The organism is Streptomyces sp. NTD91, assembly GCF_059510455.1.
The window spans coordinates 57,228-114,898 of sequence record NZ_JCAJZW010000020.1 but is presented as its reverse complement, the minus strand read 5'-3'; the positions used below and the strand labels follow the sequence as shown (position 1 = coordinate 114,898).

Sequence of the window (57,671 nt, the reverse complement as noted above, 5' to 3'; positions counted from 1 at the left end):
CGCGGCTATGTGAAGTGCGCGCGTGTCGTCGGCGAGGTCATGGGCAAGCTGCACCCGCACGGAGACGCGTCGATCTACGACGCCCTGGTGCGCATGGCCCAGCCGTTCTCCATGCGCGTGCCGCTCGTCGACGGCCACGGCAACTTCGGCTCGCTGGGCAACGACGACCCGCCGGCCGCCATGCGGTACACCGAGTGCCGGATGGCCGAGGCGACGAGCCTGATGACCGAGTCGATCGACGAGGACACGGTCGACTTCGCCCCGAACTACGACGGCCAGGAGCAGGAGCCGGTGGCGCTGCCCGCCGCCTTCCCGAACCTGCTGGTCAACGGCTCCTCGGGCATCGCGGTGGGCATGGCGACGAACATGCCTCCGCACAATCTGCGCGAGGTCGTCGCCGCCGCCCGCCACCTGGTCAAGTACCCGAACGCGGACCTGGACGCCCTGATGAAGCACGTCCCGGGCCCGGACCTGCCCACCGGCGGCCGGATCGTCGGCCTGGACGGCATCCGGGACGCGTACGCGACGGGCCGGGGCACCTTCAAGATGCGCGCGACCGTCTCGATCGAGACGGTGACCGCCCGCCGCAAGGGCCTGGTGATCACGGAACTGCCGTTCGCGGTCGGTCCGGAGAAGGTCATCGCGAAGATCAAGGACCTGGTCAACAGCAAGAAGGTCCAGGGCATCGCCGACGTCAAGGACCTCACCGACCGCGAGCACGGACTGCGCCTGGTCATCGAGATCAAGAACGGCTTCGTGCCGGAGGCGATCCTGGAGCAGCTGTACAAGCTGACCCCGATGGAGGAGTCCTTCGGCATCAACAACGTCGCCCTGGTGGACGGTCAGCCGCTCACCCTGGGCCTGAAGGAGCTGCTGGAGGTCTACCTCGACCACCGCTTCGACGTGGTCCGGCGCCGCAGCGAGTTCCGCCGCGGCAAGAGGCGGGACCGGCTGCACCTGGTCGAGGGCCTGCTGACCGCGCTGGTCGACATCGACGAGGTCATCCGGCTGATCCGGTCCAGCGAGAACTCCGCACAGGCCAAGGAGCGCCTGATGCAGCGGTTCTCACTGAGCGAGGTGCAGACGCAGTACATCCTCGACACGCCGCTGCGCCGGCTCACCAAGTACGACCGCATCGAGCTGGAGGCGGAGAAGGAAAGGCTCACCGCGGAGATCGCGGAGCTGACCCGGATCCTGGAGTCCGACACGGAGCTGCGCAAGCTGGTCTCGGCCGAACTGGCCGCCGTGGCGAAGAAGTTCGGCACCGACCGGCGTACGGTCCTGCTGGAGTCGGCGGGCGCCACGGCGGCCACGGTGCCGCTGCAGGTCGCCGACGACCCCTGCCGGGTGCTGCTGTCCTCGACGGGTCTGCTGGCCCGTTCGGCGACCGCCGAGCCGTCCCCGCAGGAGGCGGGCGCCAAGCGGGTCAAGCACGACGTGATCGTCTCGGCGGTCCCGGCGACCGCGCGCGGCGAGATCGGCGCGGTGACCTCGACGGGCCGGCTGCTGCGGATCAGCGTGGTCGACCTGCCGCAGCTGCCGGAGACGGTGACGGCGCCGAACCTCTCCGGAGGGGCGCCGCTGGCCGAGTTCGTCTCCCTGGAGGACGACGAGACGGTGGTCTGCCTGACCACGCTGGACGAGTCGTCACCGGGTCTCGCGCTGGGCACCGAGCAGGGTGTCGTCAAGCGTGTGGTGCCCGACTACCCGTCCAACAAGGACGAGTTGGAGGTCATCACGCTCAAGGAGGGTGACCGAATCGTCGGCGCGGTGGAGCTGCGCACCGGCGAGGAGGACCTGGTGTTCATCACCGACGACGCGCAGTTGCTGCGCTTCCAGGCGTCCGTCGTGCGCCCGCAGGGCCGCCCGGCCGGCGGTATGGCGGGTATCAAGCTCGCCGAGGGCGCCAAGGTCATCTCCTTCACGGCCGTCGACCCGGCGGCGGACGCGGTGGTGTGCACGGTCGCGGGCTCGCGCGGCACGCTGGACGACTCGGTGCAGACGACGGCCAAGCTGACCCCGTTCGACCAGTACCCGCGCAAGGGCCGGGCCACGGGCGGGGTGCGCTGCCAGCGGTTCCTGAAGGGCGAGGACTGCCTGGCGCTGGCCTGGGCGGGCCCGGCTCCCGCGCGCGCGGCCCAGAAGAACGGAACCCCGGCGGACCTTCCGGAGCCGGACCCGCGCCGGGACGGCTCGGGCACGTCGCTGCCGAAGACGGTGGCCGTCGTCGCGGGACCGGTGCTCTAGCCGGCCTCGGCACCGGGATCCTCCTCGGTGCCCTGGACGTGGCGCAGGACGCCCCACATGCCGTGCTCGTCGGCGTGTGGGGCGTCGTTCTCGCAGCCCTTGAGCTCCTGACCGAGGGCCTCGGTGTCGATGCCGGAGCCGATCAGCACCAGTTGGGTGCGGCGGGCGTCGTCCGCGGCCCAGGGCTGCGGGTAGAAGCGCAGGAACCGGCCGACGGCGTGCACGGCGTACCGGTTGCGGGTGTCGTACGGCCCGAAGCCGACGTGTCCCTTGATCCGGTACAGCCCCTCGGGCCGGCTGTCCAGGAACCGCATGAGCCGGCGCGGCTCCATCGGTACGTCGGACACGAAGGACAGGCTGTCGTAGCCGGTGTGCAGGTGGCCGGCGCGCTCGTCCGTGCCGTGGTCGTGCAGGTCGTCGAAGGAGAGCTGCCCCGTCCGCTCCTCGCTCGGCCTGCAGTCGAAGAGGAACTCCGGGTCGATCCGGCCGTAGCTGGCGGGGACCACGGCGCCGCGGGAGGTGAGGGAGCGCACCAGGCCGAGCACCCGGTCGGCGTCGTCGGCCCGGTCGAGCTTGTTGACCACGACCAGGTCGGCGAGGGCCAGATGCCGGTCGAGCTCGGGGTGCCGGGCCCGGGTGTCGTCGAACTCGGCGGCGTCCACGACCTCGACGAGTCCGCCGTAGACCACTCGCGGGTTCTCGCCGGCCAGCACCATCCGTACGAGTTCCTGCGGCTCGGCGAGCCCGCTGGCCTCGATGACGATCACGTCGATTCCGGTGGCCGGGTCGGCGAGCCTGTCCAGGTAGCCGTCGAGTTCGCTCGTGTCGACCGCGCAGCACAGACAGCCGTTGCCGAGCGAGACGGTCGAGTCGCCGAGGGCACCCGCGACCGCCATCGCGTCGATCTCGATGGCGCCGAAGTCGTTGACGATCGCCCCGATACGGCTGCCTCTGCTGCGGTGCAGGAGGTGGTTGAGGAGCGTGGTCTTCCCGGATCCCAGGAATCCCGCGAGCACGACGACGGGGATCTGCGGACCGCTGCTGTTCCCCAACGGGTGTCCTCTCTGTGTGTGGAACGGCTGCCGGTCCAGGATAAGAGGGGCTACTGGGGCTGTTGTGTCGGCCGACGGCGGCACCGGTGGAGTGGTGTGGTCAGCCGGCGGCCGGCACCGCGACCGGCGGCGTCGGCCCCACGTACCGCGCCGCCGGGCGGATGATCTTGGAGTCGCCCGCCTGTTCCAGGATGTTGGCGCTCCAGCCCACCACCCGCGCAGCGGCGAAGGTGGGGGTGAACATCTCCCGGGGCAGGCCGCAGAGTTCCATGACCACGCCGGCGTAGAACTCGACGTTGGTGTGCAGTTCCCGGCCGGGCTTCAGCTCGGCGAGGATCGCCTCGACCCGCCGCTCGACCTCCACCGCGAACTCCACCCGCGGACCGCCGAAGCTCTGGGCGATCTCCCGCAGCATCCGCGAACGCGGGTCCTCTGTGCGGTAGACGGCGTGCCCGAAGCCCATGATCCGCTCACCGGCGAGCACGCGCTCACGGATCCAGGGGTCGATCCGCTCCGGCGTGCCCATGGCGTCCAGGGTGTCCAGCGCGCGGCTGGGCGCGCCTCCGTGCAGCGGGCCGGACAGGGCTCCCACCGCTCCGGTCAGGCAGGCGGCGACATCGGCGCCGGTGGAGGCGATGACGCGGGCGGTGAAGGTTGATGCATTGAATCCATGATCAATGGTTGAGATCAGGTATTGCTCGACCGCACGCGCGCGCCGCGGCTCGGGCTCCTCACCCGTGAGCATGTACAGGTAGTTGGCCGCGTAGGGGAGATCGTCGCGCGGCTGGACCGGGTGGAGGCCCTGCCCCAGTCGGTACAGCGCGGTGAGCAGCGTGGGCACGGCCGCGCAGACGGCCACGGTGTCGGCGCGGCGCCGGTCGGCGCCGGTGTCGTGCACCGGTCGCAGCCCCCGGGCCGAGCCGAGCAGGGACAGGGCCGTGCGCAGCCCGGAGAGCGGGCCGGAGACACGGCTCGCCGCGGTGATCGCGGGCAGCGCCGCCGCGACCTCCTCGGGCAGCCGCCGCAGCGCCGCGGTCTCGGCGGCGAAGGCGGCGCGACGCTCGGGGTCCGGGAGCGTGCCGTGGACCAGGAGATGCCATACGTCCTCGAATCCGCGGGTCTGCGCGAGTTCGACGGCCGAGTACTGGCGGTAGTGGTAGAAGCCCTCGCGCCCACGGACGTCGCCGATCTCGGTCTCGGCGACGACGACGCCGGCGAGACCGCGCGGTGCGTCGATGAGTGGGGCTGCGGTCGTGTTGATGGCCATGATTCTCCTCACTGGACTTGATCCGACTGTCCATGATTGACGAATTTCTTGTCAATATTGATTTGATCAATGTGTTCGGATCAATGTGTGCAGAGGCGGCTACGGTGACCCCCATGCGCGATCACGAACCCGCTCCCGGCCGCCCCGGGCGCAGGCTGACCACCAAGGAGACCGCCGAACTGCTCGGCGTGAAGCCGGAGACGGTGTACGCGTACGTGAGCCGGGGCCTGCTCAGCAGCAGGCGCGAGCCCGGCGGGCGTGCCAGCACCTTCGAGGCGAAGGAAGTGGAGGCCCTGGCCAGCCGACACCGCCGCGAGGCGGCCAGCACCCCGGGCTCCGGCGGCGACCTCTCCGTGCGGACCCGCATCACGCTGATCGAGCAGGACCGGTACTACTTCCGCGGCGTGGACGCCGTCGAGCTGGCTCGCCGTCACTCCTACGAAGAGGTCGCGGAGTGGCTGTGGACGGGCCGGCTCACCCCGGGCGTCACCTTCTCCGCACCCGGCCCCACCGTCGAGGTCGCGCGCCGCGCGGTGAACGCCCTGTCCGAGCACGCCTCCCCCACCGACCGGCTGCGTGTGGCGGCGGTCGCCGCTGCGGCCGAGGACCCGCTGCGCTTCGACCTGTCGGAGGATGCGGTGCTGAACACCGCGCGGACCCTGATCCCCACGCTCGTCGCCGCACTGCCCCCGGTCGTGTACGCCCCCGAGGACGACGGCCCGCTCGCCCGCCGGCTGTGGAACCGGTTGACCGGCCGCTCCGCCGACGAGGCCTCCCTGCGCGTCCTCGACACGGCGCTCGCCCTGCTCGCCGACCATGACCTGGCCGCCTCCACGCTTGCGGTCCGGGTCGCCGCCTCGGCCCGCGCGCATGCCTACGCCGCCGTCTCGGCCGGCCTCGGCGTCCTGGAGGGCCCGCTGCACGGCGCCGCGAGCGGCAGCGCCCATCGCATCCTGCTCGACGTGCTCGACCAGGGCACGGCGGTCCCGGTGATCGCCGAGGAACTGCGCGCGGGACGCCGCGTCCCCGGGCTGGGCCACCGGCTGTACGCCGGCGAGGATCCCCGCGCGCGTGTGCTGTTCGGACTGCTGGAGCACGTCCCGCGTGCGGAGTCCGCCCTGCTCGCCGCCCGGGACATCGTCGCCACGACCGCCCGGCACACCCCGCTGCACGCCAACGTCGACCTGGCCCTGGCGGTGTTCACCGCGTCCAGCGGGATGCCCGCGACGGCCGGCGAGACGATCTTCGCCATCGCCCGGACGGCCGGCTGGATCGCCCACGCCCTGGAGGAGTACGGCGAACGGCCGCTGCGCATGCGCCCGGTGGGCCAGTACGTCGGCACCCGGCCTCCGCAGCCGCTCCCCGAGGAGATCGGCCCGGGAGACCTTCCGGACTAGGTGTTCTGCCCATGGCTGTCGGTGACAGCGATCACTGACGTGTGATCTCGAAATGGGTGAGGGCCTACTGGCTCGGTGTGGATTGCGACATCTGCACCGGCGACCGGAAAGGCCCTCATGCCGCACCGTAACGCACCGCTGACCGAGACCGGACGCCTGCGCCTGGCCCGCTGTCTCGTGGACGGCGACTGGCCGCTGCGGCGGGCCGCGGAACGCGTCCAGGTCTCCGTGAGCACCGCCAAGCGGTGGGCCGACCGCTACCACGGCCCTGTCCGACCGTTCGCGTCGTCGCCCGAAGGGCGGCCGCGCGGCGCTCAGGTGCGTGCTCTGGGCGTGCCGGCCCCAGGCCCTCGTACCGCACGTACTCGGCTCCGGGGCCGGTGCGGCGAGAGGACGTGCATGGCGTCGCGCGGAAGACGGGAATGGTCAGACAGGCCCTGGGACACAATCGTGGCCGGAAGTCGCCTCGGGCGGAGTCAGGTTAGGCTCGCCTCTGTGAGTAGGTGCGCGATCGTCTCCCGGAGCCTCGACGAGCCTGTTTCCGGTACGGCGGCCATGGCGACGACGTGGCTGCTGCTGGAACAGCCCGGTCCGTGGGGTGCCAAGGCGCTCACTTCGAGCCACCTGGATCCCGCGCTGGGGCGGGCGCTGGAGGCGGCCACGCAGGGAACCGGCGTACGCATCGCGCTGATCCGCCGCCCCGGGCGCCACGCCGACTCCGGCCGGCCCGCCGTCCGGCACGTGTTCGCCGCCCACACCGTGCCCGGCCGCATATGGCTGCACAGCGCCACCACCCGCGACCCACGGCGGCTGCTCGGCCTGGACTTCACCGCCCTCGGAGCCGGCGACCACCGCTCCTTCGGCGAAGCGCTCGACGGTCGGCCGCACCGCGGCGAGCCGCTCGCTCTCGTGTGCACCAACGGTAAGCGGGACCGCTGCTGCGCCCTCCTGGGCCGCCCGCTCGCCACCGAACTGGCCGTCTCCGGGGTGCGCGGAGTCTGGGAGGTCACCCATCTGGGTGGCCATCGCTTTTCGCCGACCGTGCTCGTCCTGCCGTACGGCTACGCCTACGGCCGCGCCGAGGCGCACAGCGTCAAGGAGGCGCTGCACGGCGTCCAGGAGGGGCGCGTGGTGGTCCAGGGATGCCGCGGCTGCTCCGCCTGGGAAAGGCCCGGCCAGGCGGCCGAACTGGCCGTGCGATCCGCGGTGGACGAGTACCGGGTGGGTGTGCTGAGCGTCGTACGGACGCAAGCCGTACCGACGGAAGGAAAGGCCTCGCGCTGGGAGGTCACCGTCGGGCACACCGACGGCCGCCGCTGGCGGTTGACCGTGGCGCAGGGGGCGTCATTGCCGCCCCGCCCGGAGAGCTGCGGCGCCGCGGTACTCGGTACGCCGGCACGGATGGACGTGGTGTCCGTGCGCGAGCTGCGGCCGTCGGCGCCGTCGGCCTGAGCGGACGCCCCGTCAGGGCAGGGCGGTCCCGATCGCGCGGCGGCCACCGCATCTTTCAAGAACTGGTCAAGAGGTCCCCACCACACCCCCTGGGGCGAGCGCGCGCGTCCACGTACCGTCGTGCACATGAGCCCCACTTCCCGCGCACGCCGCCTGCGCCTCGGTCTGCCACGGCGGGTGTTCTCGCAGGTGCTGCTCATGCAGGTGGCGATCGCTGCGGGGGTCGCGGTGCTCGCGACCGGGCTGTTCCTGGCGCCACTGAGCAGACAACTGGACCAGGAGGCGGAGCGCCGCGCGCTGGCCGTCGCGCAGACGACGGCCCAGGTCCCGCAGATCGCCGAGGGCGTCCTGGCCACGCCGCCGACCGCGGACGGGCCGGTGCAGCAGGAGGCCGAGCGGATCCGGAGGGCCACGCAGGCGGAGTACGTCGTGGTGCTGGACCGGCGGGGCGTGCGCTGGTCGCACACCACCCTCTCGCAGATCGGCGGGCACGTCTCCACCGACCCCCGTGCGGCCCTCGCCGGCAAGGAGGTCATGGAGATCGACAGCGGCACCCTGGGCCGCTCGGCCCGCGGAAAGGTACCGCTGTACGACGCCCGCCACCGCATCATCGGCGCGGTCTCGGTGGGCATCGCCTACGACAGCGTGCGGGCGCGGCTGATCAGTGCGATACCGGGCCTGTTCGCGTACGCCGGCGGCGCTCTCGCGCTGGGCGCGCTGGCCGCCTGGCTGGTCTCGCGCCGGGTCCAGCGGCAGACCCGGGACCTGGCCTTCTCCGACATCTCGGCGCTGCTCGCGGAGCGCGAGGCGATGCTGCACGGCATCCGCGAGGGCGTGGTCGCCCTGGACCGCGGCGGCCGGGTGCGGCTGCTCAACGACGAGGCGCGGCGACTGCTCGGCATCGGCGACGAGGCCGTCGGGAAGACACCGGACGAGGCGCTCGGCGCGGGCCGTACCACGGACGTCCTGGCCGGCCGGGTGACCGGCACCGATCCGGTCACCGTGCGCGCCAGCGGGTGCTGGTCGCCAACCGCATGCCCACCGACGACGGCGCCGTGGCCACCTTGCGCGACCGCACCGAACTGGAGCGTCTGGGGCGCGAACTCGACTCCACACGCGGGCTGATCGACGCCCTGCGCGCCCAGGACCACGAGCACGCCAACCGCATGCACACCCTGCTCGGGCTGCTGGAACTGGAGATGTACGACGACGCCGTGGAGTTCGTCGGCGAGGTGGTCGGCGACCACCGGGTCACCGCCGAGCAGGTCACCGAGAAGATCCACGATCCCCTGCTGGCCGCGCTGCTGGTCGGCAAGGCGACCGTCGCGGCCGAGCGCGGTGTCGCGCTGTGGGTGTCGGAGCGCACCCGGCTGCCGGACCGGCTCATCGATCCGCGGGGCCTGGTCACGGCGGTGGGCAACCTGGTGGACAACGCTCTCGACGCGGTCGCCGGCACCCTGCACGCGCGCGTGGAGGTCGAGTTGCGCACCGAGGGGCGGACGGTCGTGCTCAGGGTGCGTGACACCGGTCCCGGGATTCCGGCAGACCAGCGGGAGTCGATCTTCACCGAGGGCTGGTCCACCAAGAAGCCGCCCGCGCACGGCAAGCGGGGCCTCGGGCTCTCGCTGGTCCGCCGGCTCGCCGAACGGCAGGGCGGAAGCGCGACGGTGGGCGCGGCGGAGGGTGGCGGCGCGGAGTTCACCGTGGTGCTGCCGGAGGCGCTGACCGAGCCGGCACCTCAGCCCGCGGGCCCCGACGAGTCCCTTCAGCACGCTGCCGTCACCGAGGAGGAGACCCGGTGATCGAGGTCCTGGTCGTGGACGACGACGCGCGTGTCGCCCGGGTCAACGCGGCGTACGTGCAGAAGGTGCCGGGCTTCCATGTGGCCGGCGAGGCGCACAGCGCTGCGGAGGCGCTGCGCCAGGTGGAGACGCTGCACCGGCTGGACCTGGTCCTCATGGACCACAACCTGCCCGACGACACCGGTCTCGCGGTCGTCCGTGAGATGCGCCGGCGGGGCCACCAGGCCGACGTGATCATGGTGACGGCGGCGCGGGACGTGTCGACCGTACAGGCCGCGATGCGGCAGGGGGCGCTGCAGTACCTGGTGAAGCCGTTCGCCTTTGCCGGCCTGCGCACCAAGCTGGAGGCGTACGCGCGGTTGCGGCGCACCCTGGACGGCGGCGGCGAGGCCGAACAGGCCGAGGTGGACCGCATCTTCGGCGCCCTGTCCGCCCCGTCGGAGTCCGGACCGCCCAAGGGGCACTCCCCCACGACCGCGGAGTTGGTGCGCCAGGCGCTGACGAGCGCCGAAGGACCGCTGTCCGCCCAGGAGATCGTCGAGCGGACGGGGCTCAGCCGGCAGACGGCCCAGCGGTATCTGAAGCTCCTGGAGCGCGCCGGACGGGCGCGGCTGACCCTCAAGTACGGCGACGCGGGCCGCCCGGAACACCGTTACGTGTGGGCGGCCCGCGTCTGAGCGCGTCTTACGCGGTGGTCACTTGGCCGCCTTGACGAACTCGGTGGTGTATGTCTCGCTCAAGTCCACCTCGGCGTTCTTGATGTTGGGGTTGAACGACCTGAGCACCTTCTCAACGGTCTCGGGGCCGCCCTGGGGCATCACACCGTCGTCGGTGAACATCGGCAGGGTGCTCTTGACGGCCTGCGCGTAGAGCGCCGTGTTGCCCTGGGAGTAGTCGGCGGGCATCCGGGCGGCGATCTCGTCGGCGCTGTGGCTGGACATCCACGTGAGCGTCTTGACGAATGCGTTGGTCAACTTCTGGACGGTGTCCTTGTGTCCGTTCACCCAGTCCGTCTGCATGTACAGACTTGACGAGGGGTACGGCCCGCCGAGCGCCTTCTGCGAGCCCTCGGGTGTGCGCATGTCGATGAGGACCTTGCCGGCCTTCCTGTCGAGGATCGTCGCGACGGTCGGGTCGGTGGTCATGCCGCCGTCGATCGCCCCCTTCTGCAGCGCCGCGATGAACGTCGGTCCGGCGCCCACGGCCACGGGCGTGAACTGGCTGACGTTCACGCCGTTCTTGACCGCCAGGTACTTGGTGAGGAAGTCGGTGGAGGAGCCGAGACGGGTCACGCCGAGTTTGCGGCCCTTGAAGTCCTTGGGCGACGTGAGGCTGCCCGACGCCTTGCCGGAGACCACCTCGACCTCGCCGGGGGCGTGCGAGAACTGCACCACCGACTCCACCGACTTGCCCTTGACCTGCAGGTCGAGGGTGTGGTCGTAGGAGCCGACCGCTCCCTGCACCTGGCCGGAGACGAGCGCGGTCTCGGCCTGGACACCGGCGGGCTCACTGAGCAGTTGGACGTTCAGGCCCTCCGCCTTGAAGTAGCCGAGGCGCTGGGTGAGCATCGCGGGCAGGTAGATGACCTTGTCCAGGCCGCCGACCATGATCTTGACACTCTGACCCTTTCCGCCGCCACCGCTGCCGGTCTCGGTCGTCGAGCCGGCTGCGTCGTTGCCACAGGCGGTGAGCGAGGAGAGCGCCAGCAGGCCGGCGGCGGCCAGGGAGGCGTGTCTGGCGGTGTTGCGCATACGGTTCACGTCCTTGTGAGAAGGCGGTACGGGGAAGGCGTGGAGGGCTGGTCCGCGAGCGAGGGGTCAGCTGTCGGAACCGGCGGGCTTCCAGCGGAAGATGCGGCGCTCGGCGAAGGTCAGCAGCCCCTCGGCAGCGAGGGCGACGACGGCGAGGATGACCATGGCTGCGTAGACGCCGGCCGCGTTGAAGGTGTTCTGCGACTGCGCGACGAGCAGGCCGATGCCCTTGGTGGCGCCGATGTACTCGCCGACGATCGCGCCGATGAGGGCGAAGCCGAAGCTGACGTGGAGGCTGGTGAAGATCCAGGAGGTGGCCGACGGGATGACCACCTGGAGCGTCACCCGGCGGTCACTGGCGCCCAGGATGCGTGCGTTGGCCACCAGGTTGCGGTCCACCTCACGGGCTCCCTGGAAGGCGTTGAAGAACACCGGGAAGAAGACCAGCACGACGGCGGAAGCGACCTTGGAGGACGGCCCGAGTCCGAACCAGATCAGGAAGATCGGCGCCAGGACGACCCTGGGGATCGAATTGAGAACCTTGATGTATGGACCAAGAACCTCGGCGAGCAATCTGATCCGTCCGAGTGCGATGCCGAGCAACACACCGGCAACCACGCCGACGACCCAGCCGAGCAGCGCCTCGCAGAGCGTGTACCAGATCTGCTCCCCCAGCGAGCCGAGCGCGGTCCCGTGCATGCCAGGTCCAGATCTGGTCCCAGATCTTCGACGGCATCGAGAAGTTGAACGGGTCGATGATCTTCGCCCGGGACAGTCCCTCCCACAGCCCGAGGACGGCCACCAGCAGCACACGCACAGCGGTGACGAGGGTCTTGCGGCGACGGGCGGCCTGAGCGCGGGGTCTGGGCGCGGTCGGTGACCTTGGCCGTGTCGACGACCGGAGTCTGAAGAATTTCAGGCGACATGAGCGGCACCTCTTCCGCGGGTGATGCGAACCTCTTCGCCGAGGGACTCCCAGATCTCGCGGTAGATCTCGATGAACCGCGGCTCCAGGCGCACGGACTCCACCTTGCGCGGCCGGGGGAGACCGATCTCGAAGACCTGCTTCACGGTGCGGGTCCGGCGGTCATCACGACGACCTTGTCGGCGAGCGCGATGGACTCCTCCAGGTCGTGGGTGACGAAGACGACGGAGGCGCCGGTGCCCTCCCGCAGCTCCAGCAGCTCGTCCGACATCAGGGCCCGGGTCTGCACGTCCAGCGCCGAGTACGGCTCGTCCATCAGCAGGATCTCGGGGTCGTTGACGAACGTGGCGGCGAGGGCGACGCGCTTGCGCTGACCGCCGGAGAGCTGGTGCGGGTAACGGTCCTCGAAGGCGGCGAGTGCGTCGCTGAGATAAACGCGAAGTACGTGGGAAAGGTTCCCGGCTTCCGGGTGACCGCCCGCGCGCACAGCGCCGCCCAAGCCCTGGCGGCCGTCGAACGCGGCACCGTCGACCTGGTCCTGCTCGATCACTACCTGCCGGACCAGACGGGTCTCGATCTCGTGCACCACATGCGGGACCAGGGCCACGGCACGGACGTCATCATGATCACCGCGGCCAGCGATGTGACGACCGTGCAGCAGGCGATGCGCCTGGGCGCCCTGCACTACCTGGTCAAGCCGTTCACCTTCGCCGCCCTGCGCCGCACGGTGGACCGGGTCGGCGGCCGGGGCCTGACGGGACAGGAGCAGGTCGACCGGATCTTCGGGGCGCTGCGGACGTCTCCCGCACCGTCCGCGCCCGGCCTGCCGAGCGGCCACTCGGAACCCACGACGGATCTGATCTGCGGCGTCCTGCACCGGGCCGACCAGCCGCTGTCCGCACACGAGGTGGCCGCCCGGACCGGTCTGAGCCGCTCCACGGCCCAGCGCTATCTGCGCCACCTGGAGCAGGCGGGCCGGCTCCGGCTCTCCCTGAAGTACGGCGACACCGGCCGGCCGGAGCACCGGTACGCCTGGGTGGCGCCGTAGCGTGATCCCGGGGGCGCTACACGGCGCCGGCACCGGTCAGCGACCGTACCTCCGTTTCGGCGTACTTGGCCTCGTCGGCCACCTCCCCGGAGGTGATCGTGCCGATCCACCCGGCGAGGAAGCCGAGCGGGACGGAGACGATGCCCGGGTTCTGCAACGGGAAGCACTGGAAGTCGACGCCCGGGAACAGCGAGGCGGGGCTGCCGGAGACCACCGGGGACAGCAACACCAGTCCGAGCGCCGGGATCAGTCCCCCGTACACGGCCCACACCGCGCCCCGGGTGGTGAAGCCGCGCCAGAACAGCGAGTACAGCAGTACCGGAAGGTTCGCCGACGCGGCGACGGCGAAGGCGAGGCCGACGAGGAAGGCGACGTTGAGGTCACGGGCCAGCAGACCGAGCGCGATCGCCACGACGCCGATACCCACCGCCGCCCAGCGCGCCACCGCCACCTCGCTGCGCGCCGTGCCGCGCGAGCGCCGCAGCGACGCGTACAGGTCGTGTGCCACCGACGCCGACGAGGCGAGCGTGATGCCGGCGACCACGGCGAGGATCGTGGCGAAGGCGACAGCGGCGACGACCGCGAAGAGGACCGTTCCACCGGTGGAGCCCGCGCCGCCGCCCAGCTCGCGGGCGAGCAGCGGCACCGCCGTGTTCCCGGCCGCGTTCGAGTCGCGCACCGCGCCCGTCCCCACCACCGCGGCCGCCCCGAAACCGAGGACGATCGTCATCAGATAGAAGCCGCCGATCAGCCCGATGGCCCACACCGCGGAACGGCGGGCGGCCCGTGCGGTGGGCACGGTGTAGAAACGCGACAGGATGTGCGGCAGTCCTCCGGTGCCCAGCACGAGGGCGAGTCCCAGGCTGATGAAGTCGAGGCGGGCCGTCCAGGTCCCGCCGTACTTCAGGCCCGGCGCCAGGAACGCCCTTCCATGACCACTGCGGTCTGCCGCCGTGAGCAGCAGGCGGCCGACATCGCCGTGGAAGCGGACCAGGACGAGTACGGTCAGCACGATCGTGCCGCACAGCAGCAGGACCGCCTTGACGATCTGGATCCAGGTGGTGGCCCGCATGCCTCCCAGCGACACGTAGACCACCATCAGCGCGCCGACCCCGATGACCGCCCAGGCCTGCGCAGCGCCGCTCGTCCGTCCCAGCAGCAACGCCACCAGACTGCCCGCGCCGACCATCTGCGCCACCAGATACAGAACGGACACCGTGACGGAGGACGTTCCCGCCGCGATCCGCACCGGACGCTCGCTCATCCGCGCGGCCACCACGTCAGCCAGGGTGAACCGCCCGCAGTTGCGGACCAGTTCCGCCACCAGGAACAACACGACCAGCCAGGCCACGAGAAAGCCCACCACGTACAGCATGCCGTCGTAGCCGTACAGCGCGATGAGCCCGGTGACCCCGAGGAAGGAGGCGGCGGACATGTAGTCGCCCGCGATGGCAAAACCATTCTCCATGGGGGAGAACAACCGCCCTCCGGCGTAGAACTCCTCCGCCGAACCGTGCCGGCGCCGACTCACCCATGTCGTGATCCCGAGGGTCACGGCTACGAAACCGCTGAACAGCAGCAGTGCCAGCGTCTGATGGCCACTGGTCACGAGGCGCCTCCCCGCGCTTCCCGGGTCAGTTCCTGGGTGTCCCAGCGCAACTCCAGCGCCGCCCGGTCCCGGCGCAGCCGCGCGTGCCGGGCGTAAGCCCAGGTGAGCAGGAACGTGGTGAGGAACTGTCCCAGCCCCGCCACCATGGCCACGTTCACCGCACCCACCACCGGCCGGGCCATGAATCCCGGCGCGGTGGTGGCGGTGACCACATAGCCCACGTACCAGGCGAGGAAGGCCACAACTCCCGGCACCACGAACCGCCGATATCTGCCGCGCACTTCCTGGAAGGCCGCGCTGCGCTGCACCTCGACGTACACATCACGTGCGCGAACCGCCGTTGAGCTCACCCCTCCGCGAGCGGGCGGCACCGCCTGCGCCGGCACACCCGGGCCGGACGGCTCGCCCCAGCCGGAGGCCAGCGCGTCGTACCAAGGGTCCTCGTACGGCATGTCGCGGGTGGATGCGCCGCGGTCTTCCTGGTTCCCGGACGAACCAACGGGACCATCCCCGGCTCCACGGGCACGACCGTTGCTTGACTGCATGCCCAAGGATGGACAGATCGGGAAGATCCCTGACTCTTCTTCCCCGCCTCTTCACCCCATCAGGTGATTCACTTCGTGGGCGGTCGCACCAGCCCCTTGCTGTAGGCATAACGCACCGCCTGCGCCCGGTCCTTGAGGCCCGTCTTGGAGAAGAGATTGTTGATGTGGGTCTTCACGGTCGCGGTCGACACATGCAGCTTGCGGGCGATCTCCTGATTGCTGAACCCTTCGGCGATCAGCAACAACACCTCGGTCTCCCGCGCGGTCAGACCGTCGGGTGGCGCCTGGGCGGTGGCCGGCGGCCCCGGCTCGGGCCGCGACAGTCGCTCCAGCAGCCGGCGCTGGACACTCGGCGACAGACCCGCGTCCCCCGACAGCACGCTCTCCACGGCACGCACGATCTCGTCACCGCCCGCGTCCTTGGTCAGATACCCCCGGGCGCCGGCGCGCAGCGCGGGGAAGAGCGATTCGTCGTCCGCGTAGGTGGTGAGCACCACGACCTGGGTTCCCGGGTACTGCTCCCGGATCCGCCGCGTGGCCTCCACGCCGTCGCAGCGGGGCATCCTGAGATCCATCAGGACGACGTCCGGGGCCAGTTCCGCGACCAGCCGCACCGCCTCCTCACCGTCTCCCGCGGCACCCACGACCTCCACCCCGGGCAGCAGCCCGAGCAGCATGACGATGCCCTCGCGGACCACGGTCTGGTCGTCGGCGACCACCACCCGTGCGGGCTTCTTCTCCCCCTCCGTCTCGGTCATACAGGCACCTTCAGCGTCACCACGAATCCCTCCTCGTCCGGCCCCGCGTCCAGTGAGCCGCCCAGCAACTCGGCGCGCTCGCGCATGCCCAGCAGACCGTATCCGGATCCGACGGCCGTGAGTTCGCCCGGCCGCCCGCCCGAGTCCCGCACGCCCAGCGTCACTTCGTGCTCGCTGTAGTCGAGCCGCAGGTGCACCTCGGCGCCCTGGGCGTGCTTGCGGACGTTCGTCAGCGCCTCCTGGGCGACTCTGCGCACGGCCTGGGAAGCCTCGGCCGACAGGGGTCTGCGCTCACCCGTCACGGTGACCTCGGCGCCCTCGGCTCCGCTGACGAGTTCGCTCAGGAAGTCCTCCAGCGGGGTCAGCTCGCCCCGTAGTGCGGACAGCGCCTGCCGGGTCTCGGCGAGTCCGTCCCGGGCCATCCCACGGGCGGCCACCACCCGTTCCAGAACGCGGTCGCGGTCCGCGCCGTTCTCGATCAGGAGCCGGGCCGCCTCCAGGTGCACCAGCTGCGCCGAGAGGCTGTGGGCCAGCACGTCGTGGATCTCCCGTGCGATCCGCGCCCGCTCGGCCAGCGCCGCGGACTCGGCCTCGGCGGCCCGGGCTGCGCGTTCCTGGGCGAGCAGTCTCTGTGCGTTGCCCCGCGCCTCGGCGTCCAGCCGCAGGACGTATCCCGCGAGGGCCATGCCCGCCACCGAGGCAGCCGTGGTCATCCACACGTCGTTGTTGAAGGCCGAGTACGCGGCCAGGCCCGCCGTCGTCACCGGAAGGGCTGCCGCGAGGGGCAGGCGCTCCAGCGCGGTGATCGCGCAACCGCACCAGATCACGAGGGCCGCCCCTTTGAACCCTGTGGCCTCGGCGCCGACCGCGAGGGCCATGAGCGCGCACATCAGCGCCAGCGAGGGCACCAGGCGGTGCTGGTAAGTGGTCCGGAAAAGCGCCCAGGCGAGTAGGCCGGCGACGAGAACACCCGCCATCCCGGCGGCAGCGCCCCGCACGCCCATGTGTCTCTGGTTGTACGCGCCCCACAGCAGCATGGCGATCACCAGGATCCTGACGGCCCAGGCGAGGATGCGCCGGGGCCGGGAGGTGCCTTCGCGGCCGAGTGCCTCCCGCGACGGCCAGCGTGTCCAGGCGTTCTCCGTCACGCGCGCTCCCTCCTGACCGACCGCATGCCGTCACCGTACGCCGGAGCAGGACCGTTCGCGGCGGCGAGCGATTGAGCCCGCCAGACCAGGATGCCGCCGCGGACCAGCAGGGTGGAGGCGAGAGCAATCATCAGGGCGGAGCTGTCCTGGTGCAGGCCCAGCGCGGAACCGACGGCGTAGATGCCGACGCGCAGTGTGATGCCCACGATCCACACCGCCACGCTCGCCTTGGTGCTCTTGGTCCACACGACACCGTCCGACTCCGTCCAGATGCGGGTCGTCCAGGCCCAGCCGGCGCCGATGGCGGCACCTATGATCAGCTCCACTCCGAGCAGCACGGCGGATTCCGTGCGGTGGTGGGTGTCGAGGATTCCGGGCTCGCGCAGCGCCACGACGGCGAGGATCACCGGGATCAGCCACCAGCGCCGGTCTGTGTTGATCGCGCGGGCACGGAACTGCCGCACGATCACTACGACGGCGACGGCAACGATCAGCAGCGCGTTGACGACCCCGGGCATCGAAGCCTCCATGAGCGAGAAGGGAGTGTGCCGGAGCGGGTGCCGCCGACACCTACGAAGCTACGGAAAATCGCAGGTGGGGAGATCGGAGCCGGGGTGGATCACGGGTGGAAACCGGGGCCGCCCGTCTCCACCCACGGGTGTAGATCCCGCGGGGGAGACACGGGGCTGGGGCGGAGGCAGCTGCTGGGTGGTCGATACGTCGATAGCCGGTCGGCCGGCAGTGAGGCGGCGTGACCGGGCGGACGGGCGGGGGGCGGCACACGGCCCCCAGGCGTCCGGCGGCATGGTCCCGGCCGAGGAGCCGGTCTGGGGCCGGTCCGGCCGAGAAGCGGTCGGGCGGCGGGGCCGGGGCCGACTGGAGCCGGTGGCTCCCTCGGAAGGCGCCGGTGGCAGACGCCGACCTGGAAGGTGCAGGTGGGACGAGCCATGGTCGGCAGGCGCCGCTGGCGAGATACGCGCCCTTCGGCAACAGCGCCGGCACCCGGGGCACCGCCCGGGAACGCGGTACCGCCCCACCTCGCCACCACAGGGCCTGGAAGGGGTGAGCCCGCAGAAGGGCCTGCACGCGCGGCCGCCGGCCAGGCACCGCCTCCGGCCGGAACACGGACTGCCGCACCCGGCGGGTCGTCAACAGCGAGGTACCTCCGAAGCCCCCGGTCTGCCGCCGGTTGAAGTCGCCGACGAGCTGTCGCTCGTAGCGGCCGAGGTCTCGCCCGCCGTGTTCGGCCACTCCGGCGTCGACTGCCGCACCCGCGAAAGGGGAACGACCGGCCGTCGAGGGGCCCGACCGACCGATGATGAGCGATCAGGCGGCGGTCCGAGCGAGCCCGCCGGTCTGTGGAGGGCCACCGCCTCCCCTTGACGGAAGCCATCGGCCGACGTCAGAAGCCCGCTCGACCGGCGATCAGGAAAGCACCCAGCCGCCGCAGGCGGACCACGATCGCCGTCGTCCGGCACCGGCCGGTCGCCCCGGACGCCACCGCCCCGCCGCCGGAGATCAGCCGGCCGACGGCCGTGGGAGCGCAGACCCGGCTGTGGGTGGCCGACAGGCTCCCGGCCGGCCCGCCAGCACGCGGCCGTCAGTGACGCTGCTCAGCCCGGCGCAGACCGACACAGTCGCCTCCGGACCGCCGGCCCATGCGGCACCGTCCGACGGCCGCCAAGGGTCGTCCTGCGCCCGGCCACCAAGCCGTCCCACGGCACCCGAACCGGCCGACCCGTCTCGAGCGAGCCCCCGTCAGCAGGGGTCCGTCGGCCGAGCCCGCGCAACTGCTACGCGTCGATGCGGGAGCGGTCCAGTGTCGCCGCCGAGCTGGAGATGAATTCCTTGCGCGGCGCCACCTCGTTGCCCATGAGCAGGTCGAAGACCTGCTCAGCGGCCTCCAGGTCGGACAGGTTGATCCGGCGCAGCGTGCGGTGCCGCGGGTCCATCGTGGTCTCGGCCAGCTGGTCGGCGTCCATCTCGCCCAGACCCTTGTAGCGCTGGATGGAGTCCTTGTACCGAATGCCCTTGCTCTGAAACTCCATGAGCTTGTCGCGCAACTCGCGGTCGGAGTACGTGTAGACGTACTTGTCCTGGCCCTTCTTCGGCTGGATGATCTCGATGCGGTGCAGCGGCGGCACCGCGGCGAAGACGCGGCCGGCCTCCACCATAGGCCTCATGTAGCGCTGGAACAGCGTGAGCAGCAGGCAGCGGATGTGGGACCCGTCCACATCGGCGTCGGTCATCATGATGATCTTGCCGTAGCGGGCCTGGTCGATGTCGAAGGTGCGGCCCGAGCCCGCTCCTATGACCTGGATGATCGCGCCGCACTCGGCGTTCTTGAGCATGTCGGTCACCGACGACCGCTGAACGTTGAGGATCTTGCCCCGGATCGGCAACAGAGCCTGGAACTCGGAGTTCCGCGCCAGCTTGGCCGTACCGAGCGCGGAGTCGCCCTCGACGATGAACAGCTCGCTGCGGTCGACGTCGTCGCTGCGGCAGTCGGCCAGCTTCGCCGGCAGGGAGGAGGACTCCAGGGCGGTCTTGCGACGCTGGGCGTCCTTGTGCTGGCGGGCCGCGACGCGTGTGCGGGCGGCGGCCACCACCTTCTCCATGACGACCCGCGCCTGGGCGGCGGCGTCCCGCTTCGTGCTGGTCAGGAACGCCTTCAGTTCCTTGGACACCACGTTGTTCACGATGCGGCGGGCCGCCGAGGTGCCGAGGACCTCCTTGGTCTGGCCCTCGAACTGCGGCTCGGCCAGGCGCACGGTCACGACGGCGGTGAGGCCCTCGAGAGCGTCGTCCTTGACGATGTTGTCCTCGGCCACGCGCAGCAGCTTCTTGGCACGCAGCACATCGTTGAACACCGCGGTCACGGCCTGCTCGAAGCCGGAGACGTGGGTGCCGCCCTTGGGGGTGGCGATGATGTTGACGAAGGACCGGACGGTCGTGTCGTAGCCCGTGCCCCAGCGCAGCGCGACGTCCACGCCCAGCTCACGCGTCACCTCGGTCGGTGTCATCTGGCCGTGCTCGTCCAGGACCGGGACCGTCTCCTTGAAAGTGCCCCTGCCGGAGAAGCGGAGGACGTCGCAGACCGGCTTGTCGGCGGCAAGGTACTCACAGAACTCGCTGATGCCGCCGTCGAAGCGGAAGGACTCCTCGCCCTTGCTGCCACCCTCGCCGAGGCCGAACTCGTCGCGGACGACGATCGTCAGGCCCGGCACCAGGAAGGCGGTCTGCCGGGCGCGCTGGTGGAGGTTCTCCAAGGAGAGCTTGGCGTCCTTGAGGAAGATCTGTCGGTCGGCCCAGTAGCGCACGCGCGTGCCGGTGCGGGTCTTGGGGATCCTCTTGGTCTTGCGCAGCCCGCTCTTGGCCTCGAACTTCGCGTCGGCACCCTCGCCGGCGAAGGCGCCCGGCGCGCCGCGCCGAAAGCTGATGGCGTGGGTGTGGCCACCACGGTCCACCTCGACGTCGAGACGGGCGGAGAGGGCGTTGACCACAGAGGCGCCGACGCCGTGCAGACCGCCGGAGGCGGCGTACGAACCGCCGCCGAACTTGCCGCCGGCGTGGAGCTTGGTCATGACGACCTCGACGCCGGACAGGCCGGTCCTCGGCTCTACGTCCACGGGGATGCCCCGGCCGTTGTCGCGCACCTCCACCGAACCGTCGTCGTGGAGGATCACCTCGATGCGGTCACAGACGCCCGCGAGGGCCTCGTCCACGGAGTTGTCGATGATCTCCCACAGGCAGTGCATCAGACCGCGGCTGTCGGTCGAGCCGATGTACATGCCCGGGCGCTTGCGCACGGCCTCGAGGCCCTCGAGGACGAGCAGGTGCCGCGCGGTGTAGTTGGAACCGTCCCGGTCTGCTCCTGCCAGCAGCGCTGTGGACGGCACGGACGTGTCGGCGGTCACGCGGTTCGCTCCTCGCTGAATTTCAGTTGGCCCCCTACTGGGTAAGGGGACGGCTTCGGTCGCCGCTCAGAGGGTACCGAGGCCTGGTAGAGCCGATGTAACGCCACCCTCGTCGAGAACTCAGACTAGTCCAGGATCGCATACACGTTCGATCCCTCGATGGGGTGAAGTGCATATCACGTTCCATTGGAGGCATGAACCATTTAGGCTCCGGGCACGTCCTCCTGAACAACAGGCAACCCGGCCTGGAGGACCGAGACACAGCACTGAGCGAAACCGTAAGCACCCCAAGAGACGCACTACGGCACATTCGCCGCCAACCGGCAGCAGACAGCCGCCCCGGAAGATTTTTTTTCGAGGAAGAGCCACGAGCGGGAACGTTTTGGGGCTGGTTGGATGTTGACCCTGGTACGACAGCTCGTCGAGCTAGAGAAGAGGCGACGTGACTACTGTTCTGACCCCCGCGAGCCCGCTGACGGCCGCCGATCGCTGCGACCGCTGCGGCGCCCAGGCATACCTGCGCGTCGTCCTGCTGAGCGGCGGAGAACTGCTCTTCTGCGCCCACCACGGTCGCAAGTTCGAGCCGGAACTCAAGAAGATCGCCGCTGAGATACAGGACGAGACGGAGCGGCTGACGTCCGAACCGAACACCGCTTCCGACGAAGAGCGCTGAATCTCGCACACACGACGAGCCAGCCCCGGCACAGGCCGGTGAACGGGCGGCCGCTCCCTCCAGGAGCGGCCGCCCGTGCTCATGTCTCCGTGCGGAGGCTTTCAGGAGCCGCCATGACTGCCGTCAGCCGCCTTGTGGCTTCCTGAGGCTTCCCGGGGCCGCCCGCAGAACGCGTAGGACCTCGGAGACTCGCGTGTAGACCCCGGGTCTGCCGGGCCTGCCGCAGCCGCTCCCCCAGGACACGAGCCCGATCAGTCGGCCTCTCGCCACCAGCGGGCCCCCACTGTCCCCCTGGCAGGCATCCGGGCCACCGGCGGCCTCGCCGGCGCAGAGCATGCTGGCGGCCCGGTAGGCGCCGTCGGGACCGCCCGGGTACGCACGGGCGCAGAGGGCGTCGGGCAGCACGCGCACGCGGGCGGCGTACAGCCTGCGCGCGTAGGCGCCCCCGCCGGTCGTGTCTCCCCATCCGGAGACCATGGCCTGCGTGCCCGGCGTGTAGGCCGGATCGCCCTGGCCCGCCATGCCGATCACCACGCCCTGCGGCAGCGGCTCGGCGAGGGTGATCACGGCGAAGTCGCCTGCATTGGTCTTGCTGTCGTACCCGGGGTTGATCCAGACATCGCGTACGGCGACCTCCTGGCCGCCGGTCGACAGCAGGTCGGTGCGGTCGACGATCACCCTGAGGTCCCACAGGCGGTCCGGGGGCGCTCCCAGGACCTCCTCGCTCAGGCAGTGGGCCGCGGTGAGCACGGCCGTCCGTGTGACCGCCACACCCCCGCAGAACTGGCCCGCCCGCGTGCCTCCGAACCGGTCACGGCTGGACAGCGCGACCGTCCACGGGGCCTGGGAGACGTCTATCGGGAAGCCTCCGACCACCACGCTGTCGGCGGCCGCGGAAGCCGTGCTCACCAGGGGTACCGCGGCCATGGCGGCCGCCATGGCCAGCGGCCGGATCAGCGCCTGGACAACGGAACGGCGCATGCGGACTCCTCACTCTCGGTCGTACCGGGACACCCAGAGTGATCCACTGCACGGCGGCGCGCAGCCCGAAGGCCCGGCTCCCGCGAGGAAAACCGGGCCTTCGTCGTCGTACGACCCCGCTCTAGTCGAGGTAGTCGCGCAGAACCTGGGAGCGCGACGGGTGGCGCAGCTTCGACATGGTCTTGGACTCGATCTGGCGGATGCGCTCACGCGTCACGCCGTACACCTTGCCGATCTCGTCGAGGGTTTTCGGCTGACCGTCCGTCAGACCGAACCGCATGGAGACGACACCGGCCTCGCGCTCGGACAAGGTGTCCAGAACCGAGTGCAGCTGCTCCTGCAGAAGCGTGAAGCTGACGGCGTCGGCAGGGACGACGGCCTCGGAGTCCTCGATGAGGTCACCGAACTCGCTGTCGCCGTCCTCACCCAGCGGGGTGTGCAGCGAGATGGGTTCGCGGCCGTACTTCTGGACCTCGATGACCTTCTCCGGGGTCATGTCGAGCTCCTTGGCCAGCTCCTCCGGGGTGGGCTCGCGGCCCAGGTCCTGGAGCATCTGGCGCTGAACGCGCGCGAGCTTGTTGATGACCTCGACCATGTGCACCGGGATACGGATGGTGCGGGCCTGGTCGGCCATGGCGCGGGTGATGGCCTGACGGATCCACCAGGTGGCGTACGTGGAGAACTTGTAGCCCTTGGTGTAGTCGAACTTCTCGACCGCGCGGATCAGACCCAGGTTGCCCTCCTGGATGAGGTCCAGGAAGAGCATGCCGCGGCCGGTGTAGCGCTTGGCCAGGGAGACCACCAGACGGAGGTTGGCCTCCAGCAGGTGGTTCTTAGCGCGGCGGCCGTCCTCGGCGATGATCTCCAGCTCGCGCTTGAGCTTCGGCGCCAGCTTGTCGGCGTTGGCCAGCTTGTCCTCGGCGAACAGACCCGCCTCGATGCGCTTGGCCAGCTCGACCTCCTGCTCGGCATTCAGCAGGGGAACCTTGCCGATCTGCTTCAGGTAGTCCTTGACCGGGTCGGCGGTGGCGCCGGCCGCGGCGACCTGCTGCGCGGGCGCGTCGTCCTCGTCCTCGTCGGACAGGACGAAGCCCGCGCTCTCGGCGCCCTCGGGCTCGTCGGCGACCTTGGCGTCCTCGAGAACCTCGTCCTCGAGAATCTCGACGTCGTCCTTCTTGGCGGTGGTCTTCTTGGCGGCCGTCTTCTTCGCGACGGTCTTCTTGGCGGTCGCCTTCTTGGCCGCGGCCTTCTTGGCGGGCACGGCTTCCTCGGCGGAATCGGCTGCGACCGGGGCGACGGGAGCCGCGGGAGCGGCCGTGCTGGCGGTGGCCTGCCTCGTCGTGGTCACCGTCTTCGCCGCGACCGTCTTGGTGGCGGTGCGCTTCGCGGGGCTCTTCGCTGCGACGCTCTTGCGGGTGCGCTTGGGCTCTGCGGCACTGACCATCAGCGTCACACCCTCTTCCTCAAGAATCTGGTTGAGGCTGCGCAGTACGTTCTTCCACTGAGTGGCCGGAATCTGGTCAGCTTCGAAGGCCCGACGCACATCGTCGCCGGCGATCTGCCCCTCAGCCTTTCCCCGCTCAATGAGCGCCATGACAGAGACGGACTCGGCGATCTCCGGCGGGAGCGTACGGGATGTGCTGGCCGACACGAACAACCTCTCGGAACGTTGGAAAACGGCTTCCGGCACCGTCCACTGCGGACAGGAGCCGACCACCGGCCTGGGAATGGGCCGACGGGGCGGGCGGGGGCCGGGAAGATGCACGGCGCCTGTCCTGGCGTCCGTATTCCCTCCGCGGCCGTCACCTCTTAGGTCATCGCGCTGTTTCCGCGAGCGTTACGCCCAATCTGCGTGGCCCGAGTCACACCCCGTATGCGCTCAAAAGCGATCATAAGCCTGCAAATAGGATTAATCGTGACCTCCTGTCTGGTCACTCGTATGCCCCAGGCGGCCCGTCGCACCGCTGGACCTTGCCGGACCACGCAGGGTCCGGCAAGGTCCAGCGGCGGCCGTCAACGAGCCCGGCGCCGCCACGCGCGCCACGAGAACCAGGCTGACGCCACACACCGACGACCGCTCCGTCCTGGCCGCGGGTCAGTGTTCGCGCGGGGCGGGCACCACGCGCTCCACCTCGGGGTGGACCGTGAGCAGTTGCCGCATCGCCGCCTCGGCCGCCGCGCCGTCGCCGGTGCCGAGCGCGTCGACGATCCGCACGTGCTGCCCGAGCGACGTCTCGTTCGGCCGGTCGCAGCCCGTGACCGGGCCTCCCGAGACCTGGAGGGCCGCGGAGACGATTCCGGAGAGGTGCTCCAGCATGCGGTTGCCGGCGATCTGGATGAGCAGCGCGTGGAACTCGTTGTCGGCGCGCGAGTAGGTCAGCGCGTCGCCCTGGGCCATGGCGTGGCTCATGATCTCGACCATGTCACGGAGGCGCTGCTGCACCTCCTCGCGCCCGTGGCCGGCGGCGAGGCGGGCAGCGAGCGGCTCGATCGTCCAGCGCAGCTCGCTCAGCTCACGGCGCTGGTCGTCGCGCTGGGGCCCGAAGGCCCGCCACTCGATGATGTCGGGGTCGAGCAGGTTCCAGTCGCTGACGGGACGCACGCGCGTGCCGACGTTCGGGCGGGCGCTGACCAGGCCCTTGGCCTCGAGGACACGGAGGGACTCGCGGACGACGGTGCGGGAGACCTCGAAGCGCTGGCCGATCTCCTCGGGCACCAGCGGGCGGTCGGCGCCCAGGTCGCCGGAGACGATCATCTGTCCCAGCTGCTGAACGAGTTGGCCGTGCAGCCCGCGTCCGCGGCTGCCCGCGGCGCGTCGGCCGACGCGGCCGAGCTCAGGGTCCGCGCCCTCCCAGGAGGGCGGTGCTACGCGATCGGCCACCTGGGGTTCTGCGTAGGGGTAGCGGTCGAGTTCGCCCGGGCCGGCCAGACCGGAGTCGGTGGAGCGGGCGGCGGTCATCATGGTGTGCGCAAGGGTACTCACGGATCCTTTGTCGGCGTCGCCTCCAACTCCCTTGAGGTCTTTGGTGAAAAGCACACGAAAGGGTGATCGCTCACCCCGTCGCAATTGACGCCTTATCGGAAGGATTTGGGCTTTCCGTGGGGAGTTGTGCGCACAGCGGGATCGCAAGTGGACGCAGGGCCGTCACCGGCACCGGGTGCGCAGCGTCGTGAACAGATACGCACACAGCAGCACCGACAACGACAACGTCAGCGCGCCGCCGACCGGTTGGGCCAGCAACCGTGCGATACCGAGCAGATAGCGCTCGCCTCCGAAGGGCCACTGCAACAGGAAGACCTGCCGCATCCGCACGGGGAACCCGGCGGCCATGCGCAGGGCCGACCCGGCCAGCACCGTGTGCACGAGCGGGACGACGACCACGGGTACGGCGACTACGGCGGCCAGTCCGGCCGAGGTGGACCGGAACACACCGGCCGACAGCACACCGGCCCACGCACAGCCGACGACCAGCCCGAACCAACTCGCACTCTGCGGAAGCCAGTCTGCGGGAACCTGCGTCACCTCCCGTCCGTAGACGATGTAGAGCGCTTCGGCGTCGCAGCCCAGGGTGAGGAAGGCCAGCATGGCCGCGGTGGCTCCACAGACGAGCAGTTTCGCGGTGAGCAGCCCCAGCCGGCGGGGCACGGTGCCGCGGTCCGCCGCAAGGGCGGGGTGGCGGAACTCGTCCCCGAAGGCCAGCGCGCCGAGCAGCCCCGCCGCGAGTGCCGCGGGCGGCAGCGGCAGTTGACGGGGCCACGCGGCGAACAGCCGCGCCTGCGGGGTGTGCCCGATCCTGGCCAGCGCTACGGCGGTGAGCGCGGACACCACCAGGACGGCACCGCAGGTGAGGAAGCCGACACCGATGCCGGTGGCGCGCCGGATCTCGTAGCGCAGGGGGCGGAGGGGGCTGGGGGCGGGGCGTACGGAGATGGGGGGCGGGAGGGGGGAGGAGGCGTCGAAGGGAGAAGGGGCACCGTCGAGACGGGCGCCGCGAGTGTGCTGTGGCCGACGGGCGCGGGGATTCCGGGCGCCGGGCAGACGCGTGCGAAGCGCGGAGATGCCCACGGCCAGCGTCCGCGCGCTGCTGGTCCGCGGTTGCGGGGCCGCCGAGGGCGCATCGCACCGGGCGTTCACGGAGGACGCCGTGTCGGTGATGCGGCCGCCGTCGGCTCCCGTCGGCATGACCGCGGGAGCGGCTCCGGTGCTCTCGTGCGCGTTCTCACCCCGGTGCCGGACGCCATCGTGCTCCGTCGCCCCGTTTCCCGGGACCTCGTCCGCGGGCGACATGCCCTCGCCCCCCAGCCGACGGGGGGCCTCCGTGTGCTCTGCCGCACGCCGGGCCGGGGACGTCTCGCCGAGCGGCGTCCGCGCACCGTTCAAGGCCTGGGCCCCCTCCCCCGTCGGTGATTCTTCACCCGCGGCGGCGCTGGACGCGGACCGGTGCCGGGCCGAGGCGGGCGCTGCCGCCTCGTCGCACTCCGGCACCGAGAAGCCGAACGGCGTGGCGCGTCGTTCCCTGTCCGAGTGGCCCGATGCGGTAGCCCCTCGCTCCCCGAACGGAACGCCGGCCGCCACGCGCGCCGCCTGCTGCGAGGTGTCGTGGGCCGACGCGCGGGCCCGCGCTGCCGAAAGGCCAAGCACCTGGGTGCCGGACGCCGACGCCGCAAGACCGAATGCCGAGGGGTCCGGCTTCACCGTCGACAGGTCGTGCACCGTCCCCGGCTCCGCGGAGGAAGACCGGGCCCCGGCGTGTTCGCGCTCCGCCCGCGCTTCGTCCGCGCTCGCTTCGGCGGACGGGGCGGCGGGTTCGGCCCCGGTTCCCGGTCCCATGTCGCCGATCTCGTCCGCGAGTTGGTGCACGAGGATGCCGTGACGGAATGCCGCCTCGCCGACGTCGGCGGTCGTGGAGCCGTACACCGACAGGCGGTTACCGCCCTCTCGGACGACCTCCACTGAGCGGCGCGCCGTACGGGCCTCCTTGGTGATCACGGCCGCGAGGCGTGCTGCGTGGGGGCTTTGGACGGCCACGCGCGGGCGCAGCCGGGTACGGGCGAACTCGGCGACCTCCTGGTCGGCCACGACCCTGCCGCCGTCGAGGGTGACGACCCGGTCGGCCGTGCGGGCCGCCTCCTTGGGGTCGGCGGTGGTGAAGAGCACGGTGCCGCCCTGGCCGGCGTGGGCGCGCAGCATCCCGTGCAGCCATGGCGCCTCGCGGGCGGAGATACCTGCGGTGGGCTCGTCGAGGACCAGTGTGTGCGGGTCGGGCAGCAAGGCGCAGGCCAGACCGAGCCTGCGGTCCATGCCGCGCGAGAGCGTGCCGAGGCGCTCGTCACGGAAGCTGACGAGACCGACCACTTCGAGAACTTCGTCGGCCCGCCGCGCAGGGACGCCCGAGGCCGCGCACAGCATGCGCAGATGCCCCCGGACCGAGCGGGCCGGATGCCCCGGCACGTCGCCGAGGAGCACACCGACCTCCCGCGCGGGATGGGCGATGCGATGCAGGGGCCGCCCTCTGAAGTAGGTGATGCCGCGTCCGGATTGAAGCTCGAGCATCAGCCTGAGTGTCGTCGTCTTGCCCGCGCCGGCGCCGCCGAGGAGCACGGTGACATGTCCCTCGCGCGCTTCGAGGGAGATGTCGTCGACGGCGGGCGGGTGCGCCTTGCGGGGGATGCTGGTCAGTCCGAAGGCCTGGATCACCTGAAGCAAGATAGCGCGCTATGTCCTGTTTTTCAGGTATCGCCCGACCTTTTACCACAGGTGCTGCGGAAGAACGCGGTTCAGATCCGCCGTTCGAGGGAGCCCGCACCCGGCACGTGCATGTCGGGGACCTGAGCGTCCGGAACACCGGGCGCCTGTCTTGCTCAGACCTCGGGACGCAGCATCGGGGGGTTGAGCAGCGTCGCGCCGCCCGCCCGGAAGAGCTGCGCCGGCCGACCGCCCTGACGCGTGGTGGTCCCTCCCGTGGGGACGAGGAACCCAGGAGTGCCGGTGACCTTGCGATGGAAGTTGCGCGGGTCGAGGGCCACACCCCATACCGCCTCGTACACCCGCCGCAGCTCGCCGACGGTGAACTCGCTCGCGCAGAAGGCGGTGGCCAGCGACGAGTACTCGATCTTGGACCGGGCCCGTTCCACCCCGTCGGCCAGGATCTGGGCGTGGTCGAAGGCGAGCGGCGCCACGGGCTCGTCGTCGCGGCCGTAACCGCCCTGCTGGAGCAGTTCCTCGACCGGTGCCCAGCGCGCGTTGCTGGCGTCACCTCCTGCGCGCGGGGCGGGCAGGTCGGGTGCGAGCGCGAGGTGGGCGACGCTCACTACGCGCATGCGCGGATCCCGCTTGGGGTCCCCGTAGGTGGCGAGCTGTTCGAGATGAGCTCCGTTGTCCTGCGCCGGGACCGAAGGGTCGTGCGCGCACAGCCCGGTCTCCTCGACGAGTTCGCGCGCTGCGGCCTGGGAGAGATCCTCGTCGGCCCGTACGAAACCTCCGGGCAGCGCCCAGCGCCCCTGGAACGGGGGCTCGCCCCTGCGGACCGCCAGCGCGCACAGGGCATGGCGGCGTACGGTCAGCACGACCAGGTCCACGGTCACGGCGAATGGCGGAAAGGCTGACGGGTCGTAGGGCATGCCGCGATCATAGTCGTCTTCCTGACGATAAACACTCCCTTCCCCGGCGGCATCGATGGCGGTTCCGCTTCCTTCCGGTATGGGGTGCGGAACCCGGGCCGTGCGTCGCCTTCTCGGTGTCGTACGAGGTCACAGTCGCAGGTGCAGGCCGCTGGCCGCGTCTCGCAGCCCCGACCCGCTGACGCGCACGGCGTACGCGACACGAGTGCCCCTCAGCCCGTCAGTGGGAGGCCGTCGACCGTTGGCGAGACGCGAGGGCGATGGCGCTGCTCAGGCCTGCCGGGTGCGAGGGTTGGCAACGGGCGCATGAGGGTCTCCGGTGGGTGCTCCGAGCAGCGGGCGTGCCCGATGAGGGCGGCCGATCAGGAGCCCAGGCAGGGGGCCACCGCCACGGCAGTCGTACGCGCTCCCACGAGTTCGGTTCCTGAGCAGTCCCTAGGGCGTGCGGCGCGTCCCCGACTTTCTTCTACGGGCCGCGCGTCGGACTCAGGCGGGCCTGCCGGACCGGGCCGGCCATGCTCCCCCGCACCACGATCAATCCTCCCCCTGGGCTTCGCGGGGGTCGTTCGTCGACAAGGCTGCACCCGACGCGGCGGCGTCCGGCTGCTTCGCACGCGGGCGTGTGCCACCGAGGCCGCGGCTGCCGGGATGCGAAGGCCCGCCCGCCGACGGAACGGGGCGGGAACCGGCCGGCCTCCGCCGACCTCCGGTGGGCCGAGCCGCCCGCAGAGCGTCGCCGACGTCGGCCGATCGCACTCGACGCCGCCGGCGTGTGCCGGTGCCTCGACCCGCTTCGGCGCCCTGGTGGTTCCTCGGGGCATCGGCTCCCTGGCCGATCTGGTCGTCTGCTCGGACACCGGCTTCAGCGCCTTGGTCGTCCACTCGGACACCGGCTGCGGCATCCTCTGCGGCCGGGAGCCCGGCCCGAGCCGATTTCTTCTGCAGGCCCGGCTGTGCGCCGGTCTCCTCCGGCGTGCGCGTCTCGCGGTCGGCACGCAAGCAGCGGCGGATGGCTTCCGGATCCAGGCCCTCGCTGCAGGCCTGGTGCAGCAGGCGGGCGAAGAGATAGTCGGGATCCGCGCCCAGTGCCATGGCCAGCGCCTCGCGTGCCTCCAACTCGTCACCGGTCGACCAGGCGACCCAGCCGGCCAGGGCCAGCGGAGCTGCGGCGTGCTCGCCGTACGGCCCGACGCAGCGGCGGGCCAGCGCGCGCCAGAGCCGCAGGGCCGGACCGGCCTCGTCACCTTCCATCCAGGCGGCCGCCCGGTCGCGGGTCGTACGGTCCTGGAGGCCGAGGATCAGAGTCGCCGCCTCGTCGTGTGCGAGCAGACGGTCGTCGCGCAGGTCCGCCGGATGTGTGCCGGACACGGGTGCCGCCGTGGCGAAGCGGTGCATGATCCGCTCGGCGAGGCCCAGGGTCTCCTCCGCCACCTCCGCGCGGGACGCCTCGTCGAGGATGCGGGGCACCAGGCTCATGCCGGCGGCGTCCAGGGCGATCTCCTGCTCAAGTGCCGCGGACGTCTCCCAGGGCTGCAGCCTGGCTCGCAGCTCCCTGAGCGTGCCACGCACTTGAACGCCCGCATAGGCGGCCGCGGCGGCCAGTACGGAGGTGCCGGGGAGGCCCATCGGCGAGCCGTCCTCGGGGCAGCAGCCCTCGAGCGGGCAGCAGTACGACCAATAGCGGCCGTCGGAGATGCACAGTGCCTCGACGACCGGTACGTCGAGCTCACCGCACTGGGTGCGCAGCAGATGGACCAGTCGCTCGAGGCGGCGTTTGACGTCACGGCCGGACTCACCGGGGGACGGCTCCTGGCAGACGTAGGCCACCATCTGTTCGGGCCGGGCGCCCCGTCGTTCGCTGCCGGTCACCAGCCCGTGGGCCAGCTGGCGTGCGGCCGCCTTCCAGTCCTCCTCGTTCTTGGGGATGCCGAGCCGGGCCCGCCCGCCGAACCGGCCCTTGCCGTCGCGGTCGTGCAGGGCCACCAGCACCATGCTGTCCTCCGGGCGGTAGCCGAGGAGGTAGGGCAGGGCGTCGGCCAGCTCTGCCGGGGTGCGCAACGTGACCTGCGTGTCGTGCCCGGACGGCCCGGTGAACGGCTCCTGCCCCGGGATGCCGTCGTTCTCGAACGGTCCGGTCGTTTCGCTGTGGTTCGTCATGCGCAGACGATCTCGCGGATTGTGTGATTCCGGTTGACCCTGTGGACAAGTCTGATCAGGGACACGACAAGACAGTCCTCGTTGTCCACAGCCCGCGGCAGCAGCCCGCCGTTTGTCGGTCCCGTCCTGTTGTATGGACGCATGAAGCACACGAGCAACGCGGATCTCCGGGCGCAGGCGGACGCCGTCCTCGCCCGGCTCGTCGGGGACGTCACGGGCACGGCCCGGCTGCGCGAGGATCAGTGGCGGGCGATCGAGGCGCTGGTCGCCGAGCGGCGCCGGGCCCTGGTCGTGCAGCGCACGGGTTGGGGCAAGTCCGCGGTGTACTTCGTGGCGACCTCGTTGCTTCGCGCCAGAGGCAGCGGCCCCACGGTGATCGTCTCCCCCCTGCTCGCGCTCATGCGCAATCAGGTGGAGGCCGCGGCCCGGGCCGGTATCCACGCCCGCACCATCAACTCCTCCAACACCGAGGAGTGGGACGCCGTGCAGGCCGAGATCGCGGCCGGCCAGGTGGATGTCCTGCTCGTCAGCCCGGAGCGGCTGAACAACCCGGACTTCCGCGACCAGGTCCTGCCCAAGCTGTCGGCCGCGACCGGCCTGCTGGTCGTGGACGAGGCCCACTGCATCTCCGACTGGGGTCACGACTTTCGTCCCGACTACCGGCGGCTGCGCACCATGCTCGGCGACCTCCCGCCCGGTGTCCCCGTGCTGGCCACCACCGCGACGGCCAATGCCCGGGTGACCGCGGACGTCGCCGAGCAGCTGGGCACCGGCACCGCCTCGGACGCCCTGGTGCTGCGCGGTCCGTTGGACCGGGAGAGCCTCAGCCTCGGCGTGCTGCGGCTGCCGGACGCCGCGCACCGCATGGCCTGGCTCGTCGACCACCTGGACGACCTGCCAGGTTCCGGCATCATCTACACGCTCACGGTCGCCGCCGCCGAAGAGGTCACCGCGTTCCTGCGACAGCGCGGCCACACCGTCGCCTCGTACACGGGCAAGACGGAGAACTCCGAGCGGCAGCAGGCCGAGGACGATCTCCTCGCCAACCGGGTCAAGGCGCTGGTCGCCACCTCCGCGCTCGGCATGGGATTCGACAAGCCGGATCTCGGATTCGTGGTCCATCTCGGCTCCCCCTCCTCCCCCATCGCCTACTACCAGCAGGTCGGCCGAGCCGGTCGCGGTGTCGATCACGCCGAGGTACTGCTGTTGCCGGGGAAGGAGGACGAAGCGATCTGGCAGTACTTCGCTTCACTCGCCTTCCCTCCCGAGGAACTGGTCGGGCGCACGCTGGACGTCCTCGCCCGGGCGGACCGCCCCCTGTCGCTGCCCGCGCTGGAACCCCTGGTCGAGCTGCGCCGCTCCCGGCTGGAGACCATGCTGAAGGTCCTCGACGTGGACGGAGCGGTGCGCCGTGTCCAGGGCGGATGGATCACCACTGGGCAACCCTGGTCCTACGACGCCGAGCGCTACGACTGGGTCGCCCGGCAGCGTGCGGCGGAACAGGAGGCCATGCGGGCCTACGCGTCCACCACCGAGTGCCGCATGGAGTTCCTGCAGCGCCAGCTGGACGACGCCGCCGCCCGACCGTGCGGCCGCTGCGACAACTGCGCCGGCCCTCGCTTCACCGCGGACACCTCTCCTGGTGCGGTGGACGCCGCCCGAAGCGACCTCGGCCGGGCCGGCGTCGAAGTGGAGCCCCGCCGCATGTGGCCGACGGGACTGCCGGTGATCGGCATCGATCTCAGGGGACGCATTCCGGCCGGTGAACAGGCCTCGCCCGGGCGGGCTCTGGGACGACTGTCGGACATCGGCTGGGGAAACCGGCTGCGTCCGCTCCTCGCGCCGCAGGCACTCGACACCGCCGTACCGGACGACGTGGCGCGGGCCGTGGTCGATGTCCTGGCCGACTGGGCGAAGGGTCCCGGCGGCTGGGCTTCCGGTGCGTCCGACGCCCAGGCTCGGCCGGTGGGAGTCGTCACGGTCGCCTCGCGGACCCGGCCTTTGCTGATCCGTTCCCTGGGCGCCCGCATCGGCGAGGTCGGCCGGCTGCCTCTGCTCGGCTCCGTGGAGTACGCCGAGGACGTCCCCCGGGTGTCGCGCAGCAACAGCGCGCAGCGACTGAAGGCCCTCGCCGGAGCACTGACGGTGCCGCCCGACCTCGCTTCGGCGCTCGCCGAGGCCGACGGTCCGGTGCTGCTGGTCGACGACTTCACGGAGACGGGCTGGACGCTGGCGGTCGCAGCACGCCTGCTCAGAAGGTCCGGCGCTCGGGGGGTGTTGCCGCTTGTCCTGGCCGTCCAGGGCTGACCGCGCACCTGTTCCGGCAGGCGTCGGGGGCACGGCCCCGACACCACATGCATCGGGCAGCCAACCTTTGGGTAGGGATATAAGCCACGCACCACCAGATAACAGTCGGTGGCCCCAATTGCTCGTTGCCGCATCCAAGTTCGGCAGGAAGAATTGAGGTCCGCTCCCCGCGCGGCTCGTCCGTGATCGGTCGGGCTTTGCTGCGGTGCGCGGTCCCTCGAATCCGACCTCGCCCGCAGTATGGGCGCGTAGCCGAAGGGAGGAACGTGACCTTCGGATTCGCCTCGTCCTCGGCGGCCTCGTTCTCGATGTCCGCGTCCGCCGCTTCCGCCAGTCGCCTGCTCGAGCCGGCCGAATGGGCCGCCGCCGGTATCCCTCTGCTGCGCAACCCCCGTGAGGTCGTCAGCGGGCTGCACTCCCGCCATCGGCCGAGGCCTTCCACGGCGGTCGTGGCAGTGCTGGATCCGGAGGAGCGGCTGTGCGCCAGCGCGTCGTTCACGCGCCGTCCGGCCCCGGCCGACGGCTGGATGTTCCGCAACGCACTGCTCGCGCAGCTGCGCCGGGTCATTCCCCACGACCTGAGACGGCGGACCCCGGTGCGCACGGCCATCCTCCTCTACTGCCGTGAGGGCGAGGCGCGTTGGACGGAGGAGGACGGCGCCTGGATGTGGGGCCTGCGCGACGCCTGCACCCTGCATGGGCTGCGATGCGGGGCGTACATCACGCTGACGCGCGACGGCTGGCACGTGCTCGGCGAGGGCCGCAGCGGCCGCCGCCCCAATGCCGACTCCGCGCCCGAACCCTTCGCCACGTCCGAGGCGCCGCCGCCCGCACCACGCACCGGCGGACCGGTCTCCGAGGTGCTGCGCCGCGCGGCGGCTCGCTGAGGAGGGTCGAGGCAGGTCGGGCCGTACGTACGGCTGCCGCTCCGGCCACTGGCCGACCCGCGCGGGCGGAGTGCCGGCCACCCGCCGCCCCACTGCCCGACCACCGCCGGCCCCACAGCTACATGACCATGCCATACCCGGCGGCAAGGCCTTCCGCGTCCAAGGGGCCTTGAGAAGGGGCCGCACCGACACAGTCCTGCGCCTGGTCCGCACCGATACCGTGCGGCCCGTGCGGGAACCGCTCCCAGGCCCAGGAAGACGCCTTCATGTGTTCTTCCACCGGTTACCCGGGCATGCCGAAGGCCGCGCCGTACGGTCACCGCAGAAGCGGTTCCCTCGTCACCCCGCCGCCGCGAGGCGCCGGACTCGGCTCAGACGGCCGCACCCAGCACCGAGTTGATCTGCTGGGGGTCGCCGCAGACGATCAGCAGCGCACCGGCCCGGGTGTGGGCCAGCGGCAGAGCCGAGGCGGCAGCGGCAGCGGGGCCTCCGTTCAGGGCCACGACGACCACAGGGCGGGACGCGGCACGGGAGGCGACGGCGGCGTCCGCATAGAAGACGTCGTCACCGGCATCGTGCTGCGCCCAGTAGGAAGCTTCGCCGAAGGACAGCTCGTGTTCGGCCCACGGGTGCTGGGACCCGGTGGTGATCACGAGCACATCGCCGGGGGCGCGGCCCGATTCCAGCAGCAGGTCCACCGCCTCCTCGGCGGCGTCGAGCGCACCCTCGGCCGAGGCCGGGATCAGCTGGATCTGCGGGGTGGCCGCCGCGGCGGCGGGAGCGGCCGGGCCGGACGGGGCGGGTTTGGCCTGGGCCACGTCACGCGGCGTGCGCTGCACCGGCGGCGCCGGCCGCGGAGGGCCGGGACGACCGGGGCGGGACGGAGCCGCGGGACGGGGGCCGGGTACAGGGCGGGGGGTCGGCGCGGTGCGGCCGCTGGCCGGCGTGGCGCGGGGACCCTGGGCACTCTCGTGAATCTGAGGCTCCTCGGGAATGAGAGGCATGAGCTGATATTTATCAAACATTGGTGCGGCATGGGTGACCGGGTGGCACATCAGTGCGAGCGGAGGCGTCAGAAATCGAAGCCGAGCTGGCCCTCGATCTCGGGAACGCCTCCGTCCACCCAGCTGCGGACCTTCTTGAGGTGCCGCCACTGAGGCAACGCATCAAGATACGCCCACGACAGGCGGTGGTGCGGGGTGGGCCCCCACTCCTCCAGTGCGGCCTTGTGCACGGGCGACGGATACCCGGCGTTGTCCGCAAATCCGAAGTGTGCATGGCCGGCACCCAGTTCGGCCATCATTTTGTCGCGCTGAACCTTGGCTATCACCGATGCCGCCGCGACGGCCACGCACGATTGATCGCCCTTGATCACCGTGCGCACCTTCCAGGGGGCACCGAGGTAGTCGTGCTTCCCGTCGAGGATCACGGCGTCGGGACGGACCGGCAGGGCGTCCAGGGCACGGACCGCGGCGAGCCGCAGTGCGGCGGTCATCCCCAGGTCGTCGATCTCCTCCGGGGAAGCATGCCCCAGGGCATAGGCGGTCACCCATGTCCTCAGGGTCTCCGCCAGTACGGTGCGCCGCTTGATCGTCAGCAGTTTGGAGTCGGTCAACCCCTCCGGTGGGCGGCGGAGTCCGGTGATCGCGGCGCAGACGGTGACAGGTCCGGCCCATGCGCCGCGCCCCACCTCGTCGACACCGGCAATGACCTTCGCTCCGGTCGTGGCCCGCAGGGAGCGCTCGACGGTGTGAGTAGGCGGTTCGTACGGCATGGCGCCCTTAGCGTACGCCGCCGGGACGGTCGGCCGACACCCTGGTCGTCCTGCCTCTCGGACAGATCACCGCGGTGGGTCTCAGGTCCCATAGGGCCGCAGCAGGGGGAGCATGAGCCGGTCGATCATCTCTTCGAGATCCTGATCACTCCATTCACTGGCGCACATCTTCGAGCGGTACATCATCATCGCCGGGATGGCGTCGAAGACATAGCCGTTGGCCGCGTCGGCGCGCACCTCTCCCCGCTCAATTCCCCGAGTGATGACCTCACCCAGGAGCTGGACGGTGGGCTCCACCACACCTCCGACGATCACTTCCTGAAAGCGCTCCACCTGGGTCTGATCGCACTCGTGAATCACCGAACGCAGCGCCACACCCGGACGGGAGAACATGATCTGCCGCACCTGCCGGCACAGCGCGAGAAGATCCTCGCGCACGCTGCCGAGATCCGGGGCCCTCTCCACCCTGGGCAGCCCGGCCACGAGCGCGTCCGCGACGAGGTCCTCCTTGCAGGGCCAGCGGCGGTACACCGCGGCCTTGCCGGTCTGGGCACCGGCGGCGACTCCTTCCATGGTCAGCCCCTTCCAGCCGACCTCGCCGAGTTGCTCCAGCGCGGCCTCGAGGATCGCGCGCTCCAGCACCACGCCGCGCCGCCGAGGGGAAGCGGCCCGAGAGGGGGCGGCCGTCCAGCGCGAAGTAACCATCTGTGTCTCTCCAACGGGGGAAGCGGGGATTCCGGGGCGGGGTGCACCGCGCCGCAGCAAACAGGGGGACGCGAGGCGGGACACAGGATTAAGTGAACGCTTGCGTTCACTGTCGGGGACTCACTACCGTGGACGCGAAAGTGAACGCAATCGTTCACTAACGCCTTTATGGGGGACCATAGTGACGACCTCTCAGCTGCTGCACGATCCAGAACCGGGCGTGGCCCGCCGGGAGGGGCATCCCGGCATCGCACTCACCGTCATCGCAGCCTGCCAACTCATGGTGGTACTCGACGCGACGATTGTGAACATCGCGCTCCCGCACATTCAAGACGCGCTCAGGTTCAGCACCACTGACCTGACTTGGGTGGTCAGCGCCTACACGCTCACATTCGGCGGCCTGCTGCTGCTCGGTGCGCGGGCCGGTGACATCCTCGGCCGCCGCCGGGTGTTCATGACCGGCATCCTGTTGTTCACCTTCGCCTCCCTGCTGGGCGGTCTTGCCCAGGAACCCTGGCAACTGCTGGCCGCACGGGCCTTGCAGGGCGTGGGTGGGGCGATCGCCTCGCCCACATCGCTGGCACTGATCACCACGACCTTTCCCGAAGGCCCGGAGCGCAACCGGGCCTTCGGCGTCTTCGCCGCCGTGTCCGCGGGCGGCGGCGCCATCGGTCTGCTGGCGGGCGGCATGCTCACGGACTGGCTCGACTGGCGGTGGGTGCTGTTCGTCAACGTGCCGATCGGTGTGCTGATCGCCCTTCTCGCTCCGCTGTACATCAGCGAGTCCCAGCGGCATCCGGGGCGCTTCGACATCACCGGCGCGCTGACGTCGACGGCGGGCATGGCCTCGCTGGTCTACGGGTTCATCCGCGCTTCGGAGAACGGCTGGCGGGACAGCCTCACCCTCGGCTCGTTCGGAGCGGCCGTGGTGCTGCTGCTCGCCTTCGTCCTCACCGAGATACGGGCGAAGGAGCCGATCACCCCGCTCCGGATGTTCGCGGACCGCAACCGCTGGGGCACGTACGTGATCATGCTGAGTCTCGCCGCCGCGATGTTCGGCATGTTCTTCTACATCGTGCTGTTCGTGCAGGACGTCCTCGGCTACAGCGCTATCAGGGCCGGCCTGGCCTTCCTCCCCGTGACGGTCGCGATCGCGGTCGGCGCGGGGCTGTCCCAGCGGTTCCTTCCGGCGCTCGGCCCGAGGCCTTTCATGATGACCGGCACGGCGCTCGTGGTGATCGGGCTGGTGTGGCAGACCTTCATCCGGCCTGACAGCTCTTACCTGGGCGGAGTGCTCGGGCCGATGCTGGTGTTCGGCTTCGGCATGGGCCTGAACTTCGTGACGGTCACGGTCACGGCGGTGTCCGGAGTCGCCCAGCACGAGGCGGGTGCGGCCTCCGGGCTCCTCAACGCCATGCAGCAGGTCGGCGGTTCGCTCGGACTGTCCATCCTGACGACCGTCTTCGGCTCGGCCGCCAAGGACGAGGCGAAGAAACAACTGCCGAAGTTCCTCGCCGGCAGTTCGCCGGAGCAGCAGGCGCGCTTCGCCAAGACGCACCAGTTGCCCGCTCCCTGGGGGCACGAGGTGCTCGCCCACGGCATCTCCACGGCCTTCGTGCCGGCTGCCGCCATGGCCGGAGTCGCGTTCCTCACCGCCTGGCTGGTGATCAGGGTGCGCAAGAGCGACCTCGACGCACTCGCCGGCGTGGCGGGCCCGGGCGTCGGCTGAACCGGCGCGAGCGGCACGGAGCCACGGCCGGCCGGACCGCCACCCGGGGACGGACAGCACCGGGGACGGTCCGGCCGAACACATCAGGGCCGGCAACACCCGCACGAGCGGCAGAACAGGAACCAGCAGCAGGACCGGCACCGAGTACCCCACCTCCACACCCCCTCCGACCGTCGCTCCCAGCCCAACCGTCGACCTGCGACCGGAGAGGCACGACGCGCGACGGACAGGGGAAGAACGAGCGACAGTCACGGAGAGTTCCCAGTGGATACGGAGAGTTCTGCAGTGCGGAGGGAGACCGTGGGACCCCGCAGACCGTCCTCGCCAAAACCGTCACAGTCCCGAAGGGACCCAATCGGGCAGTGCCTCGGCGCGCTCCACCCATTCCGCGGGCGGGGCCCCCGCCTTGCCGGAGGCGAGCACACCGCCCATGATCGCGCCGGTCGTGTCCATGTCGCCGCCCACGCCGACCGTCGTCCAGAAGGCCGTCTCGTAGTCACCGAGGCTCCGCGCGGCGGACCAGAGGGCGAAGGGCACGGTGTCGTGGGCCGTAGTACGCCGTCCGCAGCCCAGCACGGCGGCGACGGTGCCGGCGTCGCCGTAGTCGAGCATGTCCCGGGCGCGCCGGAGCCCCTGGCCGACAGCGCTCTTCGGAACCAGGGCGACGACGCCGTCGAGGAGCGCCTCGGGGCTGGGCGGGCCTTCCGGCGAGCCGGCCAGTGCCGCCGCGGCGGCCACGGCCATGGCGCCGACGACGGCCTCACGGTGCTGGTGGGTCGTGTAGGCCGAGATCTCCGCCTGATGGGTCGCCTGCTCCGGATCGTCCGCGTACCAGGCCCCCAGCGGCGCGATCCGCATGGCCGCTCCGTTCCCCCAGGACCCCTGTCCGTTGAACAGCCCGGCGGCCAGTTCTCGCCAGTCCTGGCCCTCTCGGACGAGGCGCAGCAGGCGGTTGACGGCAGGGCCGTAGCCCCGGTCGAAGTCGTGATGCTCGGCGAAGGAGCGGGCCAGCGCGTCCTGATCGATGCGTCCGTGGGCGACGAGGACGGCGACCACGGAGCAGGCCATCTCGGTGTCGTCCGTCCACTGCCAGGGACCCGCGGGCAGCTCGCGTCGCTTCAGCAGCGGGTAGTTCGCCGGAACGAAGAACTGGGAGCCCAGAGCGTCCCCGACGGCGAGTCCGCGCAGGCTGGCCATGGCACGCTCCAGGCGCCCGGAGGTAGAGGAGTCAGCGGTCATCGCTCTGCCACCCTATCCGTTCACCCAGTACGGCACCGGTTTGCGCCACTGCTCGAAAGGCCGGTCGAGCGTGTACTTGCCGTCCTCTCCGAGAACGAGCATCCGCATCTCGGCGTTCCCGGGATTCGACAGCGACTCGAATTCGGCGACCGTCCAGTGGAACCAGCGCATGCAGAACAGTCGCATCGCGAGCCCGTGCGTCACCAGGAGGACGTTCGGCGGATGGTCCGGGGCTTCGAAGCTGCGGTACAGGCTCTCCAGGAAGCCGCCGACCCGGTCGTACACGTCGGCGCCGGACTCGCCCTGCGGGAACCGGAAGAAGAAGTGGCCGTACGCGTCGCGGTAGGCCTTTTGCAGGCGTACGTCGTCGCGGTCCTGCCAGTTGCCCCAGTCCTGTTCGCGCAGCCTCGGCTCCTCCCGGACGCGTACGAGGTCGGAGTCGAGGTGGAAGGCGTGGAGCGTCTCGTGTGTACGGCGGTACGGGGAGACGTAGACGCTCACACGCTCCCGGCCGAAGAGCTCCCGAAGCTCCTTGCCGGTCTCCGCGGCCTGCCGCCGACCGCGCTCGGTCAGCGCGAGTGCGTGGTCGGGCTCGCGCTCGTACACGGAGTCGTCGACGTTGCCCGTTGACTCGCCGTGCCGGACAAGGACGATGCGCCGTGGTCGTGCCATGCCAAGACCCTAGATGGAGCGACGGAAAACAGTGCACTCGTGCGGGTCTCGTACGGCATATGTCACACGAAACCCGCCTCCGGGGCCGCTCAGGACGCACAACGTGAGTCCAGACGTGAGTTTGAAATGCAGACTCATCCCCCATGGGTCTCAGACCGTCCAGGACGGCTCCATCTCCACGATGTCACCGGAGAGGGCCACGACGTCGGCCTCGGTCTGGGCGCGCAGCGCGAGGCGTTCCACGCGCTCGGTGCGGTACTTTCCGTGCTCGGCCGCCGACCGCCACATAGAAAGGATCATGAACTCCTGCCCGGGTGCCTCGGCGAACATGCCGCGGATCATGCCGGGCGAACCGGCCATCGCGGGATTCCAGACCTTCTCCTGCATGAGGGTGAAGTGCTCGACGCGCTCCTCATGGATCCGGCACAGGGCCACGCGGATGAGATCGGCGTCGGTGAACCTCGGCTCGAAGCCCGTCTTCACATCGAAGCGGTACTCGAAGAGCTTGACCTGGGCGTCCTTGAACGTGCCGGACTGGGCGGACGCCAGCCGGTCGTGCGAGCGGGCCATGAAGGAGTCGTAGAAGGCGCGGCTCTCCCAGAACGCGAAGACGTGCGCCACGCCCGGTCGCTGCCGGCTCCAGCCGCCGCCCTGCCCCCGGAATCCCGGCTCCCCCAGAAGCCCCGCCCATTTCCGCTGCCCCCGCTCGAACCCGCGGCGGTCCACCACGGTGCAGCGAATCCACTTGACCAGCACCGCGCCATCGTAAGGCCACGGGACGTGGCGTCGGTCACGCTCCGACGCAGATCGCCCGCGCATGCGCCCCCGCGCGCGTGGCACGATGGACAAGACGCCCCTCCTCCACGGGAGTTGGGGACGAGGCAGCCACTGGGGGAAGGGGAAGCCTGTTGACCGGCTTCAGCAAGGGAATGCGCGAGGTCGAGGTCGGACTCAAGTGGGACCCCAGTCCGTCGGGTCAGCCGCCCACCGATCTGGACCTCGTCGCCGCGACCTTCGTGTCCGGCGACGCCTACGGGAACCCGGCGTATGTGGTGCACTTCGACAGCCGCTCACCGGACGGCACGATCTTCCTCAACCGGGACAGTCCCGACGGCAAGGGCTTCGGCTGGGACGAGGTCATGACGTTGCAACTGGACCGGCTGGACGGCCGGTACGCGCGCGTGGTGGTCGGTGTCGTCATCCAGCAGCGCTACGGCCCCAAGGCGTTCGCCCAGGTACTCAACCCGGGCATGCGCATCCGGGAGGGCCGCTACACCGTGCTCGCCCAGGACGACTTCGGCTCGGTCCCCGGGGCGACGGCCGCCACGATCGCCGAGTTCGTGCGGGACGCGTCCGGGGAGTGGGTCTTCCGCCCGGGCGTGCACGGGTTCGAGGAGGACCCGGCGACCTTCACCCGGGTCATGGGCAGGGCCCAGGCCTAGAGGGTTTCGTTCGGATCAGGTCGGACAGGCCGCGGCGTCCGGTGCGCTCGGGTGGTCCGGCAGCGCGGCGAGGTGCCGTGCCGGGCGTCGCGGACCCGGGGCTGATCCGAACGGAACCCCCTGGCGGTAAGGGGTGCCGACCACGGCCGGCGCCCCTTACTGTCGCCTCAGTCCACAACCGTCAGCTGCAGCCGCTGGTCGAGCCGCAGCCCTCGCAGATGTAGCAGGAACCGGCCCGCTGCATCTTCGTACCGCAGGAGAAGCACAGCGGGGCGTCGGCCTGGATGCCCAGCTGCATCTCCACCAGCTCGGCACTCGTGTGGGCCTGCTTCGGGGCGGGCTTGGCCGCCTCGGTCTCCGCCTTCGGCGCGGCGACCGCCTTCAGCTCCTGGGCGCGCGGCGCCGACTGGGCGAGGCCCTCGACGTCGACCTCGTCCTCGGACGGCTCGTAGGACCCGGTCTCCAGGTGTCGCTGACGCTCCTCGGCGGAGTGGATGCCGAGCGCGGAGCGGGTCTCGAAGGGCAGGAAGTCCAGCGCCAGGCGGCGGAAGATGTAGTCGACGATCGACTGCGCCATCCGCACGTCCGGGTCGTCCGTCATGCCGGCCGGCTCGAAGCGCATGTTGGTGAACTTCGAGACGTACGTCTCCAGCGGCACGCCGTACTGGAGGCCGACGGAGACCGCGATGGAGAAGGCGTCCATCATGCCCGCGAGGGTCGAGCCCTGCTTGGACATCTTCAGGAAGACCTCGCCGAGACCGTCGTCCGGGTAGGAGTTGGCGGTCATGTAACCCTCGGCCCCGCCGACGGTGAAGGACGTGGTGATGCCGGGACGTCCCTTCGGGAGGCGCTTGCGCACGGGGCGGTACTCGACGACCTTCTCGACCTTGGGCTCGACGGCGGTGGGCTCCTCGGCCTTCTCCTCCGCGGACTCCTTCTTCTTGGCGGACAGCGGCTGGCCCACCTTGCAGTTGTCGCGGTAGATCGCGAGCGCCTTGACGCCGAGCTTCCAGGCCTCGAAGTAGATCTCCTCGACCTCCTCGACGGTCGCCGTCTCCGGCATGTTGACCGTCTTGGAGATGGCGCCCGAGATCCACGGCTGGATCGCGGCCATCATGCGGACGTGGCCCATCGGGGAGATGGCGCGCTCGCCCATGGCGCAGTCGAACACCTCGTAGTGCTCGTGCTTCAGGCCGGGAGCGTCGATCACATTGCCGTGCTCGGCGATGTGGGCGACGATCGCCTCGATCTGTTCCTCCTGGTAGCCCAGGCGGCGCAGGGCCTGCGGGACGGTGCCGTTGACGATCTGCATCGAGCCGCCGCCGACCAGCTTCTTGAACTTCACGAGCGCCAGGTCGGGCTCGACGCCGGTGGTGTCGCAGGACATCGCGAGGCCGATGGTGCCGGTCGGGGCGAGGACGGACGCCTGGGAGTTACGGAAACCGTTCTTCTCACCGAGACGCAGCACGTCCTGCCAGGCCTCCGTGGCGGCGGCCCACACCGGGGTGTCCAGATCGTCCATGCGGACGGCCTTGCCGTTGGCGTCGGCGTGCTGAGCCATGACGCGCTTGTGGGCGTCGGCGTTGCGGGCGTAGCCGTCGTAGGGGCCGACCACCGCGGCCAGTTCGGCGGAGCGGCGGTAGGCGGTGCCCGTCATCAGCGAGGTGATGGCGCCGGCGAGGGCGCGGCCGCCGTCGGAGTCATAGGCGTGGCCGGTGGCCATCAGCAGGGCGCCGAGGTTGGCGTAGCCGATGCCGAGCTGACGGAACGCGCGCGTGTTCTCACCGATCTTCTGGGTCGGGAAGTCCGCGAAGCAGATCGAGATGTCCATCGCGGTGATGACCAGCTCGACGACCTTCTGGAAGCGCTCGGCCTCGAAGGACTGGCTGCCCTTGCCGTCGTCCTTCAGGAACTTCATCAGGTTCAGCGAGGCCAGGTTGCAGGACGTGTTGTCCAGGTGCATGTACTCGCTGCACGGGTTCGACGCGGTGATCCGGCCGGACTCGGGGCAGGTGTGCCAGTTGTTGATGGTGTCGTCGTACTGGATGCCGGGGTCGGCGCAGGCCCAGGCGGCCTCGGCGATCTTACGGAAGAGCGCCTTGGCGTCGACCTCCTCGATGACCTCGCCGGTCATACGGGCGCGCAGCCCGAACCTGCCGCCCTCCTCGACCGCCTTCATGAACTCGTCGTTCACGCGGACCGAGTTGTTGGCGTTCTGGTACTGGACGGAGGTGATGTCCTCGCCGCCCAGGTCCATGTCGAAGCCCGCGTCGCGCAGGACACGGATCTTCTCCTCTTCCTTGACCTTGGTCTCGATGAAGTCCTCGATGTCGGGGTGGTCGACGTCGAGTACGACCATCTTGGCGGCGCGGCGGGTGGCACCGCCGGACTTGATGGTGCCGGCCGAGGCGTCGGCGCCGCGCATGAAGGAGACCGGACCGGAGGCATTGCCGCCGGAGGACAGCAGCTCCTTGGAGGAGCGGATGCGGGAGAGGTTCAGGCCGGCACCGGAACCCCCCTTGAAGATCATCCCCTCTTCCTTGTACCAGTCGAGGATCGACTCCATGGAGTCGTCGACGGACAGGATGAAGCAGGCGGAGACCTGCTGGGGCTGCGGGGTGCCCACGTTGAACCAGACGGGGCTGTTGAAGCTGAAGATCTGGTGCAGGAGGGCGTACGCCAGCTCGTGCTCGAAGATCTCGGCGTCGGCGGGCGAGGCGAAGTACTTGTAGTCCTCACCGGCCTTCCGGTACGTCTTCACGATGCGGTCGATCAGCTGCTTGAGGCTGGTCTCGCGCTGCGGGGTGCCGACGGCACCCCGGAAGTACTTGCTGGTGACGATGTTGACCGCGTTCACCGACCAGAAGTCGGGGAACTCGACGCCACGCTGCTCGAAATTGACCGAGCCGTCGCGCCAGTTGGTCATGACGACGTCACGGCGCTCCCACGACACCTCGTCGTACGGGTGTACGCCGGGGGTGGTGTGGATGCGCTCGACACGCAGCCCCTTGGTGGCCTTGGCGCCCTTGGCTCGGGGACCTCGTGCCGGACCGCTCGCCGTCTCTGTCATGCCGCCTCCCTGTACGGGCGAAAACGCCCTGAAGTGCCCCGTTTGTTCCCGTGGCACGGTGTTCTGTCGTGTGTCGCGGGCACCCTCAGCTGCCACCCGCGACAGGTCTTCGTCGGCCGCCTCCCGGCCACAACCCGGCTCTCCTCCCGGATCGCGGCCCGCCGTCAGTCGGCGGCGTGAGCGGGCACGGGGACCTCTCCGGTCCCTCCCGGCCCGCGATCGTCTTCCTGGCTCCCCGCCCCCGCGGCTTCCTCGTCAGCGGCGTGGCCCCCCGTCGTCTCCCTCAGCTCCGCGATGGCCGCCTCGAAGTCCTCGAGCGAGTCGAACGCCCGGTAGACGGAGGCGAATCGCAGATAGGCGACGAGGTCGAGTTCCTGCAACGGGCCGAGTATGGCCAGCCCCACGTCGTGGGTGGTCAGCTCGGCGCTCCCGGTGGCCCGCACCGCCTCCTCGACCCGCTGGCCGAGCTGGGCGAGTGCGTCCTCGGTGACAGGCCGTCCCTGGCATGCCTTGCGCACGCCGTTGATGACCTTGGTCCGACTGAAAGGCTCGGTGACCCCCGACCGCTTGATCACCATGAGCGAGCACGTCTCCACGGTCGTGAAACGACGGGAGCAGTCAGGGCACTGGCGGCGCCTGCGGATCGAGGTGCCGTCGTCGGTCGTACGACTGTCGACCACGCGGCTGTCGGGGTGCCTGCAGAAGGGGCAGTGCATGATCTCCAACCCTCCTCACAGCAGACTCAAAAACCTCACTGAGCCACATGAGCCCCGCGAAGCAGCCCTAAGCATAGGCGATCGGGGAGGCGTTTCAGACCCGGGGGACCACAACTTCTGGGTTGCTGTAGCCATCCAACCACTAGATGTGGGGATTGACTCATACACCGAGACGGACTCGCGTGTCGCACGGAACCACCGTGCGACACCGGCCGCGAAACACCCGCTCAGGGACACGCGGGCGCAGAGCCGTATCGCTGTGCGGCTTGCGGAGATACCGTGAGCGCCACACGGAGGACGCGTGGGACTCCGGCACAGAAGGGACCCGGAGCCAGGACGGCCGGGTTCCGGATGACAGACTGGGATCGCCACCCACGAGGTCGGCAACCCCGGCGGTGAAGAGTACAACAATGGGCGCTTTTGCCCGCCAGGTGGCGCGTCAGCAATACACCCAGGTACGTGATCGCGTCCGGTGAACCGCACTTTTTCACTCGAACGTGTGTTTGGTGCAACCTTTCGAAAGCAACTACCGTTGTCCAGCAGGGAGACCATCGAGAGGGGCCGACGTGACCACCACCGCAGACAGTGCCACCATCACCGCCCAGGACCGCTCCCAGGGCCGAGTCGAGCCGGTACACGTGATGAACGAAGCCACGAATCCCGAGGGACACAAGCGCTCCCTGCCGGGCCGACCTCCAGGCATCCGGGCCGACAGCTCCGGACTCACCGACCGGCAGCGCCGCGTGATCGAGGTCATCCGTGACTCCGTGCAGCGACGCGGCTATCCGCCGTCGATGCGCGAGATCGGCCAGGCCGTCGGCCTCTCGAGCACGTCCTCGGTCGCGCATCAGCTGATGGCACTGGAGCGCAAGGGCTTCCTGCGCCGAGACCCTCACCGCCCGCGCGCGTACGAGGTACGGGGCTCGGACCAGGCCGTGACCATGCAGCCCACGGACACCGCCGGCAAGCCCGCCGCGTCGTACGTCCCGCTGGTCGGCCGCATCGCCGCCGGTGGCCCGATCCTCGCGGAGGAATCCGTCGAGGACGTCTTCCCCCTCCCCCGCCAGCTCGTCGGCGACGGTGAGCTCTTCGTCCTGAAGGTCGTCGGTGACTCCATGATCGAGGCCGCGATCTGCGACGGCGACTGGGTCACCGTGCGCCGTCAGCCGGTCGCCGAGAACGGCGACATCGTGGCGGCGATGCTGGACGGCGAAGCCACCGTCAAGCGTTTCAAGCGCGAGGACGGCCATGTCTGGCTCCTGCCGCACAACGCGGCCTACGAGCCGATCCCCGGCGACGACGCGACCATCCTGGGCAAGGTCGTCGCAGTGCTGCGGCGCGTGTGACGCCCGCGGCGGGCGGCCCGGTACGGCCGCCCGCTCCCTGACCGGGCCCCGGAACCCCTGCGCCGGTTCCGGGGCCCTGCTGTACGCGTTGCCGGTCCGGGCATTCCTCGCATCGGGGGGTGGCCTGACCCGCGAAGGTCAGCCCACCCCCGCGATCACTTCCCGGCCACCTCGGCCGCCGTCGCTGCCGCGTCGATCGCGGCAAGCGACTTGCGCACCTGGTTACGGTCCGTGGTGTACCAGAAGCCCGGCAGTGACGCCTTCAGGTACCCGCCGTACCGTGCCGTCGCCAAACGCTGATCCAGTACGGCCACCACGCCCCGGTCTCCCGAGGCACGGACGAGCCGGCCGGCGCCCTGAGCCATGAGCAGGGCCGCATGAGTGGCGGCCACTGCCATGAAGCCGTTGCCTCCCGCGTCCTCCACCGCCTTCTGCCGGGCACTCATCAACGGATCGTCGGGACGGGGGAACGGGATCTTGTCCATCACGACCAGCTGGCAGCTCGGTCCCGGCACGTCGACGCCCTGCCACAAGGACAGGGTGCCGAACAGACAGGTCTTCGGATCGGCTGCGAAGTTCTTGATCAGTTCGCCGAGGGTCTCCTCGCCCTGGAGCAGGATCGGGAACTCGGGAATCCTCGAGCGCAGTTCCTCGGCGGCGAGCTGCGCGGCCCGCATGGACGAGAACAGCCCGAGGGTTCGGCCGCCGGCCGCCTGGATCAGCTCGGTCAGTTCGTCGAGCATGTCGGAGCGCTCCCCGTCCCGCGCGGGGCGCGACAGATGCCGCGCGACGTAGAGGATGCCCTGCCTGCGGTAGTCGAAGGGCGAGCCGACGTCGATGCCCTTCCACTTCGGCAGGTCCTCGTCCTCCATCCCCTCCGGGCCGAGTCCCAGGGATGCCCCCACACCGTTGAAGTCACCCCCCAGTTTGAGCGTCGCAGAGGTGAGAACGACGGCGCGGTCCGAGAAGAGCTTCTCCCTCAGCAGACCCGAGACCGACATGGGGGCGATCCTGAGGGAGGCACCGAACCGGTCGTGCCGTTCGTACCAGACGACGTCCCACTCCGAGCCGTTGAGGACCCGCTCCGCCACGTCGTGCACCGTCTCCACCGAGGCCAGCGCCTGCTTGCGAACCGCGTCCTCGTCCTGCACCGACTTGTCGCGGGTCGAGCCGAGCGCGGTGATGACAGTGCGCGCGGCGTCCCGCAGGGCCATCAGGGCATAGCCGAGGTCCTCCGGGATCTCCTCCAGGCGCCCCGGAAGGGCCAGCTCCATCAGCCGCTCGAAGCCCTCGGCGGCGGTCTGGAGCTGGTCGGCGGCCTTCTCGTTGACGAGCTTGGCGGCTCGGCGCACCGCCCGGTTCACCTGGCCGGGCGTGAGCTCGCCGGTCGCGACGCCGGTGACCCGGGAGACGAGTTCATGGGCCTCGTCCACGATCAGCACCTCGTGCTGGGGCAGTACCGGCGCTCCCTCGATGGCGTCGATGGCGAGCAGCGCGTGGTTGGTGACCACGACGTCGGCGAGCTTGGCACGCTCCCGGGCCATCTCCGCGAAGCACTCGGCGCCGTAGGCGCACTTCGACGCGCCGAGGCACTCCCGCGACGACACCGACACCTGCGCCCAGGCCCGGTCCGACACACCCGGAGTCAGGTCGTCCCGGTCGCCGGTCTCGGTCTCGTCCGACCAGTCCCGCAGCCGCAGGAGGTCCTGGCCCAACTTGCTGGTGGGCGCTGCGGCCTCGAACTGGTCGAAGAGACCGTCGTCCTCGTCCTGCGGCATGCCCTCGTGCAGTCGGTGCAGACAGAGGTAGTTCGACCGGCCCTTGAGCATCGCGAACTCCGGGCGGCGGCGGAGCAGCGGGTGCAGGGCTTCGACCGTGCGCGGCAGGTCGCGCTCCACCAGTTGGCGCTGCAGTGCGAGGGTGGCCGTGGCGACGACCACCCGTTCCCCGTGCGCGAGCGCCGGCACGAGATAGCCGAGCGACTTGCCGGTGCCGGTACCGGCCTGGACCAGCAGGTGGGATCCGTCGTCGATCGCCTCGGCGACCGCTTCGGCCATGGTCACCTGGCCGGGGCGCTCCGTGCCGCCGACAGCGGAGACAGCGGCGTGCAGGAGTTCGGGGAGTGAGGGCTTCGTCATAGCCCGACCACCCTACGACCCGGCACTGACAAACGGGCGGTCGAGACGGGGAGGGAGGACGGGTTCACGGCCGGGCTCCTGGACGGTAGGGGGTGGCGGAGGGCGGAGGTCTGCGGCAGGTGCGGGCGAGAGGGCTGCACCGCGGTGGAAGCTGGGCGGCGGGCGGAGGACGGCCGGCTGCTGCGGCACAGGGCACGCCGGGGCGGAGCTCGGACGGTCGGAGGAGTACGTCGCGGTGGTTGTGCGGGCGGAACATGACCCCCGGGGTGCTCCCGTACCGCTCGAAAAATTTCTCGCGTCGAGGGAACTCGCCCGGCACACCGTTCGTACTACACGTGACGACACGGTCACGATGCGCTACAGGAGGTCGCGCAGGACCCGGTCCCGGATCATGAGGGCGGCCCGCTTGCCGGGCAGGTCGACCTCGTCCGCGAACCGGAAACCCGCGCTCAGGAACGCTGCGACGGAGGGGGTGTTGCGAAGATCGGGTTCGGCCACGACCCGCGCGCACGCGGGGCGCCGATCGAGGATCAGGTCGGCCACGGCCCGCAGCAGAGCCGAGCCCACGCCTCGTCCCCGGTCCGCCGCCTCACCGACGAGGAGGTGGATCCCGGTGTCGTGCGGTCGGGCCGGGTAGTGGCGGGCCAGCGGATCCAGGTCCGCCCGGTAGATCTCCCAGTAGCTCATCGGTGTGCCGTCCAGTACGCCGAGGCACGGCACGCTGCGTCCGTCGCCGTCGAGTTGGGCGCGCAGCTGGTCCTCCGTCCGGTTCAGGGGCCCGGCCAGCTCCCAGAATTCCGCGACGGTGGGGTCGTTCATCCAGCGATGGACGAGCGGCAGGTCGTGGTCGATACGCACTGGAACGAGGTGGAAGCAGCCGACACGAGTGACCACTGGACCCCACGTGTGGAGCTGGTCCAGGAGGTGACCGGTGCCTCCGGCGAAGAGCGCGAGGAAGTCGGCGGGCAGGCGCAGGTCCAGCGTTTCCTCGCAGTCCCCGTCGTCGTCCTCGGCGGTGAACCCCGCGAAGGGGTCACGCAGGCGGCCCATTCGGTCCGCGGTGGGGCTGGCGGCTGCCTCGTGAACAGGCGCGCCCGCGTGGGCGGGAACGCCGGGACGGGCTGGGCTGGGACCGGCGTCTGCGTTCGCGTCGGTGGGAGGCATGGTGCGCTCCTCTCAGGAGACGAGGTGGGTCATGTTCCTCGGCAGGGCGGGGAGACGGTTCCGTTCGCTCAGGAATGAAGGGGGTTGGCGATGGCGACGTAGACGGACTGGGTGTCCACCGGGCCGACGAGTTCGTCCAGGCCGTGCAGTCGGGTCAGCAGGTTGGCCTTGCAGCGCAGCGCGGGTGAGTCGAGCAGGTGCCGGGGCAGGGAGGTGCGCAGTGCTCCGGGCCCCGTGGCGACCTCGGTGAGGAAGCGGCGGAAACCCGCGAGAAGGAGCCGCTCGTCGGCGAGGCGTTGGGAGCCCAGCGCGCCGATCAGCCCCATCACGTTGTTGACGGCGAGGTAGTAGGCGAAGCGTTCGTCGGTGACCTCGTCGGAGACGAAGGTGTCGCTGCGCTCGCCGATGCCGGGCAGCCGGGAATCCAGCTCGGCCCGCCGGGACTCGCGGAAGTAGTAGCCCTGGTTGTCGCGGTAGCGGCCGCCGACGGGCCAGCCGTGGTCGTCGAGCAGGAGCAGGGTGTTCTGCTGGTGGGCTTCGAGGGCGATGCCGGCCTCGCTGTCCAGCCACAGGACGGGGCGGACGACCTGCTCCAGGTAGCGCAGGAACCACTCCGCGGCAACGGCTCCGACCGGTCGGCCGGTGCGGGCGGCGAGCCTTTCCACGATCTGGGCCAGCCGTGAACGCATGGGCCAGGCCGTCGGCCGCGCCGAGGAGTCGGCACAGCCGGGAAGGGGCCGGGGCGAGACGAGTCCGGCCACGCAGCCGACGTTGTCGGCCGGGGTGAAGGGGTTGTGTCTGATCACCACGTCCAGTCCGGGCACGGGCCGACCGTCCGGGTCGTCCACGGCGAGCCAGGCGGGGTCACGGACGATGTCGAAGCCGGGGTGCGCGGCCTGCCACTGCTCGAACAGGCCGGCGCGCAGGAGCCGGTGAACCTCGACTCCCCGATGGAGTTCCTTGCGCAGGTGCTCGCGGCGGGAGTTGGTGATGCACAGCCCCAGCGACAGCTTGAGCATCGCGGGGGCGCCGGACCGGTGGACCGTGCGTACGGAGGAGGTGGGGCACCAGGGGGTGCCCAGGGGTCCGAGGTCGCGGAGGAGACCGGAGCCGAGCAGGGCGTCGGCAGGCTCGCGATGGCGTAGCTCGCGTGCCTGCCACGGGTGCAGGGGGAGGGCGGCGTAGCCGTCGGGCAGCAGGAGGCCGGTCTCGGCGAGGCGCCGGGTGAGGTGGTCGGCCGGCACGGGACGGCCGCGTTCGGTCCAGGCCGAGTCGGTCGCGAGGAGGGAAGGGGCGACAGCCATCCAGTGCAGGGGGAAGAAGCCGCGCAACTCCGGTGAGTAGAGGCGGGTTTCTGTGTCGGTCAAACCGTCCCGGCTCTTGGGGGTCGGGTGCAGAGGGTGTCCGAGGACGAGCGCCTGCTCGGCGGAGAGGAAGAGGTCCGGGACGTCGGTGGGGTGCTCACGCCGGTCGTGCAGAAAGGTCGCGGTGCGGCGAACGGAGTCGGCCACCCTGGCCACGAGATCACCGTCGCCGCGGCCCTCCGCGGTGCCAGGTGCCTGTGTGCCGGACGTGATGCTCGGGTCGCCGGTCGTCTCCCGGGCGAGCAGCGCGGCCAGGGTGACGGCGTCGACGGTGGGGGCGGTGTCGGGGGTGTTGGCCAGGCGTGGTGGGCCGAAGCGGTGGGTGCCGGTCGGCGACCAGTAGCGGACCGGCACGAGCAGGGACGTGCCGCTGGCCGGAAGCGGCAGACAGAGGGTTCCGGCGGTGGGGGCGGCGAGGGCGGCCTCGCGGACCCAGCACCGCAGCAGGTTCTCCACGGCGGCGGCCCGGGCGGCGGTGCGAGGGTCGGGATGCTCCAGCAGATCGGCGCCCGGCTCGGTGACTCGGGTGAGATCGGCGGTGCGTCGCTTCTGCTGGGGAACCGACTCGACGAGTGGCACGGAAGAGGCCGGGGTGCCGGAGTCTCCCTGTTCGTCGGGAGCACCGGAGCTGCCGTCGGGGGTGGGGGTGGCGTTCATGACGGCTCCTCGTGACTTGCTGGGGCGGTGCTGGACTCGTGCCTCGCTCGGGCGTCCTCCCTGCGCGGGCCGCGGCCGAGGACCGGGGCGGGCGGATGGAGCGGGCGTGCACGAGAGGGCTGCGGATGTGTCATGGGTGGCCGGCTTCGGCCCGGATGTCCTTGGAGGGAGGTGACGTCGGGTGCGGAAGGCCACGAGTCCGATGGCTGGGCCGGGCGTCCCGAGCCGGTCGGTGCGGGCGTGGGTCTCAGCCCGCGCGCTGGGCAGGGCCGTGGTGTGGGCCGCGGTGGTGGCCGTGCTCCTCGTAGGCGCGGGCCACCGCGGCCACCGCGTCCGCGAGGCGGTCCAGAACGGCCACGGCCTGCTCGTCGCTGATCGTCAGCGGGGGCAGTAGCCTGACCACGGCCGAGTGCCGACCACCGAGTTCGACGATCAAGCCGCGATGGAGGCACTCCCGCTGGACGGCCACGGCGAGTTCGGGCGAGGCGGGGTGCGGGGTGCGGGCGGGTTCCAGGCCGGCGGGCACGGGGTGGTCGCGGGTGTCGGACCCGGCGCCTTCCGGGTTCACCAGCTCCACCCCGATCATCAGGCCACGCCCCCGCACTTCCCCGACACACGCGAACGTGTCGGAGAGTTCCCCGAGTTGGTCCAGCATGCGGGTGCCGAGGTCTGCGGCTCGTGCGGCGAGGCCGTTCTCCCGGACATGGGCGAGGGTCGCGGTGCCTGCGGCCATGGCGAGTTGGTTGCCTCGGAAGGTTCCCGCGTGGGCACCGGGCTGCCAGACGTCGAGATCGTCCCGGTAGACGATCACGGCCAGCGGAAGGCTGCCGCCGATGGCCTTGGACAGGACCATGACGTCCGGGGTGATGCCGCTGTGGTCGACGGCCCAGAAGGTACCCGTCCTGCCCACTCCGGTCTGGACCTCGTCGGCGATCAGCGGGATGGACCGGTCCGCGGTGAGCTGCCGCATGCGGCGCAGCCAGCCGTCCGGCGCCGGGATCACCCCGCCCTCGCCCTGGACGGGTTCGAGGATCATCCCGGCGGGGAGGGCCACGCCGGACTTGGGGTCGTCGAGGAGGGACTCCGTCCAGCGGGCGGCCAGTTCGGCGCCGCGCGGTCCGCCGACGCCGAAGGGGCAGCGGTAGTCCTGCCGATAGGGCAGGCGGGCGACCTGGACGTCGCGGGCGTCACCGGAGGCGGCCAGGGCGCCGGCGGTCATGCCGTGGTAGGCGCCGGTGAAGGCGACGATGCCGGTGCGGCCGGTGGCGGCGCGGACCAATTTGAGGGCGGCCTCGACGGCGTCGGTGCCGGCCGGCCCGCAGAACTGGACGCGGGCGCGGTCCGCGAGGCCCGGAGGGAGGGTACGGAACAGCTCGGTGATGAAGGCGTCCTTGACGGGGGTCGCCAGATCGAGGACGGAGAGCGGAGCGCCGGAGTCGAGGACCTTGCGGATGGCTTGCAGCACCACCGGATGGTTGTGTCCGAGGGCGAGTGTGCCGGCACCGGAGAGACAGTCCAGATAGCGGCGGCCGTCGGCGCCCTCGATGGTGAGCCCGCGCGCCCGGACAGGGACGATCGGCAGGGCCCGGGCATAGGTGCGGGCGGAGGATTCACGCGCCGACTGACGTCTGAGGATCCCCTCGTGCACCGCCCGCGCTTCCCCGGGCATGCCCCCGGCCATCGACTCCGTAACGGCCACGGCTCGCTTTCCTCCCCGCTGTCCACAGGCGAGTTGATCGGCGGGGACCGGGTACAGGCAGCCGGCCCCCCACCGCTACAACCCCGGAGGGTTCGACGGGTTACGGGTTCCCCCGAGATCCTTGCCGCGAAGAGGAGAAAGGGACGGTCGCCCGAGCGGCGCGCGGTCGCCGGAGTGTCGTCCGACGGCCGCATCGCACGGGTCCGTGAGACGTGGACCGTCCGGCCGGAGGGGCGGGACGGCTGCCGGGCAAGCGTGGCAGCCCGGAGGGCGATCCCGCAGGGCGGTCTCGTCACAGGACTCGCCCGCGGTGACGGCCCACCGGTGCCTGATCGTCGAATCGGGCAATTCGTGGATGACGGGCCTGGTCAGACGGCTTGTAGCCGAACCGTTGCCGTTCCGTCGGCAGTCCCCCACAGCGAGCGCATAGTGTGTGGTGCCGTTCCTAGACGGTCGTGAGACAGGCATGAACTCCCCATGGGTTCACGGCCGGTGGCACGGCCGAAGCGCCGGGTACCTTCACTCAGGGGGAGTCAGAGCATGCGATCCATACGGCCGTCGTTCACCGTTCGGCGAGGGAGTGGCCCCCGGCGGACCTCCCCCGCACTGGCGGCGGTCGCCCTCGCCTCGGCGCTGGCGCTGACCGCCACCGCCTGCAACGGCAACGACACGGCCGACGGCAAGCCGAGCGCCTCAGCGACCGCTGCCAGTGACGGCGACGGCAAGATCAAGATCCCGGACGACCTCAAGCAGAGGCTGAAGGAACACGGGATCGACGTCGACAAGTGGAAGAACGGCGCCTGGAAGAACTGGAACAAGCAGGACTGGCTGCGCGAGGCCAACGATTTCATCAACCCGATCATCAAGGGTCTGTGGGACCCCGACCGGATGCGTCACGCCAACGACCCCGACAAAGGTGTCCACGCCAACGACATCTCCGGTGACCAGGGCGTGACGGACCCGACCCCGCAGCCGGTCAAGGCCCAGGCGGTCGTGCCGCCGTACCACTCCGACGCGGCCACCTCGGGCAAGGTGTTCTTCGACTCCCCCGAGGGCCACATGGTGTGCTCGGGCACGGTCGTGGAGGACCCCGCGCACCCGGGCAAGTCCAACCTCGTCTGGACGGCGGGGCACTGTGTGCACGCCGGCAAGAACGGCGGCTGGTACCGCAACATGGCCTTCGTCCCGTCGTACAACAACTCCGGCAAGTCGGTTGCCCAGTTGCAGAACGCCAGCCGGTCCGAGATCGCGCCGTACGGCGTCTGGTGGGCCGACGGGGCGCGTACCTCGCAGCAGTGGATCGACCAGGGCGGGGAGACGGGCGGCAACGGCGCGCCGTACGACTTCGCGGTGATCCATGTGACCCCGGAGCAGGGCAACGGCGGGAAGTCGCTGGAGGAGACGGTCGGCGGGGCGCTGCCGGTGAACTTCGACGCGCCGGCGGTGCCGAAGGTCGACAGCATCACCGCGTCCGGCTATCCGGAGGCGGCTCCGTTCGACGGTCAGCTGCTCTACCAGTGCAAGGACAAGCCGGGCCGACTGTCGGTCAACCAGTCGGAGCCGACGATGTACCGGATCGGCTGCACGATGACCGCGGGGTCCTCCGGCGGTGGCTGGGTGGAGGCGGGCGCCGACGGCAAGCCGGCGCTGGTGTCCAACACCTCGATCGGCCCGGTGACGTCCGGCTGGCTCGCCGGGCCGCGCTTCGGCGACGTGGCCAAGGGTGTGTACGAGGCGGTCAGCAAGGAGTTCGCCGGGCAGTAGGAGCGGTGGACTCCGCGGTTGCGCCGTAGGGCCACTGTGCGCGGGCGGCTGACGGCCGCGTCGAGTGCTCGTGCCACGCGGTGGCGCCGCACATCGGTGCGGGACCGCGCCCCTGCCGGGTCACCTGGAAAGGCCCGCCCTCGGGGCGGGCCTTTCCGCAGCCGTGGTGGTCAGGCCGCCGAGACCGGGGTGTACGGCGCCAGGTCCGCCGCCAGTTCCTCGTGCACCCGGACCTTGAGCAGGGTGCCCTCCGCGGTGTGCTCCTCGGAGATCACCTCGCCCTCGGTGTGGGCGCGGGCGACGAGCTTGCCCTGCGTGTACGGCACGAGCACCTCGATCTCGACCGCCGGGCGCGGCAACTCGTTGTCGATCAGGGCGAGCAGGTCCTCGATGCCCCGGCCGGTGCGGGCGGAGACGGCGATGGAGCGCTTCTCTACCCTGAGCAGCCGCTGGAGCACCAGCGGGTCGGCCGCGTCCGCCTTGTTGATCACGACGATCTCGGGCACGTCGGTGGCACCGACGTCCCGGATCACCTCGCGCACGGCGGCGAGCTGCTCCTCAGGGTTCGGGTGCGAGCCGTCCACCACGTGCAGGATCAGGTCGGAGTCGCCGACCTCCTCCATGGTGGAGCGGAACGCCTCGACCAGGTGGTGCGGCAGATGGCGTACAAAACCGACGGTGTCCGCCAGCGTGTAGAGCCGGCCGCTCGGGGTCTGCGCCCGGCGGACGGTCGGGTCCAGCGTCGCGAACAGGGCGTTCTCGACCAGGACGCCGGCGCCCGTGAGACGGTTGAGCAGGGAGGACTTGCCGGCGTTGGTGTAACCCGCGATGGCGACGGACGGCACCTTGTGGCGCCGGCGCTCCTGGCGCTTGATCTCGCGGCCGGTCTTCATCTCCGCGATCTCCCGGCGCATCTTCGCCATCTTCTCGCGGATCCGCCGCCGGTCCGTCTCGATCTTGGTCTCACCGGGGCCACGCGTGGCGAGGCCGCCGCGACCGCCACCCATCTGCCGGGACAGGGACTGACCCCAGCCGCGCAGCCTGGGCAGCATGTACTGCATCTGCGCGAGGGCGACCTGCGCCTTGCCCTCCCGGGACTTGGCGTGCTGGGCGAAGATGTCCAGGATCAGGGCCGTACGGTCGATGACCTTGACCTTGACGACGTCCTCCAGCTGGATCAGCTGGCCCGGGCTCAGCTCACCGTCACAGATGACCGTGTCCGCGCCTGTCTCGAGGACGATGTCGCGCAGCTCCTGGGCCTTGCCGGAGCCGATGTAGGTGGCTGCGTCGGGCTTGTCGCGGCGCTGGATCACGCCGTCGAGCACGACCGCGCCGGCGGTCTCCGCGAGAGCCGCCAGCTCCGCGAGGGAGTTCTCCGCGTCCTGCGAGGTGCCGGTGGTCCACACCCCGACGAGCACGACGCGCTCCAGGCGGAGCTGTCGGTACTCGACCTCGGTGACGTCCTCCAGCTCGGTGGACAGGCCCACCACACGGCGCAGGGCCGCTCGCTCGGAGCGGTCGAACTGGTCGCCGTCCCGATCGCCGTCGATCTCGTGGCTCCAGGCGACGTCCTCTTCCATCAGGGCATCGGCCCGAAGGCCCTCGGGATAGGCGTGCGCGAGGCGCTTGGTGTCCTGGGAAGGGGAAG

The 57,671-nt window shown here is 70.7% G+C and carries 40 protein-coding genes and 4 pseudogenes (2 of these 44 cut by a window edge); 14 read left to right on the top strand and 30 right to left on the bottom strand.

Annotated elements, in window-relative coordinates:
- Positions 1-2,247 carry the 3' portion of a DNA gyrase/topoisomerase IV subunit A gene (locus tag AC5WRT_RS21430; RefSeq protein WP_496100506.1) on the top strand. Its footprint begins 213 nt before the window's first position, so only the last 2,247 of its 2,460 coding nucleotides appear in the window; its start codon lies beyond the left edge, outside the window; it ends in the stop codon at positions 2,245-2,247.
- On the opposite strand, the gene AC5WRT_RS21425 is transcribed toward AC5WRT_RS21430, so the two are convergent.
- Complete coding sequence (locus tag AC5WRT_RS21425) at positions 2,244-3,299, bottom strand: CobW family GTP-binding protein (protein ID WP_496095029.1); 1,056 nt, start codon at positions 3,297-3,299, stop codon at positions 2,244-2,246. The genes AC5WRT_RS21430 and AC5WRT_RS21425 overlap by 4 nt on opposite strands.
- A gap of 100 nt (positions 3,300-3,399) precedes the next feature.
- The gene (locus AC5WRT_RS21420; RefSeq protein WP_496095030.1) at positions 3,400-4,566 is read right to left on the bottom strand and encodes a citrate synthase/methylcitrate synthase; all 1,167 of its coding nucleotides are present in this window, start codon (positions 4,564-4,566) and stop codon (positions 3,400-3,402) included.
- Positions 4,567-4,679: 113 nt separating this feature from the next.
- Here AC5WRT_RS21420 and AC5WRT_RS21415 point away from each other — a divergent pair, with 113 nt between their 5' ends.
- The 5 genes and pseudogenes from AC5WRT_RS21415 (at position 4,680) to AC5WRT_RS21395 (ending at position 9,894) form a co-directional block, all read left to right on the top strand.
- Complete coding sequence (locus AC5WRT_RS21415; protein ID WP_496100505.1) at positions 4,680-5,963, top strand: citrate/2-methylcitrate synthase; 1,284 nt, start codon at positions 4,680-4,682, stop codon at positions 5,961-5,963.
- 117 nt (positions 5,964-6,080) lie between these two features.
- Positions 6,081-6,224 (top strand): annotated as a pseudogene (locus AC5WRT_RS21410) (helix-turn-helix domain-containing protein); the annotation flags it as partial.
- Between the two features lie 234 nt (positions 6,225-6,458).
- Positions 6,459-7,415 carry a ferredoxin family protein gene (locus AC5WRT_RS21405; RefSeq protein WP_496095108.1) on the top strand — a complete coding sequence of 319 codons (957 nt, stop codon included), beginning with the start codon at positions 6,459-6,461 and terminating at the stop codon, positions 7,413-7,415.
- A gap of 126 nt (positions 7,416-7,541) precedes the next feature.
- Positions 7,542-9,217 (top strand): annotated as a pseudogene (locus tag AC5WRT_RS21400) (ATP-binding protein).
- Complete coding sequence (locus AC5WRT_RS21395) at positions 9,214-9,894, top strand: response regulator (RefSeq protein ID WP_496095033.1); 681 nt, start codon at positions 9,214-9,216, stop codon at positions 9,892-9,894. Before AC5WRT_RS21400 ends, AC5WRT_RS21395 begins: the two are co-directional and overlap by 4 nt.
- 18 nt (positions 9,895-9,912) lie before the next feature.
- Here AC5WRT_RS21395 and AC5WRT_RS21390 read toward each other — a convergent pair whose 3' ends face one another.
- The 3 genes and pseudogenes from AC5WRT_RS21390 to AC5WRT_RS21380 form a co-directional block, all read right to left on the bottom strand.
- Positions 9,913-10,968 carry an ABC transporter substrate-binding protein gene (locus AC5WRT_RS21390; protein ID WP_496100504.1) on the bottom strand — a complete coding sequence of 352 codons (1,056 nt, stop codon included), beginning with the start codon at positions 10,966-10,968 and terminating at the stop codon, positions 9,913-9,915.
- 66 nt (positions 10,969-11,034) lie between these two features.
- A pseudogene (locus AC5WRT_RS21385) lies at positions 11,035-11,894 on the bottom strand (ABC transporter permease).
- A pseudogene (locus AC5WRT_RS21380) lies at positions 11,884-12,311 on the bottom strand (ABC transporter ATP-binding protein); the annotation flags it as partial. The pseudogenes AC5WRT_RS21380 and AC5WRT_RS21385, both read right to left, overlap by 11 nt.
- Here AC5WRT_RS21380 and AC5WRT_RS21375 point away from each other — a divergent pair.
- Positions 12,279-12,941: a response regulator gene (locus AC5WRT_RS21375; RefSeq protein WP_496100510.1), complete on the top strand. Its 663-nt coding sequence runs from the start codon at positions 12,279-12,281 to the stop codon at positions 12,939-12,941. The pseudogene AC5WRT_RS21380 and the gene AC5WRT_RS21375 sit on opposite strands and share 33 nt — an antisense overlap.
- 16 nt (positions 12,942-12,957) lie before the next feature.
- Here AC5WRT_RS21375 and AC5WRT_RS21370 read toward each other — a convergent pair whose 3' ends face one another.
- The 6 genes from AC5WRT_RS21370 to AC5WRT_RS21345 form a co-directional block, all read right to left on the bottom strand.
- Entirely contained in the window at positions 12,958-14,550 is a 1,593-nt protein-coding gene (locus AC5WRT_RS21370; RefSeq protein ID WP_496095035.1) for a monocarboxylic acid transporter, read from the bottom strand.
- Positions 14,547-15,002, bottom strand: a complete 456-nt coding sequence (locus AC5WRT_RS21365; protein WP_496095036.1) for a DUF485 domain-containing protein — start codon at positions 15,000-15,002, stop codon at positions 14,547-14,549. Before AC5WRT_RS21365 ends, AC5WRT_RS21370 begins: the two co-directional genes overlap by 4 nt.
- Before the next feature lie 161 nt (positions 15,003-15,163).
- Positions 15,164-15,853: a response regulator transcription factor gene (locus tag AC5WRT_RS21360; RefSeq protein WP_496095037.1), complete on the bottom strand. Its 690-nt coding sequence runs from the start codon at positions 15,851-15,853 to the stop codon at positions 15,164-15,166.
- A complete protein-coding gene (locus tag AC5WRT_RS21355; protein ID WP_496095038.1) occupies positions 15,850-17,001 on the bottom strand; it encodes a sensor histidine kinase in 1,152 nt (383 codons plus the stop codon). Before AC5WRT_RS21355 ends, AC5WRT_RS21360 begins: the two co-directional genes overlap by 4 nt.
- The gene (locus AC5WRT_RS21350; protein ID WP_496095039.1) at positions 16,998-17,519 is read right to left on the bottom strand and encodes a DUF1453 domain-containing protein; all 522 of its coding nucleotides are present in this window, start codon (positions 17,517-17,519) and stop codon (positions 16,998-17,000) included. The genes AC5WRT_RS21355 and AC5WRT_RS21350 overlap by 4 nt, the downstream gene beginning before the upstream one ends.
- A gap of 1,275 nt (positions 17,520-18,794) precedes the next feature.
- The gene (locus AC5WRT_RS21345; protein WP_496095040.1) at positions 18,795-20,918 is read right to left on the bottom strand and encodes a DNA gyrase/topoisomerase IV subunit B; all 2,124 of its coding nucleotides are present in this window, start codon (positions 20,916-20,918) and stop codon (positions 18,795-18,797) included.
- Between the two features lie 442 nt (positions 20,919-21,360).
- Between AC5WRT_RS21345 and AC5WRT_RS21340 the strand changes: the two genes are divergently transcribed.
- On the top strand, positions 21,361-21,591 hold the full coding sequence (locus AC5WRT_RS21340) for a DUF7455 domain-containing protein (protein ID WP_496095041.1): 231 nt from the start codon (positions 21,361-21,363) through the stop codon (positions 21,589-21,591).
- 123 nt (positions 21,592-21,714) lie between these two features.
- On the opposite strand, the gene AC5WRT_RS21335 is transcribed toward AC5WRT_RS21340, so the two are convergent.
- The 6 genes from AC5WRT_RS21335 to AC5WRT_RS21310 all read right to left on the bottom strand — a co-directional run bounded on the left by AC5WRT_RS21335 (position 21,715) and on the right by AC5WRT_RS21310 (position 31,350).
- Entirely contained in the window at positions 21,715-22,572 is an 858-nt protein-coding gene (locus AC5WRT_RS21335) for a serine protease (protein ID WP_496095042.1), read from the bottom strand.
- 121 nt (positions 22,573-22,693) lie between these two features.
- A complete protein-coding gene (locus tag AC5WRT_RS21330) occupies positions 22,694-24,223 on the bottom strand; it encodes an RNA polymerase sigma factor (protein WP_496095043.1) in 1,530 nt (509 codons plus the stop codon).
- 444 nt (positions 24,224-24,667) lie between these two features.
- Positions 24,668-25,555, bottom strand: coding sequence for a FadR/GntR family transcriptional regulator (locus AC5WRT_RS21325; RefSeq protein WP_496095044.1), 888 nt, complete (start codon positions 25,553-25,555; stop codon positions 24,668-24,670).
- Positions 25,556-25,717: 162 nt separating this feature from the next.
- Positions 25,718-28,270, bottom strand: a complete 2,553-nt coding sequence (locus AC5WRT_RS21320) for an ABC transporter ATP-binding protein (RefSeq protein WP_496095045.1) — start codon at positions 28,268-28,270, stop codon at positions 25,718-25,720.
- A 164-nt stretch (positions 28,271-28,434) separates the two neighbouring features.
- A complete protein-coding gene (locus AC5WRT_RS21315) occupies positions 28,435-29,193 on the bottom strand; it encodes an NUDIX hydrolase (protein WP_496095046.1) in 759 nt (252 codons plus the stop codon).
- A 534-nt stretch (positions 29,194-29,727) separates the two neighbouring features.
- Positions 29,728-31,350, bottom strand: coding sequence for a DUF4192 domain-containing protein (locus tag AC5WRT_RS21310; protein WP_496095047.1), 1,623 nt, complete (start codon positions 31,348-31,350; stop codon positions 29,728-29,730).
- Positions 31,351-31,491: 141 nt separating this feature from the next.
- Here AC5WRT_RS21310 and AC5WRT_RS21305 point away from each other — a divergent pair, with 141 nt between their 5' ends.
- On the top strand, positions 31,492-33,657 hold the full coding sequence (locus AC5WRT_RS21305; RefSeq protein ID WP_496095048.1) for a RecQ family ATP-dependent DNA helicase: 2,166 nt from the start codon (positions 31,492-31,494) through the stop codon (positions 33,655-33,657).
- 266 nt (positions 33,658-33,923) lie between these two features.
- The gene (locus tag AC5WRT_RS21300; protein ID WP_496095049.1) at positions 33,924-34,544 is read left to right on the top strand and encodes a hypothetical protein; all 621 of its coding nucleotides are present in this window, start codon (positions 33,924-33,926) and stop codon (positions 34,542-34,544) included.
- Positions 34,545-34,915: 371 nt separating this feature from the next.
- On the opposite strand, the gene AC5WRT_RS21295 is transcribed toward AC5WRT_RS21300, so the two are convergent.
- From AC5WRT_RS21295 to AC5WRT_RS21285, 3 genes are all read right to left on the bottom strand, one after another.
- Positions 34,916-35,548, bottom strand: a complete 633-nt coding sequence (locus AC5WRT_RS21295; protein ID WP_496095050.1) for a hypothetical protein — start codon at positions 35,546-35,548, stop codon at positions 34,916-34,918.
- Between the two features lie 68 nt (positions 35,549-35,616).
- A complete protein-coding gene (gene rnhB / locus AC5WRT_RS21290; RefSeq protein WP_496095051.1) occupies positions 35,617-36,318 on the bottom strand; it encodes a ribonuclease HII in 702 nt (233 codons plus the stop codon).
- A gap of 81 nt (positions 36,319-36,399) precedes the next feature.
- Positions 36,400-37,023 carry a TetR/AcrR family transcriptional regulator gene (locus AC5WRT_RS21285; protein ID WP_496095052.1) on the bottom strand — a complete coding sequence of 208 codons (624 nt, stop codon included), beginning with the start codon at positions 37,021-37,023 and terminating at the stop codon, positions 36,400-36,402.
- Positions 37,024-37,204: 181 nt separating this feature from the next.
- Here AC5WRT_RS21285 and AC5WRT_RS21280 point away from each other — a divergent pair, with 181 nt between their 5' ends.
- On the top strand, positions 37,205-38,752 hold the full coding sequence (locus AC5WRT_RS21280) for an MFS transporter (protein ID WP_496095053.1): 1,548 nt from the start codon (positions 37,205-37,207) through the stop codon (positions 38,750-38,752).
- Between the two features lie 333 nt (positions 38,753-39,085).
- On the opposite strand, the gene AC5WRT_RS21275 is transcribed toward AC5WRT_RS21280, so the two are convergent.
- From AC5WRT_RS21275 to AC5WRT_RS21265, 3 genes are all read right to left on the bottom strand, one after another.
- Positions 39,086-39,991 (bottom strand): ADP-ribosylglycohydrolase family protein, encoded by a 906-nt coding sequence (locus AC5WRT_RS21275; protein WP_496095054.1) that lies wholly within the window; start codon positions 39,989-39,991, stop codon positions 39,086-39,088.
- A 12-nt stretch (positions 39,992-40,003) separates the two neighbouring features.
- Entirely contained in the window at positions 40,004-40,663 is a 660-nt protein-coding gene (locus AC5WRT_RS21270; RefSeq protein ID WP_496095055.1) for a histidine phosphatase family protein, read from the bottom strand.
- Between the two features lie 150 nt (positions 40,664-40,813).
- The gene (locus AC5WRT_RS21265; protein WP_496100503.1) at positions 40,814-41,419 is read right to left on the bottom strand and encodes a YdbC family protein; all 606 of its coding nucleotides are present in this window, start codon (positions 41,417-41,419) and stop codon (positions 40,814-40,816) included.
- 152 nt (positions 41,420-41,571) lie between these two features.
- Between AC5WRT_RS21265 and AC5WRT_RS21260 the strand changes: the two genes are divergently transcribed.
- A complete protein-coding gene (locus tag AC5WRT_RS21260; protein WP_496095057.1) occupies positions 41,572-42,105 on the top strand; it encodes a TerD family protein in 534 nt (177 codons plus the stop codon).
- Between the two features lie 181 nt (positions 42,106-42,286).
- Here AC5WRT_RS21260 and AC5WRT_RS21255 read toward each other — a convergent pair whose 3' ends face one another.
- Positions 42,287-45,175 carry a vitamin B12-dependent ribonucleotide reductase gene (locus AC5WRT_RS21255; protein WP_496095058.1) on the bottom strand — a complete coding sequence of 963 codons (2,889 nt, stop codon included), beginning with the start codon at positions 45,173-45,175 and terminating at the stop codon, positions 42,287-42,289.
- A 164-nt stretch (positions 45,176-45,339) separates the two neighbouring features.
- Positions 45,340-45,891: a transcriptional regulator NrdR gene (gene nrdR, locus AC5WRT_RS21250; protein WP_496095059.1), complete on the bottom strand. Its 552-nt coding sequence runs from the start codon at positions 45,889-45,891 to the stop codon at positions 45,340-45,342.
- 566 nt (positions 45,892-46,457) lie between these two features.
- Here nrdR and lexA point away from each other — a divergent pair.
- A complete protein-coding gene (lexA, locus tag AC5WRT_RS21245) occupies positions 46,458-47,237 on the top strand; it encodes a transcriptional repressor LexA (RefSeq protein ID WP_496095060.1) in 780 nt (259 codons plus the stop codon).
- 155 nt (positions 47,238-47,392) lie between these two features.
- On the opposite strand, the gene AC5WRT_RS21240 is transcribed toward lexA, so the two are convergent.
- From AC5WRT_RS21240 to AC5WRT_RS21225, 4 genes are all read right to left on the bottom strand, one after another.
- On the bottom strand, positions 47,393-49,375 hold the full coding sequence (locus AC5WRT_RS21240; protein WP_496095061.1) for an ATP-dependent DNA helicase: 1,983 nt from the start codon (positions 49,373-49,375) through the stop codon (positions 47,393-47,395).
- Between the two features lie 357 nt (positions 49,376-49,732).
- A complete protein-coding gene (locus tag AC5WRT_RS21235; protein WP_496095062.1) occupies positions 49,733-50,539 on the bottom strand; it encodes a GNAT family N-acetyltransferase in 807 nt (268 codons plus the stop codon).
- Between the two features lie 68 nt (positions 50,540-50,607).
- Positions 50,608-52,560, bottom strand: a complete 1,953-nt coding sequence (locus AC5WRT_RS21230) for an IucA/IucC family protein (RefSeq protein WP_496095063.1) — start codon at positions 52,558-52,560, stop codon at positions 50,608-50,610.
- A gap of 247 nt (positions 52,561-52,807) precedes the next feature.
- Positions 52,808-54,241 (bottom strand): diaminobutyrate--2-oxoglutarate transaminase family protein, encoded by a 1,434-nt coding sequence (locus AC5WRT_RS21225; protein WP_496100509.1) that lies wholly within the window; start codon positions 54,239-54,241, stop codon positions 52,808-52,810.
- Between the two features lie 558 nt (positions 54,242-54,799).
- Between AC5WRT_RS21225 and AC5WRT_RS21220 the strand changes: the two genes are divergently transcribed.
- Positions 54,800-56,023 (top strand): trypsin-like serine peptidase, encoded by a 1,224-nt coding sequence (locus AC5WRT_RS21220; protein WP_496095064.1) that lies wholly within the window; start codon positions 54,800-54,802, stop codon positions 56,021-56,023.
- A gap of 170 nt (positions 56,024-56,193) precedes the next feature.
- On the opposite strand, the gene hflX is transcribed toward AC5WRT_RS21220, so the two are convergent.
- A protein-coding gene (hflX, locus tag AC5WRT_RS21215) for a GTPase HflX (protein WP_496095065.1) crosses the window boundary here: on the bottom strand, positions 56,194-57,671 show its 3' portion. Its footprint extends 13 nt past the window's final position; the window shows 1,478 of its 1,491 coding nt (coding positions 14-1,491); its start codon lies off the right edge, out of view; the stop codon is at positions 56,194-56,196.

Excerpts from the sequence above, each read along its gene's own strand:
- AC5WRT_RS21315 (WP_496095046.1), bottom strand. The coding sequence starts at position 29,193 with ATGCCCTACGACCCGTCAGCCTTTCCGCCATTCGCCGTGACCGTGGAC.
- AC5WRT_RS21270 (WP_496095055.1), bottom strand. The coding sequence starts at position 40,663 with ATGGCACGACCACGGCGCATCGTCCTTGTCCGGCACGGCGAGTCAACG.
- rnhB (WP_496095051.1), bottom strand. The coding sequence starts at position 36,318 with ATGCCGTACGAACCGCCTACTCACACCGTCGAGCGCTCCCTGCGGGCC.
- AC5WRT_RS21285 (WP_496095052.1), bottom strand. The coding sequence starts at position 37,023 with ATGGTTACTTCGCGCTGGACGGCCGCCCCCTCTCGGGCCGCTTCCCCT.
- AC5WRT_RS21415 (WP_496100505.1), top strand. The coding sequence starts at position 4,680 with ATGCGCGATCACGAACCCGCTCCCGGCCGCCCCGGGCGCAGGCTGACC.
- AC5WRT_RS21305 (WP_496095048.1), top strand. The coding sequence starts at position 31,492 with ATGAAGCACACGAGCAACGCGGATCTCCGGGCGCAGGCGGACGCCGTC.
- AC5WRT_RS21240 (WP_496095061.1), bottom strand. The coding sequence starts at position 49,375 with ATGACGAAGCCCTCACTCCCCGAACTCCTGCACGCCGCTGTCTCCGCT.
- AC5WRT_RS21225 (WP_496100509.1), bottom strand. The coding sequence starts at position 54,241 with ATGGCCGGGGGCATGCCCGGGGAAGCGCGGGCGGTGCACGAGGGGATC.
- AC5WRT_RS21365 (WP_496095036.1), bottom strand. The coding sequence starts at position 15,002 with ATGCCGTACGAGGACCCTTGGTACGACGCGCTGGCCTCCGGCTGGGGC.
- AC5WRT_RS21310 (WP_496095047.1), bottom strand. The coding sequence starts at position 31,350 with ATGACGAACCACAGCGAAACGACCGGACCGTTCGAGAACGACGGCATC.
- AC5WRT_RS21275 (WP_496095054.1), bottom strand. The coding sequence starts at position 39,991 with ATGACCGCTGACTCCTCTACCTCCGGGCGCCTGGAGCGTGCCATGGCC.
- AC5WRT_RS21360 (WP_496095037.1), bottom strand. The coding sequence starts at position 15,853 with ATGACCGAGACGGAGGGGGAGAAGAAGCCCGCACGGGTGGTGGTCGCC.
- AC5WRT_RS21235 (WP_496095062.1), bottom strand. The coding sequence starts at position 50,539 with ATGCCTCCCACCGACGCGAACGCAGACGCCGGTCCCAGCCCAGCCCGT.
- AC5WRT_RS21255 (WP_496095058.1), bottom strand. The coding sequence starts at position 45,175 with ATGACAGAGACGGCGAGCGGTCCGGCACGAGGTCCCCGAGCCAAGGGC.
- AC5WRT_RS21420 (WP_496095030.1), bottom strand. The coding sequence starts at position 4,566 with ATGGCCATCAACACGACCGCAGCCCCACTCATCGACGCACCGCGCGGT.
- AC5WRT_RS21220 (WP_496095064.1), top strand. The coding sequence starts at position 54,800 with ATGCGATCCATACGGCCGTCGTTCACCGTTCGGCGAGGGAGTGGCCCC.
- AC5WRT_RS21230 (WP_496095063.1), bottom strand. The coding sequence starts at position 52,560 with ATGAACGCCACCCCCACCCCCGACGGCAGCTCCGGTGCTCCCGACGAA.
- AC5WRT_RS21335 (WP_496095042.1), bottom strand. The coding sequence starts at position 22,572 with ATGCGCCGTTCCGTTGTCCAGGCGCTGATCCGGCCGCTGGCCATGGCG.
- AC5WRT_RS21350 (WP_496095039.1), bottom strand. The coding sequence starts at position 17,519 with ATGCCCGGGGTCGTCAACGCGCTGCTGATCGTTGCCGTCGCCGTCGTA.
- nrdR (WP_496095059.1), bottom strand. The coding sequence starts at position 45,891 with ATGCACTGCCCCTTCTGCAGGCACCCCGACAGCCGCGTGGTCGACAGT.
- AC5WRT_RS21295 (WP_496095050.1), bottom strand. The coding sequence starts at position 35,548 with ATGCCTCTCATTCCCGAGGAGCCTCAGATTCACGAGAGTGCCCAGGGT.
- AC5WRT_RS21390 (WP_496100504.1), bottom strand. The coding sequence starts at position 10,968 with ATGCGCAACACCGCCAGACACGCCTCCCTGGCCGCCGCCGGCCTGCTG.